Origin of the sequence: Corynebacterium sp. ACRPQ (assembly GCF_022347225.1) — a bacterium.
GTDB classification, from domain to species: Bacteria; Actinomycetota; Actinomycetes; order Mycobacteriales; family Mycobacteriaceae; genus Corynebacterium; species Corynebacterium tuberculostearicum_D.
This window is the reverse complement of sequence record NZ_JAKRNF010000004.1, coordinates 114,302-158,017: the sequence shown is the minus strand read 5'-3', so window position 1 is coordinate 158,017 and position 43,716 is coordinate 114,302. Positions and strand designations below refer to the sequence as shown.

General features: G+C 60.8%; 37 protein-coding genes (1 of these 37 running past the window's edge). 17 read left to right on the top strand and 20 right to left on the bottom strand.

Translation table 11 applies throughout. The features are described from left to right. Positions 1–706 (top strand): hypothetical protein (locus MHY24_RS04275; RefSeq protein WP_239228466.1); only part of this gene is annotated, 706 nt, incomplete at its 5' end. Between the two features lie 34 nt (positions 707–740). Here the strand turns inward: MHY24_RS04275 and MHY24_RS04270 are convergent. Further along, the gene (locus MHY24_RS04270) at positions 741–1,940 is read right to left on the bottom strand and encodes an aromatic acid exporter family protein (RefSeq protein ID WP_239228465.1); all 1,200 of its coding nucleotides are present in this window, start codon (positions 1,938–1,940) and stop codon (positions 741–743) included. 165 nt (positions 1,941–2,105) lie between these two features. Between MHY24_RS04270 and MHY24_RS12150 the strand changes: the two genes are divergently transcribed. Further along, positions 2,106–3,149, top strand: a complete 1,044-nt coding sequence (locus MHY24_RS12150; protein ID WP_239228464.1) for an HNH endonuclease signature motif containing protein — start codon at positions 2,106–2,108, stop codon at positions 3,147–3,149. A gap of 148 nt (positions 3,150–3,297) precedes the next feature. On the opposite strand, the gene fbaA is transcribed toward MHY24_RS12150, so the two are convergent. The 9 genes from fbaA to MHY24_RS04220 all read right to left on the bottom strand — a co-directional run bounded on the left by fbaA (position 3,298) and on the right by MHY24_RS04220 (position 15,345). Then, positions 3,298–4,332: a class II fructose-bisphosphate aldolase gene (fbaA, locus tag MHY24_RS04260; protein WP_239191650.1), complete on the bottom strand. Its 1,035-nt coding sequence runs from the start codon at positions 4,330–4,332 to the stop codon at positions 3,298–3,300. 145 nt (positions 4,333–4,477) lie between these two features. Continuing rightward, complete coding sequence (locus tag MHY24_RS04255; protein ID WP_239228463.1) at positions 4,478–5,668, bottom strand: glycoside hydrolase family 76 protein; 1,191 nt, start codon at positions 5,666–5,668, stop codon at positions 4,478–4,480. Between the two features lie 54 nt (positions 5,669–5,722). Beyond that, positions 5,723–6,436 carry an RNA methyltransferase gene (locus tag MHY24_RS04250; protein WP_239228462.1) on the bottom strand — a complete coding sequence of 238 codons (714 nt, stop codon included), beginning with the start codon at positions 6,434–6,436 and terminating at the stop codon, positions 5,723–5,725. Beyond that, positions 6,423–7,013 (bottom strand): orotate phosphoribosyltransferase, encoded by a 591-nt coding sequence (pyrE, locus tag MHY24_RS04245; protein WP_049377135.1) that lies wholly within the window; start codon positions 7,011–7,013, stop codon positions 6,423–6,425. The genes MHY24_RS04250 and pyrE overlap by 14 nt, the downstream gene beginning before the upstream one ends. A gap of 55 nt (positions 7,014–7,068) precedes the next feature. Then, on the bottom strand, positions 7,069–8,574 hold the full coding sequence (locus tag MHY24_RS04240; RefSeq protein ID WP_239228461.1) for a hypothetical protein: 1,506 nt from the start codon (positions 8,572–8,574) through the stop codon (positions 7,069–7,071). 94 nt (positions 8,575–8,668) lie between these two features. After that, on the bottom strand, positions 8,669–9,526 hold the full coding sequence (locus MHY24_RS04235; protein WP_239228460.1) for a sulfurtransferase: 858 nt from the start codon (positions 9,524–9,526) through the stop codon (positions 8,669–8,671). Between the two features lie 56 nt (positions 9,527–9,582). Further along, positions 9,583–12,138 (bottom strand): ATP-dependent chaperone ClpB, encoded by a 2,556-nt coding sequence (gene clpB / locus MHY24_RS04230; protein ID WP_239191661.1) that lies wholly within the window; start codon positions 12,136–12,138, stop codon positions 9,583–9,585. An 89-nt stretch (positions 12,139–12,227) separates the two neighbouring features. Continuing rightward, positions 12,228–13,619, bottom strand: coding sequence for a TetR family transcriptional regulator (locus MHY24_RS04225; RefSeq protein ID WP_239191663.1), 1,392 nt, complete (start codon positions 13,617–13,619; stop codon positions 12,228–12,230). Between the two features lie 352 nt (positions 13,620–13,971). Beyond that, entirely contained in the window at positions 13,972–15,345 is a 1,374-nt protein-coding gene (locus MHY24_RS04220) for a sodium/glutamate symporter (RefSeq protein WP_239228459.1), read from the bottom strand. Positions 15,346–15,553: 208 nt separating this feature from the next. Between MHY24_RS04220 and MHY24_RS04215 the strand changes: the two genes are divergently transcribed. Next, positions 15,554–16,972, top strand: coding sequence for a 2-polyprenylphenol hydroxylase (locus MHY24_RS04215; protein ID WP_239228458.1), 1,419 nt, complete (start codon positions 15,554–15,556; stop codon positions 16,970–16,972). Here MHY24_RS04215 and MHY24_RS04210 read toward each other — a convergent pair. Continuing rightward, positions 16,969–17,784: a carbon-nitrogen hydrolase family protein gene (locus MHY24_RS04210; protein WP_239228457.1), complete on the bottom strand. Its 816-nt coding sequence runs from the start codon at positions 17,782–17,784 to the stop codon at positions 16,969–16,971. The two genes, MHY24_RS04215 and MHY24_RS04210, sit on opposite strands and share 4 nt — an antisense overlap. 91 nt (positions 17,785–17,875) lie before the next feature. Here MHY24_RS04210 and MHY24_RS04205 point away from each other — a divergent pair, with 91 nt between their 5' ends. Then, positions 17,876–18,139, top strand: a complete 264-nt coding sequence (locus tag MHY24_RS04205; RefSeq protein WP_204610864.1) for a hypothetical protein — start codon at positions 17,876–17,878, stop codon at positions 18,137–18,139. A 32-nt stretch (positions 18,140–18,171) separates the two neighbouring features. Beyond that, a complete protein-coding gene (locus tag MHY24_RS04200; protein ID WP_239228456.1) occupies positions 18,172–19,302 on the top strand; it encodes an alpha/beta hydrolase in 1,131 nt (376 codons plus the stop codon). A 185-nt stretch (positions 19,303–19,487) separates the two neighbouring features. On the opposite strand, the gene MHY24_RS04195 is transcribed toward MHY24_RS04200, so the two are convergent. From MHY24_RS04195 to dnaK, 4 genes are all read right to left on the bottom strand, one after another. Further along, positions 19,488–19,937 (bottom strand): helix-turn-helix transcriptional regulator, encoded by a 450-nt coding sequence (locus MHY24_RS04195; RefSeq protein WP_239191685.1) that lies wholly within the window; start codon positions 19,935–19,937, stop codon positions 19,488–19,490. Positions 19,938–19,957: 20 nt separating this feature from the next. Further along, the gene (gene dnaJ / locus MHY24_RS04190; RefSeq protein ID WP_179387050.1) at positions 19,958–21,163 is read right to left on the bottom strand and encodes a molecular chaperone DnaJ; all 1,206 of its coding nucleotides are present in this window, start codon (positions 21,161–21,163) and stop codon (positions 19,958–19,960) included. Positions 21,164–21,262: 99 nt separating this feature from the next. Further along, positions 21,263–21,970, bottom strand: coding sequence for a nucleotide exchange factor GrpE (gene grpE, locus MHY24_RS04185; protein ID WP_239191688.1), 708 nt, complete (start codon positions 21,968–21,970; stop codon positions 21,263–21,265). Then, complete coding sequence (dnaK, locus tag MHY24_RS04180; protein WP_239191692.1) at positions 21,970–23,820, bottom strand: molecular chaperone DnaK; 1,851 nt, start codon at positions 23,818–23,820, stop codon at positions 21,970–21,972. Before dnaK ends, grpE begins: the two co-directional genes overlap by 1 nt. Positions 23,821–24,268: 448 nt before the next feature. Here dnaK and MHY24_RS04175 point away from each other — a divergent pair, with 448 nt between their 5' ends. From MHY24_RS04175 to MHY24_RS04155, 5 genes are all read left to right on the top strand, one after another. After that, a complete protein-coding gene (locus MHY24_RS04175) occupies positions 24,269–24,424 on the top strand; it encodes a hypothetical protein (protein ID WP_239228455.1) in 156 nt (51 codons plus the stop codon). 193 nt (positions 24,425–24,617) lie between these two features. Then, positions 24,618–25,796 (top strand): histidine kinase, encoded by a 1,179-nt coding sequence (locus MHY24_RS04170; protein ID WP_239191698.1) that lies wholly within the window; start codon positions 24,618–24,620, stop codon positions 25,794–25,796. A gap of 215 nt (positions 25,797–26,011) precedes the next feature. Continuing rightward, positions 26,012–26,716: a response regulator transcription factor gene (locus MHY24_RS04165; RefSeq protein WP_239191701.1), complete on the top strand. Its 705-nt coding sequence runs from the start codon at positions 26,012–26,014 to the stop codon at positions 26,714–26,716. 598 nt (positions 26,717–27,314) lie between these two features. Then, a complete protein-coding gene (locus tag MHY24_RS04160; RefSeq protein WP_239228454.1) occupies positions 27,315–30,758 on the top strand; it encodes a bifunctional proline dehydrogenase/L-glutamate gamma-semialdehyde dehydrogenase in 3,444 nt (1,147 codons plus the stop codon). Between the two features lie 119 nt (positions 30,759–30,877). Continuing rightward, positions 30,878–32,251 carry an AI-2E family transporter gene (locus MHY24_RS04155; RefSeq protein ID WP_239191707.1) on the top strand — a complete coding sequence of 458 codons (1,374 nt, stop codon included), beginning with the start codon at positions 30,878–30,880 and terminating at the stop codon, positions 32,249–32,251. A 52-nt stretch (positions 32,252–32,303) separates the two neighbouring features. Here MHY24_RS04155 and MHY24_RS04150 read toward each other — a convergent pair whose 3' ends face one another. Together MHY24_RS04150 and MHY24_RS04145 are read right to left on the bottom strand one after the other, a co-directional pair. Beyond that, positions 32,304–32,894, bottom strand: coding sequence for a nucleosidase (locus tag MHY24_RS04150; RefSeq protein ID WP_239228453.1), 591 nt, complete (start codon positions 32,892–32,894; stop codon positions 32,304–32,306). A 23-nt stretch (positions 32,895–32,917) separates the two neighbouring features. Then, the gene (locus MHY24_RS04145; RefSeq protein ID WP_239228452.1) at positions 32,918–33,901 is read right to left on the bottom strand and encodes a hypothetical protein; all 984 of its coding nucleotides are present in this window, start codon (positions 33,899–33,901) and stop codon (positions 32,918–32,920) included. A gap of 403 nt (positions 33,902–34,304) precedes the next feature. Here MHY24_RS04145 and MHY24_RS04140 point away from each other — a divergent pair, with 403 nt between their 5' ends. From MHY24_RS04140 to MHY24_RS04125, 4 genes are all read left to right on the top strand, one after another. Next, complete coding sequence (locus MHY24_RS04140; RefSeq protein WP_239228451.1) at positions 34,305–35,396, top strand: hypothetical protein; 1,092 nt, start codon at positions 34,305–34,307, stop codon at positions 35,394–35,396. An 81-nt stretch (positions 35,397–35,477) separates the two neighbouring features. Beyond that, positions 35,478–36,203: a hypothetical protein gene (locus MHY24_RS04135; protein WP_239228450.1), complete on the top strand. Its 726-nt coding sequence runs from the start codon at positions 35,478–35,480 to the stop codon at positions 36,201–36,203. Between the two features lie 229 nt (positions 36,204–36,432). Then, positions 36,433–36,921: an LppP/LprE family lipoprotein gene (locus MHY24_RS04130; RefSeq protein ID WP_367398050.1), complete on the top strand. Its 489-nt coding sequence runs from the start codon at positions 36,433–36,435 to the stop codon at positions 36,919–36,921. 201 nt (positions 36,922–37,122) lie between these two features. Further along, a complete protein-coding gene (locus MHY24_RS04125; protein WP_239228449.1) occupies positions 37,123–37,311 on the top strand; it encodes a hypothetical protein in 189 nt (62 codons plus the stop codon). On the opposite strand, the gene MHY24_RS04120 is transcribed toward MHY24_RS04125, so the two are convergent. From MHY24_RS04120 to MHY24_RS04110, 3 genes are read right to left on the bottom strand one after another with little or no spacing between them, the layout of a single operon-like run. Next, on the bottom strand, positions 37,308–38,591 hold the full coding sequence (locus tag MHY24_RS04120; protein ID WP_239228448.1) for a sulfate adenylyltransferase subunit 1: 1,284 nt from the start codon (positions 38,589–38,591) through the stop codon (positions 37,308–37,310). The genes MHY24_RS04125 and MHY24_RS04120 overlap by 4 nt on opposite strands. After that, positions 38,591–39,490, bottom strand: coding sequence for a sulfate adenylyltransferase subunit CysD (gene cysD / locus MHY24_RS04115; RefSeq protein WP_086588811.1), 900 nt, complete (start codon positions 39,488–39,490; stop codon positions 38,591–38,593). Before cysD ends, MHY24_RS04120 begins: the two co-directional genes overlap by 1 nt. Next, complete coding sequence (locus MHY24_RS04110) at positions 39,490–40,275, bottom strand: phosphoadenylyl-sulfate reductase (protein WP_239228447.1); 786 nt, start codon at positions 40,273–40,275, stop codon at positions 39,490–39,492. Before MHY24_RS04110 ends, cysD begins: the two co-directional genes overlap by 1 nt. Before the next feature lie 172 nt (positions 40,276–40,447). On the opposite strand from MHY24_RS04110, the gene MHY24_RS04105 reads away from it, so the two are divergent. From MHY24_RS04105 to MHY24_RS04095, 3 genes are all read left to right on the top strand, one after another. Continuing rightward, complete coding sequence (locus tag MHY24_RS04105) at positions 40,448–40,867, top strand: methylenetetrahydrofolate--tRNA-(uracil-5-)-methyltransferase (RefSeq protein WP_239228446.1); 420 nt, start codon at positions 40,448–40,450, stop codon at positions 40,865–40,867. Between the two features lie 85 nt (positions 40,868–40,952). Next, entirely contained in the window at positions 40,953–42,695 is a 1,743-nt protein-coding gene (locus MHY24_RS04100) for an ABC transporter ATP-binding protein (RefSeq protein ID WP_239228445.1), read from the top strand. Then, positions 42,695–43,716, top strand: partial view of an ABC transporter ATP-binding protein gene (locus MHY24_RS04095; protein ID WP_301332445.1) — the 5' portion only. The gene runs 916 nt beyond the window's last position; only the first 1,022 of its 1,938 coding nucleotides appear in the window; the start codon lies at positions 42,695–42,697; the stop codon falls past the right edge of the window. The genes MHY24_RS04100 and MHY24_RS04095 overlap by 1 nt, the downstream gene beginning before the upstream one ends.

The following is a 43,716-nucleotide window of genomic DNA, read 5'->3' as shown; positions in this document are numbered from 1 at the left end:
CACAGACCCCACTCCCTCGCTCGATGACATCGCCGCGCAACCCGATGTCCGCCACCTCGGCGCCCCCGAACCTGCCCCACAGGCCCCGCACCTAGTAGAGCCCGCCCGCATCGTCGTCGCCGGCTCCGACGCCGCCCTTTCGGCCGTGCTGACCCGCCTCATGCGCTCCGACCGCCTCTGGGCCGAGGTCGCTTTCATCCCCGTCCCCACAGCCGCAGCCTCCACCCCGTCCGCAGCCGCGCAGAACTGGGGACTTCCAACCGACGCGGCCGAGTCCCTCGACTTCGCACGCACGGCCCCGGTCCGCCCTGCGCCGCTCATCCGCAACGACTCCGGCCTCGCCGTCGCGGGCTCCGCCACCATCTCAGACGCCGCCAATGGCCCTTTCACCGGCGAAGTCATCATCGACGACCACACCCTAGCCGCCACTTCCCCCAAAACTTTCGGCGCGCGCCTCGTCCCGATGACCGACGCCCCCGGCATCCTCGCCGCCCGCGCCACCTCCCCCGTCGAGTCGCAGGGCCGCCTGCGCTCGCTGCTGCGCAAGCCCGGCCAGCTCGACCCCGAATCCGTCAGCACCGGCCGCGCCGTCCAGGCCGGCGGCCCGCAGCTGCGAGTCATCGTCGATTCCGTCCCCCACAAGCGCCCGGTAACCCGCGTGACGTTCTACCGCCACCTGCGCGATCTCCAGATCGTCCGCCCTTAACCCCGCGCGAGGTCCTTGCCTCCGCGCGAGGACGCTAGTCCTCGCGCCCCCACACCTCCGGCGGGTAGGCCGGGTGCTGCGAGGTCGGCACGAGGTGCGCCACGGCCGACTCGCGCGAGAGCCCGCACACCATCAGCATGTCCACCACGATCGAGCGCGTCTGGCCCAGAATCATATAGGCCGACAGCGTGCCTTCCCTATCAATGATGTCCAGCCCGGCGCGCCCGCCCACGATGCGCAGACGCTGCACAAGGTCCGGAATTTCAATCGCCTCATCGTGCCCATGCTTCTTGCCCTGGCCGTAGAGCTCACTAATCGCGAGCATGATTTCAGAAAGCTCATCGAGCAACTCCACCTGCTTGTCCGAAACCTTGTCGCGGTCCTCCGTCAGGCCCAGCGCCTGGCGGGAGAGCACGCGCACGCCGCGGACCGCGTTATCCACTGGCAACAGGATGCGCTCCAGCGAGCGAATGCTGCGCCGAGAGGCCCACAACAGCGGCGAGACTTCTGAGGCCTCCCTGCCCGATTGCGCCGCGCTCAGCAGGGTATTGACGCTATTTTGCGTACCGCGCACCGCCTCGCGCGCGTCGCGGATGACGGCGGGGTCTTGGCGGCGGATGCCATAAGTGACGTCGGCAAGAATGCTCGAGGCAACCTTAAGCACCTTCGATACCTCGCGCCGCGCCTCCACCAACGGGGAATTGGGGATCAGCGCAATGGTTATTAGGCCAATGCCCGAGCCAATCATCGCGTCAATCGCGCGGTGCAGGCCACCCGGGCCCTCCGTGGGTGGGAAAATCGTCGCAATCAAAATCGCGCCAAAGACAATCTGGTTGGTCACCAGCGGCGACTTGGTCAGAAACGAGCCCACCACCAGGCCCGCGCCCACAATGAAGAAAATCTGGAACGGCCCTTGGCCCACTATCTGGAAGAGCAGGTCGCCCACGGCCACGCCAATGATGCCGCCAATCGACATCTCCAGCGCCTTTTTCATCCTGTCCCCACCGGACATCCCCAGAATGATGACCGCAGAAATCGGCGCAAAGAACGGCTGCGGGTGCCCCACCACATCGCCGGCCACCCAGTACGCGAGCGCCGCGCCAATGGTCGCCTGGATGATGTAGACAAACCGCGAGCGGATGCGGTTGACCCGCGAGAGCACCGAGCGGTCAATCACCCGCAGCTTCTGCCGCGTTGAGACTCTTTCCTTCGCTTCCGACATGACCTCCAGCATAGAAGACCGCCCTTACCATCGCCGCCGGCCCCGCGCATCTCGGCCGTCGGCCGGCTTGTGGATAGCTCTTGCCGACGCCCCCTTTTCCCCCACCTATCCACAATTTCCACCTCCCCGGCCGCGCACCGCTTGTTCGGCCCTCGAGCCCCCTTTAGCTTCGGCCATGTGAACACCGAATTTCTCTCGCTATGCCGCCGCGGCGTCGATCTCATCGCCGAATTTCAGGGCTGCTCCGAAGACTCACTCCTCAGGGCCGGAGCCAGCCCCCTTCTGGCTGCCCAGCTCGCCCGCCTGCAGCACGTCTACTTCGGCCGCACGTCCAATACCCGCAAGCAGCGCCTCGCTCGCGACGCCGCCCGAACCCGCGCTCACGACCTCGCCACACTCGATAGCATCGAGTCCTATACCCGCCGCGTGCGCGATACCAACCGCGCCTGGGACCTGCGCCTAGAACTGTGCCGCACCGAGTCCCGCTTCATCCCTTCTGTGGTCAAGAAGCTCCTCAAGCAGCTCAATCCGCCCCGTCGCCCCGAGCCCGGCGTGCGCTATACCCGCCGCCCCGACGGACCCCACACCATCTCCATTACGGCCGATCCCACCGATATCGCCGATATCAAGGGCGTGCTCGCTTCCGTCAACAAAGATGATCCCCTCGCCGCCGCCAAGAAGGTCCTCCTCGAGGGCAACCCCGGCGCGCTGCCGGCCGTGCATACCAACGTCATCCTCACCCTGGACCAGCTCGACCGCATCGTCGCCGCGCCTGCCGACGCCTCCGATATCACCCTCCAGCTCACCAACGGCGCCCGCATGACCGGCGCGCAGCTCGTCGCCCGCGCTTTAGCCCAGCGCGGCTACGTCAGCCTGGTGCACCCGGAGCACGGCCCGGTGAACCTGTACCGCACCGAGCGCATGGCCACGTGGAAACAGCGCATGCTCGCCGCGGCCGAGCATCCCGTGTGCGCCTGGCCGGGCTGCAATACGCCTGCCGACGACGCCCAAATCCACCACCTCACCGCCTGGTCCGCCGGCGGGCCCACCAACCAAGAAAATCTGGTCACCTTGTGCGCGCACCACAACGCCGTCAACCAAGACGACCCCTCCCGCCCCACCGAGCGCGGCCGCATGGTGCGCATCGATGGCCGCGTCGCCTGGGTACCGCCGTGGAGCAACACCCCACGCTTCGTCCCCAGCCCCACACAAAACCCCTAACTGCACCGGCCGATCATCGATCCCTCGCCCGGAACCACCCCGGCCGAAAGTACGAAAAGCCGCCTCCCACGCGGGGGAAGCGGCTCATTCGGCATGCCTATATACGAGGCTGCCTCAACTCAAAGCAGTGTGGAGCAGCTAAGGGCAATTACTTGGAGATGGACTTGCCCACGGAGTGCAGGTCCTGGCAGGACTCGATGACGCGCTCAGACATGCTCTGCTCTGCCTTCTTCAGGTAGGAGCGTGGGTCGTAGACCTTCTTGTTGCCAACCTCGCCGTCGATCTTGAAGACGCCGTCGTAGTTCTCCATCATGTGGCGAGCAATCGGGTTGGTGAAGGCGTACTGAGTATCGGTATCCACGTTCATCTTGATGACGCCGTAGCCCAGAGCCTCTTCGATCTTTTCCTTCTCGGAGCCGGAGCCACCGTGGAAGACGAAGTCGAAGGCGTACTCGTCCTCACCCAGGCCGAGCTTCTTCTGTGCCACCTTCTGGCCCTCGAGCAGGACCTCTGGGCGCAGCTTCACGTTGCCTGGCTTGTAGACGCCGTGAACGTTACCGAAGGTTGCGGCCAGCAGGTAGCGGCCCTTCTCGCCGGTGCCTAGGGCATCGATGGTCTTTTCAAAGTCCTCTGGGGAGGTGTAGAGGTTAGCGCCTGCCTTGGCCTGGACGCCGTCCTCTTCGCCGCCGACGACGCCGATCTCGGCCTCGAGGATGACGTGCGCGTTCTTAGCCTTTTCCAGCAGCTCCTGGGCGATGACGAGGTTCTCGTCGATAGGAATAGCGGAGCCGTCCCACATGTGGGACTGGAACAGTGGGTTCTCGCCGCGGTCGACGCGCTCCTGGGAGATAGCCAGCAACGGGCGGACGTACTCATCGAGTACTTCCTTCTGGCAGTGGTCGGTGTGCAGCGCGATATTCACGCCGTAGTGCTTGGCGGCCTCATGAGCGAATGCGGCCAGTGCCTGAGCACCCTTGACCTTGTCCTTCAGTGCCAGGCCAGAGCCGAAGGCGGCACCGCCGGTGGAGAACTGGATGATGCCGTCGGACTCGGCCTCAGCAAAGCCCTTCAGAGCTGCGTTAATGGTCTCAGATGAGGTGCAGTTGATTGCTGGGAACGCGAAGCCGTTCTTCTTCGCGGTGTCCAGCATCTCGTTATAGACCTCAGGGGTTGCAATTGGCATGAGTTTCCATCCTTAAAAAGTGGGTTTGTGGTCAAACACGTTCCAACAGCCAAGTATGCCCGTTTCACGGAATTTCTGCCGCAAAAACCGTGTGACATTTTCAACCCAGTCATTTCCGGGACCAATCCACTCCGACAAGCGTGGGTTATTTAGCCAAATATCGCACCACGCGGGCGCAGGCCTCCATCAGCATCCAGCCGGAAAGCTGCACGGACAAATCGCGCTCATCTACGCGAATGATGCCGACCTTCTCACTCATGGTGCGCCGGCCGAAGCCGTAGTTATGCGGCAGGCGCGCATCGGACAGCCAGTCGGATCCGAAAATCGGCAGGCCGTCGACCTCAAGGCGGTGTTCCCACACCGACTCGGCCGAGGCCATCACCATGCGCGCGGCCAGCTTCTTCGTCGCACGGTTGGCGGGAGAATCGCCGGGCAGGCGCACGGCGACGTCGGCAAGATAGCGCATCAAAATGCCTTTAAACAGGCCACCGTCACCATCGCCGGTCTCCCAGTCCACCACGCCCGAAGGCGTAGCCATGCCCGAAGCCACGGTCTGCACCAAGCCCCGGATGCGGATGATGTAGTCCATCATCTCGGAAGCCATCTCGGCCTCGTACACGCTGTCGATCTGTTCCAAATCGCCCACGCCAGCCTTTTCCCGCAGCGCCAGCACGATTTCCAGGCACGCGCCGAGCACCACGCCCTGGCAGTAGGGGTGGATGTTTTTTACCACCTCAGGGCCGTCCATGCGCATGCGGACGCCGTCCATGATGTAGCCGTCGTCGTCAAGCAGGTGGTCATAGATCCAGTCCACGATGCGGCGCGCTTCCTCAATGCGCCCCATGCGCGCGAGCATGATGGCGCCCGGGCCATTGGAGGGCACGTTCATGAAATTCTCGCCCAGGCGCCACGGCAGCACGCCAAGCGTTTCATCGAGGCCTTCGTGGATATTGCGCTGCAGGGCCGCGAGACGCTTGGGCGTCTTTGCTTTCTTCAATCCCTCTACGCGGCCGAAAGCCAGCGCGAGCCAGGCCTTGTCGTCGTAGTACTTATTCTTGGTCAGCTGCGCGAGGTTGCGGATGCGAATGCCGCGCAAGGTGTCATAGATGCGGTGGCGGCGCACCTTGGTGTTATTGCGCAGCGCCGCATCAACGAGGCAGTCCAGGTAGTGGGCCTGCCACCAGTAGTGCCAGTGGACAAAGAGCTTTTCCTTCGTCGTGGGCGGCCAGCTAACCACGGCAAGATTGGTGCGCGGCAGGCCCCATACGGAGTGCGCGTGGCGCTCATTGATGGCGGCTTCTGCGAGTTCGGCGCGGTGGGCCCACTTTTCTTCCACGGTTCCTCAATCACTCCAGTCGCACGGGTAGATATAGCTAGTGTAACGATCTTCCTACCAGGAATTGTCCAGATCGGCGTGCTGGCGGATCCAGGCGTGCATGGCAATGCCGGCCGCGACCCCCGCGTTGATGGAGCGGGTGGAGCCAAATTGGGCGATGGAGCAGGTCATCACTGCGGCGTCCTGGGCCGCTTGCGTCACGCCGGGGCCCTCTTGACCGAAAAGCAGCAGGCTGCGCTCCGGCAGCTCGGCTGTTTCCAGGGGCACGCAACCGGGGGTGTTGTCGATGGCTACCACGGTAAGCCCCTCCTCGGCCGCCCACGCAATAAGCTTTTCGACGCTCTCGTGGTGCATCAAGTGCTGGTACCTATCCGTGACCATGGCCCCGCGGCGATTCCACCGTCGGCGGCCGACGATGTGCACAGTATCGACGGCGAAGGCGTTGGCGGTGCGCACGACGGTGCCGATATTGGCGTCGTTTTCGAAGTTCTCGATGGCGATGTGCAGGCTATGCCGGCGCTTATCGATGTCCTCTTTGATCGCTTCCCTGCTCCAGTAGCGGTAGGCGTCGACGACGTTGCGGCGGTCGCCTTCGGCAAGCAGCTCTGGGTCGTATTTCGCGGCCTCCGGCCCTTGCGGCAGCGGACCTTCCCAGGGGCCTACGCCATGGCGACCCTCGTTCCACTCGGTCGGCCCCTTGGTCTCATCCGGTTTGGCCTCGTCCGGCTTGGCCTGGTCGGCCGCGCTATCTGCGTTAGGCGAGGTCAAGGTCGCCCAGGCCCAGCAGGGAGCGGTACTCGAGGCCTTCTGCGGCGATGACGTCGCCGGCACCGGTCTCGCGGTCCACGACGGTCGCCACGCCCACGACCTCGGCGCCGGCCTCGCGCAGCGCGGCCACGGCGGTCAGCGGGGAGTTGCCGGTGGTCGTGGTGTCCTCTACGACGAGGACCTTCTTGCCTTCTACGTCGGCGCCCTCGATGCGGCGCTGCATGCCGTGCTTCTTGGCTTCCTTGCGCACGACGAAGGCGTCGATATCGCGGCCGTCGGCATGCATGATGGAGGTAGCAACCGGGTCGGCGCCGAGGGTCAGGCCACCGACGGCCGCGAAATCCCAATCCGCGGTCAGCTCGCGCAGCAGGGCACCGATAAGGCGGGAGGCCTCGTGATGCAAGGTAGCGCGGCGGAGATCCACGTAGTAGTCAGCTTCCTTGCCCGAGGACAGGGTCACCTTGCCGTGGACGACGGCCAGTTCCTTGACCAGTTCAGCGAGGCGGGCCTTCTTCTCGGCGTCCAGGTTCTGGGCGTGCGCGTTCTGGGCGTTGGTGGTGTGAGAATCCACAGTCATCTGCTCCTTGTCGTGGTTCGTGGGCGGCGGCCGGCCGCCAGTATCGGACTCTAGGCTACTCTCCCCGGCGCGGGTCCGATTCCTCGGCCGCGGACTCGCTCGCCGGGTTGGGGTCGACTGGGTTGGGGTCGGCCGCGCGGGAGCCGTCGGTGGTGGAGTCGGCGGAGGGGCTATCGAAGATGGAGGCGGCGCGGAACTGCTGGCGCGGCAGGCGGGCGGTATGGGAATCGGGGGTGGGGCGCTCGCGGCCGTCGGCAATCGCGTCGACCTCGTCGCCGCCCAGAGCGGTGTGCTCGACTGGGCCGCGGGTTTCAGAGTAGGCCCGAGACGGCATCTGCAACGGCTCCTCCGGCCGTTGAATGACGGGTCGTTCGAATTCGGGCGCGCCGGCGGCCGGCGTGCCGCCGACGGCCTCGACGATGGGCTGGGCGGGAATCTCGCGGGCTGGGTCCAATTCCTCGAGGCGCACCACGTGGGTGGCCGAGGAACGCGGTGGGAGGACGCGGGCGGCGTCGGCAAGCAGGGCAAGAGGCGGCAGCATCGCGTCCCATTCCGCGGAGCGCGCCTGCTTTGTGGTCTGCGCCAGGACCCACTCGGTTTCCATCCACAGTGCAGTAACGGCCTCGGGCATTTGCTGCAGAGCAACATGCACGCGCTCGTCGACCATGCGCTCGGTCACGGCGCTATCCGAGGAATACACATCGAAACCCTCGATGGTCATCGCCAACAGCAGGTCCTCGGAGGCCTTCGCATCGTCGCGGTCGAAGCGACGGAAATCCACGACCATGTCGGAGGCCGCTCCGGTACGCATGGCCATGACGTTGACGCCATCGATATCCATCAACAGCATCTCGTGGCCGTACACATTGCCTGCAACAATGTCTTTGGGCGCCGCGCCCGTGGAGGCCACTCCCCTGGTCCACTCGTCTACGAGATAAGGATCGGACTTCATAAATTCAAAGCCTTTGGCTTCTGCCCAATTGCGGCGCTCGCGGCGCATGGTTCCTGGCAGAACCGGCCGATGGCGGGTGTGCGGCTTCGAATGCGGGCGTGGCTCGCTTTCTGGATCGCTTGCTGATTGGCGGTCCGACTCGTGGGCTAGATTGTGGATCAGGGCTTGCTCTGGTGTGGATTCTGCGCTGGACGCGGACTCGGAATCCTTGTCAGGCTCCGGTTCGCGGACCGGTTCCGGTTTAGAATCCGGCTCGGGGGTGGGCTCGGATGAGGGAGCTGAGTTGGGGGCAGTATCGGAATCCAGGTTGGGCGCGTCGCCGGCGGGACTCGCGGTGTCGTGTGGCGCATCGACGGGAAGGGCTTCTGCTTGCACGTCGGTGGAACTGCGCTCGGCGAGAGCAGAGTCGGTCTCGGCGGACTCGGCGTCAGCGGAGCTGGAATCGGCGGGCGCGGCCGAAGCTGGGTCCGTGGAGGCCGGCTCGGTGGAAGCGGTGTCTGCGTCCGCGGAGGGTGTAGGGGTGGAGGTGCGCTGTTTGCCGTCGTAAAGCAGCAAGGCACCGCCGGCAATGCCGAGAAGAACCGCGAGAGCAAGGATTAGAAAAGCCATCACCCCACGATAGTAGTAGGAACGAGCAAGCCCTCAGCGCTCGGCGCGCGGACGCGGGAGGCTGAGGGCGAAGGCGAGGGGCGGGCTGGGGCGATTAGCCGTTGACGGTGAGGCAGTCGCCGCGCTCTACGGGGTTGTGGGGGTTGGCGGACCACTGGGACCAGCCGCCGACATAGTGGCGCAGGCCGGTGAAGCCGGCGTCTTCCATGGCGGCAAGGGCGAGGGCGGAGTGGTTGCCGGAACCGGAGTAAATGATGGCGCCTTGGACGTTGTCGGGGGTGAGGCCGGCGTCGAAAAGCACTTCGCGGATTTCGCCCGCGGACTTCCAGGTGCGCAGGCCATCGTTGTGGAACAGGCGCTCTGGCACGTTGACGGCGCCGGGGATGTGGCCGGCCTTGAGGTCAAGGTTCTCGCGGCGGCCGGCGAAGCGGTTGCGGGTGCGGGTATCGATGAGCAGGCCATCGTGATTGCGCACGTCATCGATGGTGGCCACGGGCATCTGGCCCGGGTTGACCTCGGCGGTGGCACCGACGGCGAAGTTGCCGGGGCCGGTCAGCGTGGTATAGCCCAGGTGTCGCCAATTGGCCAAGCCGCCGTCGAGGATGCGGACGTTTTCTAGGCCGGCCCAGCGCAAGGTCCACCACGCGCGGCCGGCGAAAAGGCCACGGCCTTCGTCATAGACCACGACGGGGCGGTCCTTACGGATTCCCCACTGGCGGAAGTGCTCCTGCAGCTTATCCGGATCCGGCAGCGGGTTGCGGCCTACCTGGGAGCCAGGCAGGCCGGCGAAGGAATTGGCGGTATCGCTAAACAGTGCCGTCGGGATGTGCAGGGAGGTAAATTCGTTGTAGCTCTGGCGCAGCTGGGGCTGCCAGTGGGTGGCCAAGAGGGTGAAACGCTCGCCGTGATAAATGGATTCGCGGAGTTCTTGCGGGGAGACCAAAATGCTCATGCCCCCGAGTCTAAGGGCATGAGCAGGATTTGGCGCGGCGGGCGCTGCGCGGCCGACTAGCGGGCGGCGATGTCTAGTTCGGCGCCGCCATCGGCGACGTCCACGTGGACGGTGTCGCCATCAACGATATCGCCAGCCAGCAGCTTCTTGGCGAGCTTGTCACCAATGGCCTGCTGGATGGTGCGGCGCAACGGGCGGGCGCCATAGGCCGGGTCGTAGCCGCGCTCGGCCAACCAGGACTTGGCGGAATCCGAAACCTGCAGGGTCAGGCGGCGGGCGTCGAGGCGCTCGGACAGGCCGCGCAGTTGGATGTCGACGATGCCGCGCAGGAGCTCCTCCGAAAGGGGCTCGAACATGACCACATCATCAAGACGGTTGATGAATTCGGGCTTGAAGGCCTTCTTCACCGCGTCCATGGTCTCCTCGCGGGTGCCGCCGGCGCCCAGGTTGGAGGTCAGGATGATGACGGTATTGCGGAAGTCGACGGTGCGTCCTTGGCCGTCGGTAAGCCGGCCTTCATCCAGGACCTGCAGGAGGACGTCGAAGACGTCGGGGTGGGCCTTTTCCACTTCGTCGAAAAGCACGAGCGTGTAGGGGCGGCGGCGCACGGCCTCGGTGAGCTGGCCGCCGGCTTCGTGGCCGACGTATCCCGGAGGGGCACCGACGAGGCGGGAAACGGAGTGCTTCTCGCCGTACTCGGACATATCGATGCGCACCATGGCGGATTCATCGTCGAAGAGGAAGTCCGCCAATGCCTTCGCCAGCTCGGTCTTGCCCACACCGGTGGGGCCGAGGAAGAGGAAGGAACCGGTCGGGCGGTTGGGGTCGGCCACGCCCGCACGGGAGCGGCGCACGGCGTCCGAAACCGCGGTGACGGCTTCCTTCTGGCCGACCACGCGGTTGCCCAGCACGGATTCCATGTTGAGCAGCTTCTCGGTCTCGCCCTGCAACATCTTGCCGGCTGGGATGCCGGTCCAGGCGGAAACGACCTCCGCGATGGTGTCTGGGCTCACCTCCTCATCGAGCATCGTATTGCGCTGCTCGGCGGCTTTGACCTCCGCGGCCGCGAGTTCCTTTTCCAGCGGTGGAATCTTGCCGTAGTTGATCTCGGAGGCGAGTGCGAGGTCGCCGTCGCGCTCGGCGATTTCGGCTTGGCGGCGCAGGTCATCGAGTTCTTCCTTGATGTTTTGGACATCGTCGATGGCCTTCTTCTCGTTGGCCCAGCGGGCTTTGAGCTCGCCGAGCTTCTCGCGCTGGTCCGCGAGCTCGCCTTGCAGGGTGGCTAGACGGTCCTGGGAGGCAGCGTCAGATTCCTTCTTCAGCGCCAGCTCTTCGATCTCCATGCGGCGAACGATGCGCTCGAGCTCGTCGATTTCCTGTGGGGAGGAATCGATCTCCATGCGCAGGCGGGAGCCTGCCTCATCGACGAGGTCGATGGCCTTATCCGGCAGGAAGCGGTTGGTGATGTAGCGGTTGGATAGCTCTGCGGCCGACACCAGCGCGGAGTCCATGATGCGCACGCCGTGGTGGACCTCGTAGCGCTCCTTCAAGCCACGCAGGATGCCGATGGTGTCTTCCACGGAAGGCTCGGCGGCGTAGACCTGCTGGAAGCGGCGCTCGAGGGCGGCGTCCTTTTCGATGTACTTGCGATATTCGTCCAAGGTGGTGGCGCCAACCAAACGCAGCTCGCCGCGGGCCAGCATGGGCTTGATCATGTTGCCGGCGTCCATGGAGCCGTCGCCAGTAGCGCCGGCGCCGACGATGGTGTGCAGCTCATCGATGAAGGTGATGATCTCGCCCTCGGAGGACTTAATCTCATCAAGCACGGCCTTCAAGCGCTCCTCGAATTCGCCGCGGTACTTCGCGCCGGCGACCATGGAACCTAGATCAAGGCTGATGAGGGTCTTGCCCTTGAGGGACTCGGGGACGTCGCCAGCCACGATGCGGCGGGCTAGGCCCTCCACGATGGCGGTTTTGCCCACGCCGGGCTCGCCAATGAGCACCGGGTTATTCTTCGTGCGACGGCTGAGCACCTGGACTACGCGGCGAATTTCCTGATCACGGCCGATGACCGGGTCGATCTTTCCCTCGCGGGCACGCGCGGTGAGGTCCGTGGCGTACTTTTCTAACGCCTGGAACTGGTCCTCTGGGTTCTCGGAGGTCACCTTGGCAGCGCCGCGAACGGAGGGGAAGGCGCCCTTGATGGCGTCATAAGTAGCACCGCGGCCGGTAAGCAGCTCGGCGGCGTCGGTCTTGGAGCCAGCAATAGCGGCGAGAAGGACCTCGGTGGAGACGAATTCATCGCCCAGTTCACCGGCCAACTCCTGCGACTTGGTCAAGACATTAAGTCCATCGCGGTTAAATTGCGGATTGGCCATATTGGCGCCCTCCGCCTTCGGATACGAGTCAACGAGCTCGCGGGCTTCTTTGAGCACGGTATCCGGATCTACGCCAGTGGCTTTAAGTACTGGCGCGGCGATGCCGCCTTCTTGGCTAAGAATGGCCGCCAGCAGGTGGGCGGGGCGGATATCCGGATTGCCATTAGACGAGGCGGTTTGCAGGGCCTCTTGCAGGGCTTCCTGTGTTTTAGTGGTCGGGTTAAATGAGTTCATGCGTGCGTTGCTCCTTCTAAGTTTTATTCACCCCACTGTAGGGCTTCACTTAGCACAACGCACCCAAAGTTGAGTCTATTCCACTCAACCTATGGGAGATTTTTGTCCACCAACTGCAGACCATGCGCCACCGCAAAGAAGGAAGAGGTCAACGCCTGGGAGAAGAGACCCCACTTCAGGTCATCCTCGTACTCCCTGAAGTCTCCCAAAGCGCACAGATGGGATACGCCGTCAGCACCCGCCCACATAGCCAAGGCACTCAAGTAAACCAGCTGATCTGTCGGCTGAATTCCTGCCTCCATAATGAATTCGCGCAAAAGCTTCATCATGATGGCAAAATTTTCCGTCATACCTTCATGCGGGCTGCCGTCACCGCTATGCGGAACGATCGACCCATTAGCCAGGCCGATAATCGCGCAGAACCGTTCAGTATGGCGAAGCGAAAAATTGAAATATACAGAGGCCACGATATGAAGGCGATCCACGATAGCGGTATCCGCCGGCAAAGAACCGATTGCCTTTTCAAACATCTCGGCCATTTCCAGGGTTACTCGCTCTTCGGCATACTCCCGCAGCGCGAAGTCATTGTCGATCACGGAGTTGAGAAAATCCGTAGTGGTATTCAACTCTTGAGCCACCTGTTTGAAGAAGGAACGACTAACGCCTTCTCGGGCCACCACGTGGAGCGCCGTTTCAATAATTAGATCCTTGGCCTTTTCAAACTCCAAGGACTCAACGCTCTGAGGGGCAACGAGTGGACGATCTTCCCACTGCCCCATTGCCTGCTCTACAATTTCGCGCGCGGAATACATAATTGGCCGACGCTCTGGAATATCTTTGACGGCAAACCAATCAATAATCGCTTCCAATACCAGCTGGACAGTCTGCCTCAGGTTGGCAATGCGAATGACCGAATGCTGGAAACGGACCACGCCCTTGGTACTGAGATGGCTTAGGCCATGAATAATTGACCAGATTGCAAGAGCAATGCGACCAATATCGCCAAGGGCAATATCTTCACCTACAACGGCGCCCTGTTCTTGAGCCAGTTGCTTCAGCACGTTTACTACGAAATCTGCGCCCGAGTTTCCAGTATGCGTACCTTTGGCCATATTGCATACCTGAACATCGTCCAAGGCCGGGTATCTCTCAAAGAGATAGCCATAAAGCTCTGGCTGTTCCTGGCAATAGAAGAAATACCCTTCACCCAAGGCCTTCAAAATCTCTGCGGCACCCGCGCCTTCGGGAAGGTGGTCCACCACTTTTTCCATGTAATTGGTTAAACGCCAATCCAGAAAATTGGGCATCGCATCAAGGATCTCTGAGCTGGAAGAGAACTCTTCCTCAATATCCGAGAGCGGGCGCTGCAAGGATTTTGCAACTTCCTCCAAAGTTACTGCAGGTTCACCTCGCGTCCCAGCGATACCTAAGGCCGCTTCCAAAATTTCTACTCGCGCGGAAGCGCCGTCCAGCTCATACATTTAGTTCCTCATCAAGACAAAGATTGATTCCCTGAAATTATAACAAATTCTAAGGTAAATCAATACCCGCTAATGGTTAACGCTTCAAGTGACTCCAGATTTTAAATGTGGACAGTAGTAACAGCAGGGTCAATCCCTCAGAAAGGTCAATGCAATCATTATTTGTTTATATAAACATAGCCTGAGAATACTTAACGTTTAGCGGTTCTTCTTAACCTTCTACACCGAGGGGCGGCAGTGCAGGAGTCAAGATTTCGGCTGTCAAGACACACTTAGAAGGCACAGTCTTGATAAAAAGTCCCCGCCACAGGTTCTGCAGCGGGGTTGGCAAGGGGGGCGTCGGCAAGCGCAGCTATACCTGCTTCTGACCTACATGGCCAATGCCCTCTTGGAAGATAGTGCCGCGCGGCGGCATAAGGCGCATGGATTTGAAGGCAATGTAGACGCCGATGGAAATGGCCAGGGAAATGGCACCAAAGAGGCCGGTGAATCCGTACATGACGGCCATAGGTGCGATGATGGTCCACGAGATTTCGAAGGGACCGAAACCGATGTAGGCCATGCCGTATTCGGACAGCGTGCCGGACTTGAGCTTAGGATCCACAATCTTGAGGATGGCGATGCCGGTGGCCACGGTGGCGGTGGCCCAGCCCCAGCCAAAGATGCCACGCTCAATCCAGCGTTCACCAAAGAACTCGGCCGGGAACCACAGCAAGAAGAACACGCAGAAGATGGTGCCCAGGACGAAGAGCAGGAGAAGTGCCTGCCAGTAGGAGGCAATAGCGGCCGGGACAATGGCGGCAACACCGAAGGCAATGAGGTAGTCCGTGGCCGCGCCGGAGATGGAAGAAATGGAGTCCTTATCCAAGTAATCCTCTGCGCCGACGAAGTTCATGAGCGCACGGAAGAAAAGGCCCACCACCATGGACATAGCAAAGAGCGGCACGGAGACGTTTTCCCAGATGCTGCTCAGGCCCTGGTTGATGCCGTAAGCGGTCATCACGGTCAGGATGATGAATCCGAAGTGCAATGCGAGCGGCTCGATGGAGGAAGGGTTGGTAGTAGCGCGGCCGAGCGACGGGCGCTCATCGATGTTTTTGATGTAGCCGCGGCGCAGTTCTTCCGGCAGTTCCTTCGGCACGTGGGAGACCTTGCCCTTGCGGATGCCCCAGTTGCCGGCGATCACGCCGCCGATGATGGCGGCCAGCGTGCCGACGGTCGCAGAGGTAAAGCCCAGCGAGGAGGCGGCATCGGCGCCCACGCCCTCCAGCGCGCCACCCACGGCCGCGGCGGTACCGAAGCCGCCGGTAAAGCCGACGGGCAGCATCATGCCGAACCAATTCGGGGTATCGAAAAGCGGCGCAAAGAGGAAAAGACCCAGCACGATGAACAGGCCCCACTGGCCGGTGAACATCATGGTGGAATAGCCCCACATATTGCGCGCGCCCTTGCCCATGTTGCCGCCCACTTCCATGGAGTAGGCCATAGACGCAAAGACCACCGCGATGAGGATGGAGGTGTAGTCACCCAAGTTATCGGAGAAGTTGATCCAGCCCAGCACGTTTGGACCTACCAGCAGGCCGATAAGGCCGGCGGTAATCGGGGCAGGCAGCAGCAGGTCCTGGAAGATAAACTTCACCTGGTGGCGCAGGACGTTGCCGATGACCATGAGCAAAGAAATCCAGCCCACATCCAACATGAGCGTATAAGCGGAAAAATCTTCCATGAGGACCCTTTCTAGCTGTGCAATTATGGCGGCTTGCCCCCGTTAGAGGGCAGACGGATAGGGAATACAATACCTTCCGACAAGTGAGCCACAACATAGGATCCCTTTTTCACCCCCGCTTACTATGGGAGGCGTGGCTTCTTACCTCAGCATCGTGATCGGCAGTGCCGCCCTCGACCTATGACTGGAACTCTGGGGCTAGCCGCATGTGCAGGATGGGATAGGGCCTGCCATCGGCATCGGTCTCGTCCCTGCCGGTGATAACGAACCCGTAGCTGCGATAAAAGCCCACGAGCTCGCCGTCCAGTTCGGCCCCGCAGAGTTCTACCGCGGGAAAGTAATGGGGAATGAGGTTTTCTACGATGCGTTGGCGGTCCTCCGCGGCAAGAAAATCGTGGGTAGCGTCTACCGCGCTGCCCCATTCCGCCCATGGCGCGCATTAGGATGGTCAAACATGTGGGAATTGGGCGAGCATTTTCGAAATTACGCAGACGAGTACCGCGATGCGGTGCACGAGCATTTCTTTAACGCGGTGCCTGAATCCCGGCAGATTTTTGCCCTGTCGATGCGCGATACCCATACCTCGATGGTGCCTGCGCTGGCATGGGTGATTGAGCATACGGAGCCTGGGGAGCCCCTGCTTGCCGACGTCTCCGCAAAACTCACCCAGCTCGCCCGCGATCACCGCCGGCATGGGTTTCCGGCCGAAATCTATTCCCGCTTCGACGATGCCCTCGTGGAAGGCCTGCGGGTTTTGGCGCTGACGCAGTATCAATACAACTTTGCCTGCGACGTCATCCACCAAGTATGCGCCACGATGGCCGACGCCGCACGGGAGTCCGACGCCGCCGGCGAAGCACCGGCGCACTCGGCGCAAGTGGTAGCTGTAGATCACCCCACCCGCGAGACGTCCATCATCCGCGTGGAGGCTGGCTTGGCTGTGCCCTATCAACCGGGCCAGCACTTTCCGGTGACCACACAGTACTTGCCCGGGCAATGGCGGATGCTCACCCCTGCGCAGCCTAGCGACGGAACCGGCCAGGTGGTCTTTCATGTCTCCACCGCAGGCGAGGCTTCCCGGTCCCTCGCGCACGCGCAGCCTGGCGATTGGTGGACCTTGGGCCAGCCCGCCGGCGGCATTAGCCTCCAGAACGCGGGCGCAGGAGAACTGGTCATCATTGCCTACGGCACCGGCTGGGCCACGGCTCGCTGCGCGGCGCTCGCCGCGCTGGGCGATAAAGACCGCAGCCGAATACCGCGCCTTTTTGCTGTGGCGGGCAGCCCCGGCGCCCACTATGACACCTACTTCCAGCAGAACCTGGCAGCCCTCGGCGTACCGGTGCGCCGCATCGTGCGGGAAGAAAAAGACCCGTGGCTGCTCAATGCCCGCGAATTGGCACCCGACGCCGACTATGTAGTCTCCGGGGAACCGACCGATGTAGTAGTCAACGAGGTGGAGTTATCCACAGGCACTCCCCCACGCTTCTTACTCGTCGGACCGGCCGACGAGGTTGTGGAAGGTGCGGAAAGGTTGGTTCAAAGAGGCGTCGGCAAGCAGCAGATCGACGTCCTTAGCTGGGGCCGCGACGGGCGCTGGCAGCCGGAAGACTACGCGGCTCTGGCCTAGTCCACAGTGGCCACAACCGGCAGGGCACGGCGGGTTTTCGCTACCTCATTCGGATCGATGTCGGCATAGAGGATGTCATCCTCGTAGCCGGCCTCGGCCATGCGCACGCCATTCGGATCAACGATGGTGGAATGGCCAATACCCGTTGGTCCGGAAGGATTGCCCGCCTCTGCGTCACCGCCCGGGCGCGATTGGCCGGCCGCAACGATATAGCTGGTGGAGTCCAAGGCACGCGCGGCCGTGAGCAGACGCCACTGCTCCAGCTTTCCAGGGCCGTCCGCCCAACTCGTGGGCACCACAATGAGCTGCGCGCCCTGGCTGGCCAGCTCCTTGAACTGTTCTGGGAAGCGAATGTCATAGCAGGTGGCCACACCCACAATAAGGTCATCCACGTCGAAGGCTACGAGCGATTCGCCGGCTAAGACCGTATCCGATTCGCGGTAGTCAAAGGCATCATAGGTGTGGATCTTGTCGTAGCCGCCCAGCACGCCAGGTCCTGCAATGAGCGCCGTATTGGTCACGCGATTAATGGTCTTGCCCTCGCGCTCCACGGTATCGGCTGGGCAGAACATGCCGGCCACGACGGTGACCTCGAGCTCCTCTGCGAGCGCTTGGATAGCCGTGGCGAACGGGCCTTCGAGCGTCTGTGCCTGCTCATCAAGGCGCCCAGAGCGGAAATTCTGCGCCGTGGCCTCCGGCAGCACGATTAACCGCGCCCCGTTTCCGGCCGCCTCACGGATCTTGGCGAGGGCCAATTCCTGGTTTTCGGTAATATTACCGGTGGACGTTAACTGCACTGCTGCTACCTTCATGCCTCCCAAAATAATGAAGCAGGGCGAAGTTATCCACAGGCTGCGTCTGTACCCCTAGCGCGGCGTTGTGTGGTCCTTCAGGCTTAGGGGCATGAGTTATGTAGAAATTCCCACGCACCTGCCCGATTACGTCCGCTCCCTCATGGCGCGCCCTCCGCTGCCACCGCCGACGGCCACGCTCGATACCGCCTGCCGCACCGCGGCCGCACTAGAGCGAGCCCGTGCCACCTGGTCCAGCGCCGTGGCCGCAACGGAGGACGCCACGGCCGAGCAATTGCGCTCCATTGAGGCCTTCCTCAACACTGCCGCCGGGGTGGATTCCCACCTGGGCCAGGCATTGGGAGATGCGCGATGACCCTATCCGTGGCTTTAAGACATGGCGCCAGTATGTTGCATAGCGAACGCGCTGAACTGCGCTTTCGTTTTATCGATGCACACCAGGATTGGCGTGGCCTATCACTGGGTGGCCCCGCCGGTGACGCCGCCCGCACCAGTTTGGCGGGCTACACCGACTGGCTGGCCCAACCGCTGCACCAGATGGAGCAGGTTGCCACCACCCTTGAGCTCCACGCCAGCCTGCAGGCCCGCCGCGAGGAACTCGAGGACCGCATCATCGCATTTCTAGGACAAGTGGATGAGCGCAATGGCGCCGCGGCCAGCGCCGCTGGACTCTTGTTGAATCAAGTGCGGGCGCTGGGCGATTCCCTCGACTGGCTATGCTCCCAAGAAATCGATGCCCTATGTACGCCTAGCGGGGTGGCCCCACCCGTTCGCTTGGAAGACTTCTCCGATCTTCCAGTGGATACCGTCCACGAGATTAATCTTGCCCACGCCAGCGAGCACGTATCTCAGCTAGCCGCGCAGAACCCAGATATGCGAGTGCTAGAAACTAGCGACGGCCGGCTCGTAGCCATGGTGGACCCCGGCGGCTTCCGGACCACACCGGCATCACTTACCACGTTCGTGGAAGGGGTTCACTCCTCCGATCCAGAAACCTGGCAGCGTGCGGTAGACCGCGGCCGCAATCTTGCTAAGGCCAGCGGCGGTCCCGCGGTCGTGTGGTTGGGCTACCAGGCGCCCTCCTCCCTGCCCCGTGCAGTTCACGCCACTCCCGCGCGAACTGCCAGTCAAGAACTCGCCCGGTTTCAGCGCTCGCTCGGTGCACGCTATCCACAGGCCAAGCGCACCGTAGTGGGATATTCCTATGGTTCAGTAGTCACCGGGCATGCCGCAAAGCAGGAAAGAATTGCTAATGACGTAGTGCTCGTCGGCAGTCCCGGCACCGACGCTGGCCACGCCTCAGAACTGCATGGCCGCATCTGGGCAGCCACAAACGCCAACGACCCCATCGCTATTACGACGGGGCCTCACGCTGGCATCCATGGCCCCGATCCCACCATTGATGCCTTTGGCGCTACTCCCCTTCCCGGTGCGGATGGTCTCCCTGGCGATCATGGCTCCTATTGGGAGGACCCCCAGTTCTTGCGGGGCCTAGGCCAAGTGGCACGCGCGAACTAGTCCGAGGGGTAGGGCCTTTTAGAACAGACCAGCCGGCTGGTCCGAATAGGAGACCAACATATTCTTAGTCTCCTGCTAGTGGCCCAGCATCATCAAGTGGTTCTCACGGCCAAGGCCAAAGAAAACCCCGCAGCCAGCGGGAAAGCTGGCTGCGGGGTTGGGTGTACTCGTCTGCAGAGCGAGAGTTAGTCTTGGCCGTATCCACGACCGCGGGAGCGTTTTCGTTCGCGCGCGGTGCGCGGGCTCCACATCACCACGGAGGTGGACCGTGGTACATGGACAAGCTCACCACTGCACTGCGGGCGACGTCCAGCGGCCTGCTCACGCAGGGCTCGGACCTCTTCAGCTAAAGCGTCGCGCTCGGCCTCGAGTCGATCGCGTTCCTCGGTCAACTCGATGATGGACTTGATGCCGGCAAGATTGACGCCATCGTCTTGGGATAATGCTTGAATCTTGCGCAGCAGCTCGATGTCCCGGTCGGAGTAGCGGCGGCCGCCGCCACGGGTGCGGGCCGGGGAGACCAAGCCCATGCGGTCATAGGTGCGCAGGGTTTGGGCGTGCATTCCGGATAGTTCCGCAGCTACGGAGATGACGTAGACCGCGGTGCCGGAATCTTCTGCCTTTCCAGTGCTCATTTTTTAACACACCTCCTGCCTTAAGCATTCTCGGCGCCGGCCCAACCCGCACGCGGGTTGAAACCGGAGTCCTTTTCCGCTTGAGCATAGGTGCGCAGGGCGCTGGAGGCAGCGGCATCGAGCTTGGTGGGCACGGTCACCTGCACGGTAACCAGCAGATCACCGGAGTTGCCACCGCGCTTGGCGATGCCCCTTCCGCGCACCCGCAGCGTGCGTCCATCCGGCGTTCCAGCGGGGATCTTCACGCGCACCGGGTTATCCAAAGTTGGAACCGCGATGGTATCGCCCAAGGCCAGCTCCGTGAAAGAAACCGGAACGGTGACATGCAGGTCATCGCCCTCGCGGGTAAAGACCTTGTCCGGCTTTACGGTCACCGCCACGAAGAGGTCACCGGCCGGAGTGCCGTTGGGACCTGCTTCGCCCTGACCGGCGAGGCGGACCTTTTGTCCATCGATGACGCCGGCGGGGATGCGCACGGTGATATTGCGAGTGCGGTGAACCGTGCCGGTGCCGTGGCAATCCTTGCACGGATCCGTGATGCGGCGGCCGGTACCATCGCAGTCCTTACACGGGGCAGAGAAACCGAAAGCGCCGCGGTTCTCCGAGGTAAAACCGGTACCACTGCAGGTGCCACAGGTAGAGGTCTTGCCGGAAGCGGAACCCGAGCCGTGGCACGTGGTGCACGGCGCATTGCCGCTGAGTGCCAGGGGAATGGTGGTTCCCTTAGCGGCCTCGCGGAAGTCGAGGGTTATTTCCGTTTCGACGTCGGCCCCCCGCGACGGTTTAGCTGAGTGGCCAGCACTACCGCCGCGGTTGAAAACGCTACCGAAGATATCCCCAACACCGCCGCCTTGAGCCGATCCTCCAGCGGATCCTCCGAAGAGGTCCGAGAGGTCGAATTCTTGCGCACCTTGTCCACCCATGCGCGTGGATCGAAACCCGCCGGGAAATCCGGCGCCTCCCATCCGTCCAAAGCCGCCTCCATTGCGGAGCATGGCCTTGAACTGGTCGTATTCCTTGCGCTCGGTGGCGTCGGAAAGCACGTCGTAGGCTTCCGCAACCTTCTTGAACCGTTCCGCTGCCGCGGGGTCGTCCGGGTGGGTATCGGGGTGATTTTCGCGTGCTAGCTTGCGGTAAGCACGCTTAATCTCGTTCTGGTCTGCGGACGAGGAGACCCCCAGATCCGCATAGTAATCTTTGTCTGCCCATTCGGGTTTAGCGCTCACTGGGCATCTCCTCCTTTCAAAGAGAATCGATACAAGTTAAGTAAAAAGGGCGCCACGGGAAGGTGAAAGTTAAGTTCCCAGGGCGCCCTTTTTGGTTAATTATTCGGAATCTTCCGAGCTGCCGGCCTCATCGCTGGGGTCCGCGATGATGACCATGGCATTGCGTACCAACCTCTCGCCCACGCGGTAACCCTTGCGCAGCACGGTACCGAGCACCTGTTCATCACCTGAGGACAAATCCTGCACGGCCTCGTGGATCTCCGGGTCGAAGGCATCGCCCTCTTCACCGAAGGCCGCGAGTTCGTGCTTTGCCAGAGTGTCCTGGAGCTTATCCGCAAACGCCTTGAGCGGGCCTTCCAAGTCACCGTGTTCATCGGCCAGTTCCAGGTCATCAAGGACAGGCAGAAAATCTGCGATGACCTTGGCCTTGGCGGTCTCGATGACGGCTTGGCGGTCACGCTCGGTGCGGCGGCGGTAGTTGGTGTATTCCGCATTCAGACGCTGCAGGTCCTCCGTGCGTTCTGCCAACTGTGCTTCTACATCGCTGGCGCCAGAACCGGCGGGCTCTTCGCCCGCGGCTTCGGCCTCTACCTCATCAGCGTTGACATCTGCCAGCGCTTCTTCGAGGTCAGCATCGAGAGAGGGATCCAGCTCGGCTTCTTCGGTGGCATCAGCCTGCGCTTCTTGCGCGGCCTGGGCCTCCTCAGCCTGCTCGGCGGCAGCCTCAGCGCGGTCAGCCGAGGTAGCCTCCGGATCCGTGTTTTCCGGGTCGCCTGGGTTTTGCGGCATTCCGCTGTCCTGAGTCATTACTTGTCGCCATCCTTGTTCTCGTCCTCGTCAACGACCTCAGCGTCGACAACGTTCGGGTCACCCTGCTCAGCACCAGCATCGGCAGCACCCTCAGCGCCGGCCTCAGCAGCCTGTGCCTCGTAGATCTGCTTGCCCATCTCCTGGGATTCGGTGGACAGCTTCTCCACTGCGGACTTGATGGCCTCGAGGTCATCGCCCTTCAGGGCCTCATCGACGGCGTCAGCAGCCTCGGTGACCTTGGTCTTCACGTCCTCGGATACCTTGTCAGCGTTGTCATCCAAGAACTTGCGGGTCTGGTAGGAGGTGGACTCTGCGTTATTGCGCAGCTCCTGCTCCTCGCGGCGCTTCTTGTCCTCTTCGGCGTGCTGCTCAGCGTCCTTGACCATGCGGTCGATCTCTTCCTGGGACAGGCCGGAACCATCCTGAATCTTGATGGTGTTTTCCTTGCCGGTGCCCTTGTCCTTTGCGGTCACGTGGACGATGCCGTTGGCATCGATATCGAAGGTGACCTCAATCTGCGGAACACCGCGCGGTGCCGGAGCAATACCGCCGAGCTCGAAGGAGCCCAGCAGCTTATTGGCGGTAGCCATCTCGCGCTCGCCCTGGAAGACCTGAATCTGTACGGAAGGCTGGTTGTCTTCCGCGGTGGTGAAGGTCTCGGACTTCTTGGTTGGAATGGTGGTGTTGCGCTCGATAAGCTTGGTCATCACGCCACCCTTGGTCTCAATGCCGAGGGACAGCGGGGTGACGTCGAGAAGCAGCACGTCCTTAACCTCGCCGCGCAGCACGCCTGCCTGCAAGGCAGCGCCCACAGCAACAACCTCGTCCGGGTTAACGCCCTTGTTGGCATCCTTGCCGGTCAGTTCCTTAACCAGGTCAGATACGGCTGGCATACGGGTGGAACCGCCAACGAGAACAACGTGGTCGATATCGCCGACGGAAAGGTCAGCGTCCTTAATGACCTGGTTGAACGGAGCCTTGGTGCGGTCCAGCAGATCCTGGGTGATCTTCTGGAACTCGGTGCGGGTCAGGGTCTCATCCAAGAACAGCGGGTTCTTGTCGGAGTCAACGGTGATGTACGGCAGGTTAATGTTGGCCTGCTGGGAGGAGGACAGCTCAATCTTGGCCTTCTCTGCAGCCTCGCGCAGACGCTGCACGGCGCGCTTATCCTTGGTCAGGTCAACGCCCTGGGAGGTCTTGAAGCGGTCTACCAGCCAGTCGACGATGCGCTGATCCCAGTCATCGCCACCCAGCTCGTTATCGCCGGCGGTGGCCATAACCTCAACGACGCCATCGCCGATTTCCAGCAAGGAGACGTCGAAGGTGCCGCCACCCAGGTCGAATACCAGGATGGTCTGCTCCTGCTCGCCCTTTTCCAGGCCATAAGCCAAAGCAGCTGCGGTTGGCTCGTTAACGATACGGAGCACGTTCAGGCCTGCAATCTGGCCGGCTTCCTTGGTGGCCTGGCGCTGTGCATCCTCGAAGTAAGCCGGGACGGTAATAACGGCGTCGGTAACGTCCTCGCCCAAGTAAGACTCCGCATCGCGCTTCAGCTTCATCAGCGTGCGGGCGGAGATCTCCTGGGAGGTGTAGTCCTTGTCATCAATGTTGATCTTCCAGTCAGTGCCGATGTGGCGCTTAACGGAGCGGATGGTGCGGTCAACATTGGTCACCGCCTGGTTCTTAGCGGACTGACCAACTAGGATTTCGCCGTTCTTTGCAAAAGCAACAACGGAAGGCGTGGTGCGGGAGCCCTCAGAGTTTGCAATAACGGTGGACTCGCCACCTTCCAGCACGGAAACGACAGAGTTCGTCGTACCAAGGTCAATACCTACTGCGCGTCCCATGATTTTTTTCTCCTTTTATCTTGGGGTAATTAGTAAAGTTGATTGTCAGTGACTCAACTTCTCGTTGTGTCCGAGCGCTACTGTAACAGAATTTCCACATCCAGTCACACAACCTTGAGCCTGTGTCACTCAATTCTTACAACCGGAAGCCCACAAAAGTTATTCCCCGCGACTCAACTTTTCTCAAAATTCCTGCTTTTACCCAGCTCAGCACAGCTCTTTCCGACGCCCCCTCGCCCACCCATACAGATTTACCCTCGCAATCCAAACTGCATCCAAATGGAAATCCTTAAATCTTATTAAGAGGATACAAAAGTTACCTCAGAAAGGATCCAAAAGAGGATTGGCAGCCCACCTCCGCTACCGCATACTAGGAATCACAGCAGCCAAGAGCTGCTACCCCAGAGAGAGATTGTAGTTTTACTCCGCCTATCCGAAAGGAAAATATATGTTCGATTCCCTCGCAGACCTCAGCTCCGCCATCGACTTCGAGGCACTCGTAAAAGGCATCAAGGGCCTCATCGAGGCTTCCTCCGAGTCCAACACCGACTCCGAGGGCCTGTCCTCCAAGGATGAAGCAGAGGCTGCCGCAGAAGCTAAGTAATTAGCAATCTGCACTCCTTCATGAAGACCAGCTACCCCCCCCACCTTCTTCCTCCGCTCGGAACCCACCACAAGGAACCGCGCACGAAGGTGCGGGGGTTCCGCTGTTTTCAATGGCTACTTGGCGGCCGTTGTACTTACACTAAGGAGACAAACCCATCGAGCTTTAGCAACCAGGAAGCGTGTGCCGCACCGTGCCTAAACTTTCACAGCCACATATTTACCAACGCATTCGCGAAGCCATGACCTTGCAGCGAACCGCTGCATTGACCGCCTTTTTCTGTGTAGTACTCGCTTTACTCGGCGCATTCTTTTCTCCCACCGAAGACCAGCTGTCGTCCGCAGTGCTTGGCCTTGTCCTCACCGTTATCACGACTTGCGCTTACCGCTGGCCTATCAGCATGTCAGTGACTTTTATTGTCGTCTGGGTAACTGCAACACTACTTACCAAGACTCCATTTATTAGCTCAGTATTCTTAGCACCAATATTTCTTGCCGTGATTGCATACCACGGACATCATGGGCGCACTTTCCTGATCGGAATAGTGCTGTGGCTGGGTGGTCTAATTGACCCAACAGAACCCAGCATGAATATAGATCCTGCACCAGCCTTTACTTGGGCCATGCTAATCACTATTGGCGGAGTCATCGGTGGCACTTTCGCCCATTCTGCTGACCGCTATAAATCCGCAATGCTGGAATGGAACGATGATGTCAAGCGCCGCCAATCCGACCTCGCAGAGACTTTGCACAATTCGGTTGTATCTAACCTTACTGTTAATACCATGCAGCTAGAGGCGCTAAGCCTCGAGTACTCTAAGCAGCCAAAGCTAGCCAAGAAGCTCAATGAGCTTAGCGATTCTATGCGCTCTTCAATGTCTGAAGTCCGTGCGCTTACCAAGGTTCTGCGAAACGACATCAATGGGATCAACGACGGTACAAGTTTTGCAACCACCACAAAGCCTGCGAGCTTTGCTCAGCTTTTATCTGAAGAACAGGGACGCCTGTCCCGGCTCAACCGAGCACCTGTTGTAGAAGTTTCCGGTGAAGAATTCGCGCCAGAATTTCCCCGAGAAATTCTGGATCCAATTGCAGCTATTACTACTGAGGCATGTCTCAACGCCGTGAAGTATTCACCACCTGGCGCAGAAATTATCATCTCTGTCCGCCCACATCTGGGGTGGACGCTGGTCTCCATTGCTAACCCTGTAGCGAAGCCGACAACCACTAACGCTGATATGTCCTCCGGGATTGGACTATCCTCAATGACTCGTATAGCCGCTACTATCGACGCTCGTGTCGACACCAACCTAGACAAGGGCAGGTGGGTTTTGACGTTGTCCCTACCTCCGAGCACACACAAGGCACGTTAGATCCAGCACTCTATCTAGCAAACACTGAGTTCGTCCATTAAGCTATCGCTTGTTTCTAACTAAATTAGTTTTTATTGAAGGAGCCCGCAGATGCAGGCCGCACTCGCTACATTCCTCGCACCACTAATGCTGTCAACTTCACTCCTGGGTGGTCTCGCACCTGGAGACCTTTCCTCCACAACTGAGTACAAGTCTGCCGTGGATATTGCATTCGGATGCCCCGCACCATGGTGCCCGAAGTCGAAGTAAAGACATCCCTTTTAGTCGTCGATGACGACCCACTTGTCCTTGAGGCCTTGGGGCGCTACTTCGCCTCGGCTGAGGACATGGAGGTGCGCGCCACCGCAGAAAATGGCAAGGTCGCTCTCGCGCTTTTGCAAGAGCAGGACTTTGACGTCATTGTCGCGGACATCCATATGCCCGAGATGGATGGCACGACCCTCTTGCGTGAGGTTAACAAGCTGGAAGACCCGCCGGTCTTTGTTGCGATGACCGCGATGGACAATGACGAGACCCTCAAAGAGGTCATGTCTAATAAGGCCGCGGCCTATATTTTAAAAAGCTCCAAGCCGGTCTACATTTTGGATACCGTGCGCGAGGCCGTGCGCGGCGGCACGGTTGTCACCCCACAGTCGCTTACCCGCTTGTTTGAGCAGCTTCCCGATTGGAACGCTGAGGGAACCAGCGCCGATGCGGCAGCTGCAACCGCCAAGATCAAGGACAATCACCATATCTCCCCTGCGCTAGAGCAGGTCCTGGACTTGGTCTGCCAAGGAAAGTCCAACGAAGAGATTGCCAAGAGCACGCATTATGCACCGGGCACGGTGAAGAAGTATGTGTCCACCCTGCTCAGTGAATTCCACGCCAAGTCCCGGCTCGAGCTGGCGGTGAAGGCGCTCAAGGCTGGCTACGGTTCTTAAACCCCGATTGCTGGCCAACCCGGGGGTGGAATACCCCCGGATGAGCCAATGCCCCCTCTAAACCCCACATGCTGGGGTTTATTTTTTGTTTTTCTACCCCCGTCTGCCATTTACCGAAGGAGACTAGCATCACGTTTGGCGCTTCCCTATAATTACAGCAACACAAAAGTTAATAATATTTCCTAGGCAACAATTGGAGCCTGAACCTGCAGGGTTGCCGTACGTCAGAGCGCTAAGCCGCTCACGTTTCTTCCTCTGCCCCCCATAGCCACGTCATAGAAAGCAGGTGAGAGTTGAACACCAACTTGGCGCGCGTTCGTCGTAGCAGCGATAGGCCTCCCGTCCGCATTCGGCCCGCATAATGGCCCGCTGACATCGCATTTCACCACGAACCTCTGCGACCCTCACTTTGCGTCGCGCGCACCCGCGTGTTCGCTCCTCACCCAGCTGCGCCCTGCAGCACCACATAGCTCACTGCTCATCATCCAGACGCCGTATCGGCCGGCAGTTCCAGACCGGCGCAGATACATCGCCCTTCACTGCCATGTGAAAAGTGGTTTCTAGGATGTGACCCGTTTGAAAAAGAGGTAGAACCCATATGACTTCTCCTGCCAATACCCGCTTGCCCATCTCTGATGATGTGGAAGCAGTCCTGCCTGCAGCTATCAGCCGCGCCCACGACTGGTTGAAGTCCACTGCGGACGAAGAAGATAAGGCCACCGAACAACTCGCGGACCTGCTGCGCGATGAGGACGGCGTGAAGTTCACCATGGACTTCGTCGACCGCGTCATGCGCCCAGAAGATGACAAGGTTGCCGCACACGCATTGAAGGATATTTCCTCTCACTATGATCCGTCGTTCCTGGGCAGCATCAATGGTGCGCTCGTTGGCGCCGGTGGTTTCTTCGGCCCAATCCTGCCCAACCTAGTCATGCCGGTTGCCCGCCTGTACATGCGCAAGATGGTTGGCCACCTCGTTCTCGACGCCGAGTCTGATGCACTCAACAAGATTCTGGACAAGGCCGCCGAATCCGGCGAGCAGCTCAACCTCAACCTGCTGGGTGAGGCCGTACTCGGTGAGGAAGAGGCTAAGTCCCGCGCGGAGCGCACCCTCAAGCTCATCCAAAATCCGCGCGTGACCTACGTTTCCGTGAAAGCCTCCTCCATGGTGGCTCAGCTTAACCAGTGGGACATCGACGGTTCGGTGGAGCGGCTCAAAGAGCGCTTGCGTCCACTCTATGAAGAAGCAGCGCGCCGCAATCCGCAGGTGTTTATCAATATGGACATGGAGGAATACCACGATCTCCACCTGACCATCCGCCTGTTCAAGGAGCTGATGAGCGAGCCGGAATTTAAGAATCTGGAGTCCGGAATCGTCCTGCAGGCCTATCTGCCTGATACGTTTGATGCCCTCAAGGACATCGCGGAGTTTGCTAAGCAACGCGTCGCTGAAGGCGGCGCAAAAGTTAAGGTGCGCATCGTTAAGGGCGCAAACCTATCCATGGAAAACGTGCAAAGTGAGGTCCACGATTGGCCGCTGGCTACCTACACCAACAAGCTCGACGTGGACGCTAACTACTACCGCCTACTGGATTTCATCCTGCGCGACGAGTACGCCGATAGCGTCCGCATCGGTGTAGCAACCCACAACCTCTACACCGCGGCAATGGCCTATGAGCTGGGTAAGAAGCGCGGCGTGCTGCACATGATGGATTCGGAGATGCTGCAGGGCATGTCCCCAGCACAGCAGGCAGCGGTGCGCAAGGTCTTTGACGGCCGCCAGATCCTCTATACCCCGGTTGTCCACGCAGAAGACTTCGACGTCGCCGTGTCCTACCTGGTACGCCGCTTGGAGGAAAACTCCGCGCCGCAGAACTTCCTCTACGCGCTCTTTGCTCCAGGCGAGGAGCCGCTTGCGGATCAGGAAGAGACGTTCCGTCGGGCCGTCGCCAAGCGCTGGGACACCTTCGCTGGTGCCCGTCGCACCCAGAACCGCCTTGAGGAAGACGGCCGCCAGGCACCGCGTACCGGCCGCTTTACTAACGAGGCTGATACTGACCCGGCGCTCGCGCCGAACCGCCAGTGGGCGCAGGAAGCGCTCAAGCGCAATCCGGGCGAGCACGGCATCGGGGAGGTCACCGACCCAGCCGCAGTAGAAGGCCATATCGCCCGCGCCAAGGAGCTGGGCACCGAGTGGGGCAAGCGCCCTGCCGCCGAGCGCGCCGCGGCCCTCGAGGCGGTCGCGGACGAGATTGCTTCCCAGCGCGGTAAGTTCATCTCTGTGGCTGCGTATGAAGCCAATAAGACCGTTACCCAGACCGACCCTGAGGTCTCTGAGGCGATTGACTTCTGCACCTACTACGGCCAGTCCGCGCGCCTGCTGGAAGAGTCCTACTCCGAGTTCACCCCGCACACCGTCACCGTGGTAACCCCGCCGTGGAACTTCCCCATTGCCATCCCGACTGGCGGCCTTGCGGCTTCCTTGGCGGCGGGCTCGGCGGTCATCGTCAAGCCTGCACCGCAGGTGGTTCACTGCGGCAAGCTCGTGGTGGAGGCCTTCCGCACCGCCCTCGAGGCACAGGGCCTGGACCCAGATCTGGTGCAGCTGGTGCTCACTGATGAAGCCGAGGCCGGCAAGGCCCTGCTCTCCCACGATGACGTGGACAATGTCATCCTCACCGGCGCCTCCGATACCGGCGCGCTCTTCCGTTCCTGGAAGCCGAAGATGAACATTATGGCGGAGACTTCCGGCAAGAACGCTCTCATCATTACCCCAGCCGCGGACCCGGATCTGGCCATCGATGACCTCTACAACTCCGCCTTTGGCCACTCCGGCCAGAAGTGCTCGGCGGCCTCCCTGGTCATCTTCGTCGGCGCGGCCGGCAAGTCCGAGCGCCTGCGTACCCAGCTGCTGGATGCTGTCAAGACCCTTAAGCCGGGCCCGGGCTTCGATATCACCACCACCATGAACGGCCTGGCGGAAGCGCCGAGCGAGAAGCTCCTGCGCGGTTTGACCCAGCTCGAGCCGGGCGAGAAGTGGCTGCTCAAGCCGGAAAAGCTCAACCAGGAAGGCACCCTGTGGTCCCCGGGCATCCGCGATAATGTGCAGCCGGGCTCCTGGTACCACAAGAACGAGTGCTTCGGCCCCGTCCTGGGCATCATGTACGCCGATACCTTGGAAGAGGCCATTGCCTGGCAGAACGACACCGGCTATGGCCTGACCGGCGGCATTCACTCGCTTGACGACGCCGAGATCGAGTACTGGATCGACAACGTTGAGGTGGGCAATGCCTACGTCAACCGCGGCATCACCGGTGCGATTGTCCAGCGCCAGTCCTTCGGCGGTTGGAAGAAGTCCGTCATGGGCCCGGGTGCCAAGGCTGGCGGCCCGAACTACGTGGCGCAGATGGGTGAGTGGGCCGATGGCGAGCTCAAACCACGCAACGTGGACATTGCCCCAGCTAGCCTCGCCGCGCTGCACCGCCTGCGCGATAACCTTTCCGGCAAGCTCACCGAGGAGGACATCACCTGGCTGTGGCGCGCCGCTGAGCTGGACCAGGTAGCGTGGCAGGAAGAGTTTGGCCGCAACCACGACCGCACCGGTTTGGTTTCTGAGGCCAATATCTTCCGCTATCGCCCACTTTTGACCAAGCTGCGCGTGCGCGTGGGCGAAGGCTACGAGCTGCGCGAGGTTGCTCGCCAGGTGCTGGCCGCCGCGATTACCGGCACTGCCACGGAAATCTCCGCCACCCCGGAGGTTGCCACCCAGCTGCAGGACCTCGGCTTCGACGTCAAGGCCATCACCGACGAGGCTTTTGCTACCGACGTGGCCAATGACGCCTCCGCCCGCGTGCGCGCCCTGGGCACCGTGCCGGATTCCATCTACGAGGCCGCGGTGCGCTCCAACTCCGTGGTGCTGGACCAGCCCGTGCTTGCCGACGGCCGCCGTGAGCTCATGCCTTACCTGCTTGAGCAGGCAGTTTCGGTTACCATGCACCGCTTCGGCATTATCCGCAACGTAGGTAACCTGCGCGACGAGTAATCCCCGGCCGCGTCAGCGGACGCGTTAAAGGTACTGAAGGGAGGTAGCGCCCCGCCCCTGGGCCGCTACCTCCTTTTTCGTATATGCGCTGCGAGTTTTATGTGGCATAGTGGTAGACAATGTCTACGTCACATAATTCGTCTTCCCGCGACGAGGCCAAGCGCCCGTCTGCGCAGGAAAAAGGCAACGCAACACAGATCCAAAAGCCGGGCGAGGAAGATTCGCATACCCTCGTCGCTTATGATGACGCGCACCTTGGTGCAGAGGCTGCCAGCGAGCACCCTGCCGAGCGCGACGATAAATCCGCCGTACTGGCCAAGGACTTCCGCACCATGGCCAAGGTCTCGGTAGTCTTCATCCTCATCGTCGCCGGCCTAGCGCTGGCCGGCTACCTGCTCAAGTTCATTTGGGTAGGCCTGCTGCCGGTCTTGCTCGCCATCCTCGTCTCCACGGTGCTCTACCCCATCAGCGCGTGGCTGCGCAGTAAGGGATTCCCGCGCTCGCTTGCGGCGGTGAGCACCTTGCTCGGCCTCATCATTGTCTTCTGCGGCGTCTTTGCCGCCATGGCCCCCGTAGTCACCAGCCAGAGCCAAACGCTCATTAATCAGGCCGAAGACGGCATCAACCAGCTCACGGAGATGGTGGAAAAGTCCCCCATCGATATCCAAAGTGACCAGCTACAGTCCGTGCTCCAGGACGTGGTCAAGTTTGCCAAGGGCCAAGCCTCCACCATCGCCACCGGCGTTATCTCTGGTTTCTCGATGGCCAGCTCCATCGTCGTGGCCGCGCTGATCATGCTCTTTGTCACCTTCTTCATCATTAAAGACGGCGACAAGTTCCTGCCGTGGCTGCGCAAGTACACCGGCAATTCCACCGGCTGGCACGTCACTGAACTCGGTGCCCGCATCTGGAAGACCTTGTCCGGCTTCATCCAGGCGCAGGCCGCCGTGGCCATGGTGGACGCAGTCCTCATTGGCCTTGGCCTGTGGGTTCTGCAAGTTCCGCTTGCGCTCGTCATCGCTGTGGTGACGTTCTTCGCCAGCTTCATCCCGATCATCGGTGCGGTCACCGCTGGCGCCCTCGCCGTCATCATCGCGCTGGTCTCCAATGGCCTGACCAACGCGCTGCTGGCGCTCGCACTTATCATCATCGTCCAGCAGGTGGAAGGCAATGTCCTCCAGCCGATGCTGCAGTCCAAGGCCATGGGCCTGCACGCGGCCGTTGTCCTGCTCTCCGTCACCGTCGGCTCTACCCTGGCCGGCATCGTCGGCGCCTTCCTCGCCGTCCCCGTGGCCGCAACCATCGCTGTTGTTGTGCGCTACCACGCCGAGATGGCCGCGCTGCGCTCCGGCGAAGTCGAGCCCTCCGATATAGACATCATCACCGGCTCCAAGGACGACCCCGAAGACTTCAGCGACGTCACCTACGAACACGATGAGACTCCGCGCGACAAGGTAGAGCAGCTCTACCAGTCCATGAGTCCGCTGAGCTAAGACTCAGCCCCCACTAGCAGCGCGCCGGCCCTCTCCGGCGCGCTTTTAGTTTTTAGCGCAGGAAACCTAGGTCCGTAGCCGCCGAGGCGAGCTGGCGTGCGCCTCGGTCGAGAACGTTGGCCCAGGTGCCCTTAGATTCCTCATTGGCGGAATCGGACACCTGCTTAAGCAGGGTGCAGGGCACATCGAAGCGCTGGCATACTGCGGCGATGGAATAGCCTTCCATGTCGCACAGCTGCGACTTCTTGGCCAGCTCGGTGCGCAGGGCGGTATCGGAGACAAACATGTCGCCCGTGGCCAGTCCGCGCACCGGAAGGCGGCCGGAGGTCTCGAGCTCGATGGCCTCTGGCAGCAGGTAGCGGTTGATATCGGTAAGCACTTCTAGCTTGAAGTCATGCTTGGTGACCTTGTCCACTTCGAAGACGCCGGCCATGCCGTCGACAAGCGCGCCGGCCGTGCCAATATTGACCACGCGATCGGGAAGGGCACCGTTAGCGCGGGCGTCGGCAAGAGCTTCCGTCAGCGCAATGGCCGCCGGAACCGTACCGATTCCGGTGATGAGCAGGGGTTCGCCTTCCGGAATGTGGGTGGCTTCCGCGTCCACAGCGGCGACGAAAAGGGTGCGTCCGTTGAGATTCTCCATGCCTGCGAGAATACCTGCCCGCCCTAGTCAAAGTTCAATGTGCGGTTCTTTTGACGCAGGCGAATCGTAATGTTTTTCTGGCCGGCGCCAAGGGCAATGATTTTCCCGCTAAGCACCCGGGCGACGGCCAGGTCTTCCTCCGTCGGTGCTTCGGCCGCGATCCGCGCCGTAGGCAGCCAAGCATCGTGCGGGTCTGGCGCGCCGAGGTGAATGAGCCGTTCGCGCTCCACGTCGATCCAATAGCCCTGCGTGGCCATGAAGCGGTCGTGGCTCCCTTCGAAGGAATCGCGACGCCACCCTCCCTCGGCCACGCGGAAGACAAAGGGGCAGTAGCCAAAGCGCGAAGGCACGATATAGCGCGTCTGGGGGCTGACACGCCAATGGCCGCGCGCGGAACTCCACACCTGGCGGTAGGTATCGGCCAAGCTCATGCCCAGACGCAGGCGCTGCTGCCTATCCTCGTCCAACCCGGCACCATCTACCTGGGTGTTTAGCTCCCCGAGCCGCGTGGCATCGGCCACGTACATGCCCAGCCACGCCTCCTCCGGAGTGGTGTACGGACCGGTGATATCACGGTGAAAGGAATCCGGCACGGCCCGTTCCGCGTCCTGGGGCAGGCGCTGGCGAGCGGCGAAGGCCCACAGGCGCGGATGTCCCATGCGGTACAGCATCACCGTCGCCCGCGGCAGGCGGTCGTGCACCTGCTGGCGCGTCAGATAATCACCCGCGCTGATGCGCCGCAGCAGCTGCTTAGCGACGTCCCCCTCTACCTGCTGCTCCACACCCGGCGCGACTTCCATCTCCGGCAGCTGACTCAGCAGCATCAAATCGATAATGTCTCCCAGATCAAAGACCTTGCTCAATTCCGTCTGTGCCTCAGATCCAAAAGCCTCAATTGCGTCATAGCCCAAGGCACCGCCCAAACGGCGGATGAGATCCGGGGACACGCTTACCCGGTTGCGGGTCGCGTGCAATTCGGACGCATTCAAATTGCGATCCAGTGTCACGAGTGCTCCTTTCTCCCCCTCATAGGGGATTCAAATTTCGGTCACGCTTGGGATTAAGCCGGACATAGAAGCGCCGTTTAGCTCTTCCCGCTCGCCAAAATTCCGCGTGCGTTCAAGCTCTCGCACTAAGACACAGCCCCTTTCACCGGTTGCTAGGCCCTCATATCTGACAATCTTGGCGGCATTTTCCCCTTTTAGCCTAATCTCTTAGCCAAACAGATGTCACACTTATACCATTCGCTTTACGTGCAGATAACTTGAATAAAGCAGAATGCCTGTATTGACGTTCTATTTGAAAGCATTTCTGCAAGTCGTATGTCTATAGTATGACACGGATTAATCTTTAGATTATCCAATCTCTCTCGTATTCCGCTCTTGAATTGCTTATGAAGGAGTTCAGCCTTTGAACAACAACAATGCCTGGGGCCAGCCGGATCAGCCCTCCACGGATCCTTCTGCTCAACGCATGCGCCCCATGCCACGCGAGGAACAAGCTTGGGGCACGCTCTCACCTAATTCCCCTACAACCTCGACTTCTGCAGCATCACCTACAGGTGAGGACTTTGACGACCCTAAGTCCTCCGGAAAAGGTAAACGCATCGTGTTCCTAGTCATCGCTGTGCTAGCGGCTCTCGCTCTGGTTGGCGGTTTAACTTGGGCACTGGTCAATAGGAACGATTCAAATGATGCCGATGACCCAAATGAACCTGCATTGGCTGCTAGCTCCGAGGCTAGAGATACCTCCCACCCTGAGAAGGGGTCCGAGTCCGACAAAGATGAGGACAAGTCCAAAAAAGACGAGGCAAAAGATTCCCCAGAGAGAAAAAATAACGCTAAATCACAAGAACTGACCAAGTACGAAAAGTGCAATGAATACGCAGATGACAAACTCAGCGATTTGCGTGCTCCGGTAAAGATGTACTGCGATGACTCCTGGCTTTTTGCTGGTGAGTACGGAACCTCGGCCCAAACCTTGTTCTATTGGACCGACAATGCCTGGCACCGATACGAAACAGATGGAACGTCGTGGCCGTCCCATATGGAATGCTACGACCGGTCAAAACTTGAAGACGCCGGTGCCCCAATCCCCCTGCTCGATAAGGTTTTGTTGTGCGACGCCAATGACAAACCCAGTGCGGAATCTGCAGCAAAAGATGAAGCTGGCGCTAGCGCAAAATCTATTGACGAAATGCCGGACGACAGCGCCGGCCCCCGCTGCGACGGCCGATACATTCTCATCGCGGAATCCGTTATGGTCCCCCTAGGCAGTGACCCCCATCCTGAGCTTTCTCGCGTCCAGGGTAAGTATCCGGGTTCACACACAATGAGCGGAAAAGCCTGCAGCTCTCTTCGCGGCCAAGTAGACGGCAATGACGTCTACGCCGTCTACTTCGACGCAGGCCATAGCGTAGAGAAAGTGTGCGAGCTAAAAGCGCAATACGGTGGCAATGCTCGTTCACTAAATAACGATGCGGACTTCTCCGACCCCTGCTAATCCCCTCTCCATGTAAATCCCCCCTTCCCTATTACTCTCTTCCCCCTACAACTCTGCTCTAACACCAGAAAGGAACTCTCTGTGTCCCACTACAACCTCTACGATTCTCTCTCCCTCGATGCTTCGGCCGATTCCGCCGATCTTATCGAAGAGATCGACAACAAGCTCACCCAAGTCGATCCCGGGGACGCCGCAGCGCGCGACGAACTGAGCACTGCGCGACAAATCTTTTCCGCAGACAACCGGCGCAAGCAATACGATAACGACTTGGCTAATACCACTGGGCCGGAAGTAGATATCGCACGCATCCGCTACATCGCCGCCCTTCCGTCCGAAACCGCGCCGCAAGAAAATCTTGCCTCCTATACCCCGGCGTCGGAATACACCCCTCAGCACTCGGCGCAACCACAGCAAGACTGGAAGCCACAGGCAACAAATCGGCAATTCAGCAGCAGTTCAAGCTTCAACGTGACCAATAAACAAGTCACTGTTGATTTTAGTAATGTAACATTCCCCGTCGAACCAGACCGCCAACGCTGCCAATCCATCATGTGGTGCGTGCTATGGGGCATCCTGCTCCTCATGTGGCTCATTGCCGGAATCCGCGGCTTGTCCCTTGCCGGCGAAGCTAGTGACACCACCGCCATGGGCCTTATCTTTGATTCCTCGGAGCTTGAGTCCAAGACCGCAGATTTCAGCGCCTCCCTTATCAAAACTCTCGTAGCCACCCCGCTCATGCTGATTCTCTGGGAGTTCGTCTGGTCGATTCGCAAGACTATAGGACGCCGGGCAATTGAGAATGCCTAGCTCGCATAGCCCTTTCCATGGCCAAGTACTGGCTATCGGAGCAGCAATGGGCCTGGCAATCGCGTCTTTCGCTCTGGCTGGCTGTGACGAAAATTCCACTGACACTGCTGGTCAAAAACTTCACTATGAGACTGCTTCGAGGCCCGCTTCACCAGAACAAGGAGACGATGCAGAGCAGGAAACCTCGACGAAAGGACCTATACCAGAAGGAAACACTACTTCCAGGCCAGTGCCACCCAACGTAGTGATGGATGAGGAAGAGGACAGCCAGGCGTCCCAACTAGGTGACGAGAATTCTTCTGCTAGCGGAGCCGACCAAACCTGCGGTACGCACAGCGCACAGACAGCGTTCCAAGGCGGCGTTTCCCAAGTTGCGCCGTGGGGCACCATCGGTTGGGAGCTTTTCGATTCCTCCGGCTACGACCCATGCGCTTCCCTATCGTGGGAAATCCTAATGATTGAGGGAGGGACAAGTTCTTCACCCTTCCACATCATGCTCTTTAACCACGGTGAATACTTAGGTACTGCAACAGCAAAGCCCTACGGCTTCGCTCCCACGGTTGAACGCGTCAACGATTCCGAAATAGCGGTGACCTATCACTGGCCACGCGAGGGCGAAGGCAATGCCAACCGCTCGGGTACGACCAATGCAGGCTTCCGGTGGGATGAAGGCCAGCAGAAGGTCATCATGTCCGGCGACGTTCCGCCGATGCAGTAGGTCGATGTAAAACAAGCACGTTTCGCTAAACTGTCACCAGTTTGGCGGCGAAACGTGCTTGTTTTGCGCGCTGCGTGACGCCAAGCGGCGGTCCGGGATTCGCAGGAATGTGCGGAAGCCAAGAAATGGCCGCGTTCTAGGCTTTCGCGAGGAACTAAGAGCAGTTATCGTGGCCACAACGTAGCCGAAGGAGAGATAGAGATGAGCGAGAAGACGTTTCAGCAGAAATTCGGGGCTTTCGCGCTGGTGGCGGCGATTGTCCTGCTGATCGTGAACTTAACCGTAGTAGGACCTACGGTGTTCGGTATCTCCACGCCGCTGCTGCTCGGAGTCACGGGCATCATAATGATGCGCGGTGAGAGAAGCAGCAGCGGCGCACAGGACGACTAACGCAGGCGGTGGCCAACGAAGCCGGCGGCGAGGGTGTTGCCGGAGGACTGATCGATGAGCAGGAAATTGCCCACCGCGCCGCGGGCGGCATAGTCCTCGACGGGGAGCTCGGCCTGGGTCTGGATGGTGATGTGGGCGATGTCGTTCATGGCGACGGACTCGGGGTCCTCGACGTCGGAAACGCCATCAAGATCCAGGGTGCGGGTGACGGCGGCGACGCGGGCTTTGACCAGGGAAGAGCCGTAGCGCAGCTTGAGCATCTGGCCAGGCTTAATCTCCTTTTCGGTCAGGCCCACAACGGTGGCGTCGAATTCGCGGGTGGACGCGGGGCGCTGGGGGCCGGCGAGGAGATCGCCGCGGGCGAGATCGACGTCGTCGGCAAGCAGGAGCGTGACGGAGTCACCGGTGGCGGCTGTGTCGGCTGGGCCGTCAGCGGTGTCAATCTGGGTGATGGTGCTGGTGCGGCCTTCAGGGAGGTAGACCTCGTCGCCCACGGAGATGGAGCCCGCCTTCACGCGGCCGGCGTAGCCGCGGTAATCGGAGGCGTGCTCGCGGATGACGTACTGGATGGGGAAACGGAAGTCCAGCTCATCGGCGCGGCCGGTGGCCACGGGGACGGTCTCGAGAACCTCGAGGACGGTCGGGCCGGTATACCACGGCATAGTGGTGGAGCGCTCGACCACGTTATCGCCCTTGAGCGCGGAAATCGGCACCACGGTGGTATCGGTGATACCCAGGCGGGTGGCGATCTGGTTGAACTCGGACTCGATATCGCGGAAGACCTGCTCGTCGTAGTCCACCAGGTCGATCTTGTTCACCGCGAGGACCACGTGGCGCACGCCGAGGAGGGCGGCCACGTTGAGGTGGCGGCGGGTTTGTTCGACAACGCCATGGCGGGCGTCGATAAGCAGCACCACCACCTGAGAGGTGGACATGCCGGTGACCGTATTGCGGGTGTACTGCACGTGGCCGGGGGTATCGGCGAGGATGAAGGTGCGCTTATCCGTAGCGAAGTAGCGGTAGGCCACGTCGATGGTAATGCCCTGCTCGCGCTCGGCACGCAGGCCGTCGACAAGCAAGGAAAGGTCCATGCCGTCGAAGCCGCGGTCGGTGGAGGTGCGCTCCATGGACTCGACCTGGTCCGCGAGCACGGACTTGGTGTCATAGAGCAGGCGGCCGACGAAGGTGGACTTGCCGTCATCGACGGAGCCGGCGGTGCACAGGCGCAGGGTATCGCGCTGTTTGAGGGCGCCGACATTCGGCGCGAGGGTCGTGGTCATCAGAAGTAGCCTTCCTTCTTGCGGTCCTCCATGGCGGACTCGGAAAGTTTGTCATCGGCGCGGGTGGCGCCGCGCTCGGAAAGGGTGGAAATGGAGATCTCCGCGAGCACCTCGTCCGGGGTCGATGCGGTGGATTCCACGGCGCCGGTGCAAGACATATCGCCCACGGTGCGGTAGCGCACGGTGCGGGTTTCCAGCTCCTCGCCTTCGGCCGGGCCGCCCCATTCGCCAGGCGCTAGCCACATGCCATTGCGCTTGAATACCTCGCGCTCGTGGGAGTAGTAGATGGAGGGCAGCTCCAGTTCGCGGGCACCGATGTATTCCCAAATATCGGATTCGGTCCAGTTGGAGATGGGGAAGACGCGGACGTTTTCGCCGGCCATCTTGCCGCCGTTGTACAGGTCCCACAGCTCGGGGCGCTGGCGGCGGGGATCCCAGCCGCCGAAGGAATCGCGGATGGAGAAGATGCGTTCCTTGGCGCGGGCGCGCTCCTCGTCGCGGCGGGCGCCACCGCACACGGCGTCATATTCGCGCTCGGCGATGGTCTCTACCAGCGGCACGGATTGCAGCGGGTTGCGGGTGCCATCGGGGCGCTCTTGCAGGTCGCCGCGGTCGATCCAGTCCTGGACGCGGGCGACGTGGAGGCGAGCGCCGGATTCTTCCACGAGGCGGTCGCGGAAATCGATGACCTCAGGGAAGTTGTGGCCGGTATCGACATGGAGCAGCTCAAACGGCACCGTGGCCGGGGCGAAGGCGCGGCGGGCTAGCTCGAAGACAACGACGGAGTCCTTGCCGCCGGAAAATAGGATGCCTACCTTGTCGAACTGCCCGGCCACCTCGCGCAGGATGTGGATGGACTCGTTTTCTAGGTCTTTTAAGTGTGGGGAAAGTGTGCTCATTATTCGTGTAACCCGCATTCTGTCTTGCCATCTGCAAATACGCGCCCGGACCGGGCATCTTCGCCTTCACCAACCGGAAAGGTCAGCGGGGCGCAGCCGATGGAGTGGTATCCCTGCAGGGTGAGTGGGTGGATGATGAGGTTATTGTCCTCGATGTAGCGGTCCGTATCGTCTAGATCCCAGGTAATAATGGGCGAGATCTTCAACCGGCCGGTGCGGTCGAGGCTCAGCGCTGGGGCGGTGGCGCGGTGCTCGGAATCGGCGCGGCGCAGGCCAGTGACCCAGCCGGCATAAGGGTCCATGGCCATGTTCAGCGGCTCGACCTTGCGCATGCGGTTATAGGCCGCGGTATCGCGGGCGTAGAGGCGCGGGCCGTATACCTCGTCTTGTTCCTCTGGGCTGAGCAGCGGGAGCACCCGTACTAGGGGTAGGTCCGGGTAGCGCTTTTCTACCTCGTCGGCTACCTCCAGGGTTTCCTGGAAGTGCCAGCCAGTATCGATGAAAAGCAGGTCTGCATCGAGCCCGGCGCGGTGAGCGAGCTCGGCCAAGACCGTGTTCTCCATGGACATGGTCACGGCCAGGCGGCCGGGTGCGTGTTCGGCGGCCCATTCGGTAATGGTTTCCGCTGAGGCGTCATAAAGCTTATCCGCCCACTGGTCCACCAATTGCTGGTTGCGCGCGGCTACCTCGGCGTCCAGCGGCGCGGTATCGCGCGTGCCTTCCGGGGAGATGCTGGGGTCGCGGTAGTTCTTGCCACCGTCCAGCAGGTTCATCGTTGGGTTCATGCCGTCACACATTAGGCAAAACCCCGAGGCGGCGCAGCGGATTGTGGGCGAAAAGCCGCTGAGCTTGGCGGGAGGTGCGAATAAAAAGTTTCCAATCCGTACCAAGCGGACTAGATTTACAGACAAGACAGTCTATTACGGGCGTCCGCGCCCTGCACAAGGAGGCACTTTCATGCAGCGTATAGCCATCATCGGGGAGGGCCCGGCAGCCCTATCCACCGCCGAGAAGCTTATCAGCGCTGGCATGTGTGTGGACCTCATTACCCAATGCACCGCACCATTCGGTCTACTTCGACGCTTTGCTGGCCTCGCAGGAGTGCTTTCCGACGCCGTCTCAGGATCCCACTGCGGCCCCGGCACCACTCCCCGCTTGCGCCTTATCGGCAACGTACGGGTAGGCCCAAACGGCGATATCACGCATAACGAAATCCACCGCCTGGCCGCCTCTGGCAATCGCGAGCTACTCGTCTTGGAACTCAAGGCCCGCGGCGTGGCCGTCACCACGTGGGAAGGCCTATGCGCCCCACTGCAGGATTTTGAAGACTGGCGCAGCGTCATCACCCGCGCACAGCTGGCTCACGTGGGGATTTAGCAGCAGTAACCAACTAGCGCCCCACCCACCACCGGTATAAACTTGCACGGCTACCCAGCCACGGCAAGGAAAGGGGCGCGAGTCCATGGATCTGGTTCGCATTCTCATTACACGGTCGGTGCCATATACGCCGTATTTCATCGCGGTGCTTGTCCTGCAGGCCTTATCTACGGCCGCCACGCTGTACCTTCCATCGCTTAATGCCAAGATCATCGATGAAGGTGTGTCTCAGGGCGATGTGGACTTCATCTGGCGCACCGGCGGCATCATGCTGGCCGTCGCGTTTGCCCAAGTCATCACCGCCATCGGCGCGGTATGGTGCGGCAGCCGCACCGCTATGGGCGTCGGCCGAGATCTACGCGGCGAGGTCTTCCGCCACGTTAATTCCCTGTCCACTGAGGACATGAGCCGTTTTGGCACACCTACGCTTATTACCCGCGGCACCAATGACGTCCAGCAGGTGCAAATGGTCTACATGATGATGCTGAACTTCATGGTGACCGCACCCATCATGTCCATCGGCGGCATCATCATGGCCGTGCGCGAAGACGCAGGCTTGTCCTGGCTGGTGTGGGTCTCCGTGGCGGTTTTGCTCGGCACCATCTCCGTTATCATTTCCCGCCTCATGCCGCTCTTCCGTTCCATGCAGGACAAGCTGGATTCCATCAATGGCACCCTGCGCGAGCAGATCACCGGTATCCGCGTGGTGCGCGCCTTCGTGCGCGAGGCCTATGAGTCCGAGCGCTTCACCAAAGAAAATAAGAACATTACCCATCTGTCCTTGAACATCGGCCGGCTTTTCGTGGTGATGTTCCCGCTCATTACGGTGATCCTCAACGTGGCCACAGGCGCGGTCCTGTGGTTCGGCGGCCACCGCGTAGATGAGGGCTTGGTCAACGTCGGCTCGCTCACCGCATTCCTGCAGTACCTGCTGCAGATTCTGGCGGCGGTCATGATGGGTACCTTCATGGCGATGATGCTGCCGCGCGCCATCATCTGTGCCCGCCGCATCACCGAGGTGCTCCAGCACGAGCCCTCCATTACCCCACCCAGCTCCACCACCTCTCCGGAGACCTGCGCGGGCACGGTGGAATTTCGCAACGTGGGCTTTTCTTATGCCGGTGCGGATGCGCCGGTGCTAGAAGACATTTCCTTTACCGCTCAGCCCGGCACCACTACGGCCGTCATTGGTTCGACGGGCTCGGGCAAGACCACCCTGGTTTCCCTCATCCCACGCCTGTACGTGCCGACGGAGGGCCAGGTGCTTATCGACGCCACCCCTACCACCTCCCTGGCCCGCCAGGACATCGTCCAGCGCGTGTCCCTCGTCCCGCAGAAGGCTTACCTATTTAGCGGCACTGTGGCCTCCAACCTGCGCTTGGGCCGCCCCGAGGCCACCGATGACGAGCTCTGGGAGGCGCTGCGCGTGGCTCAGGCGGACTTCGTAGAAGACCTAGACATGCCCATCGCACAGGGCGGCACCAACGTCTCCGGTGGCCAGCGCCAGCGCCTGTCCATCGCGCGCATGCTTGTTGCCCGCCCGCTGGTCTATCTCTTCGATGATTCCTTCTCCGCGCTGGACGTGGCCACCGATGCCAAGGTGCGCGCCGCAATGCGCGCCTCCTTTGCCGAGCGCGAGCAGCCGGTGACCAGCATTATCGTCGCCCAGCGCGTGGCGTCTATCCGGGATGCCGACCAAATTCTGGTGCTGGATGCCGGCCGCATCGTTGACCGCGGCACCCACGAGGAGCTCCTGGGCCGCTGCGCGGTCTATCAAGAAATCGTTGATTCCCAAGAAACCGCCGGTGTTGCAGGAGGCGAAAACTAATGGCTGAAAACACCACCTCTACCGCCGAGTCCACGGATGCCGGTTTTGATCCGATGGGCGGCTCCGCACCCCGCCAGGCCAAGAATTTCTGGCCCTCCACCAAACGCCTTTTCTCCCTGCTTGCTCCCTTCAAGCGCCAACTGTGGGCCGTCGCGGCAATGAACATCATCTGCATCTTCTTGGCCGTGGTAGCCCCGAAGATCATGGGCAAGGCCATGGACGTCATCTTTGCCGGCGTCATTTCGCGCAACCTGCCCTCTAATATCTCCGCCGAGCAAGCCATTGCGGGCATGCGCGCTGAGGGCCAGGACCGCTTTGCGGATATGGCTTCCGCGATGGACTTCGTCCCCGGTGAAGGCATCGATTTTAACCGACTGGGCACGCTCATCATCACCGTGATCGCGATGTACATCGTCTCCTCTGGCTTCCAGTGGTGGCAGGGAGCCATCCTCAACAAGTTAAGCATGGATATCGTGTTTGACCTGCGCGAGCGCGTGGAGGCGAAGATTAATGCGCTGCCTCTCAACTACTTTGATTCCCAGCAGCGCGGCGATATCCTCTCACGTACCACCAATGACATCGACAACGTGCAGCAGGCCCTGCAGGAGGCGCTATCGCAGCTGTTTTATGACGCGCTGCTGGTCATTGGCATCACCATCATGATGTTCAGCGTCTCCTGGCAGCTCGCTCTGGTGGCTTTACTGTCCCTGCCGCTTACTGGCCTGGTCATTGGTGTCATCGGCAGCCGCTCGCAGCGCCAGTTCACAACGCAGTGGCGCTCCACCGGCCAGCTCAACGGCCAGGTAGAAGAATCCTTCTCCGGCCACGACCTAGCCATCGTCTTCGGCCGTACTGAGGCCATGACGGAGGAATTCGACAAGCGCAACGAGGAGCTCTACCACTCCGCAGCTAAGGCTCAGTTCCTGTCCGGCATCATGATGCCCATCATGCAATTCCTGTCCTACCTGTCTTATGTGGCCATTGCGGTCCTGGGCGGCCTGCGCGTGGCCAATGGCCACAT

Bases quoted from the DNA above. Each gene is read 5' to 3' on its own strand.
- fbaA (WP_239191650.1), bottom strand. From the start codon at position 4,332: ATGCCAATTGCAACCCCTGAGGTCTATAACGAGATGCTGGACACCGCG.
- MHY24_RS04165 (WP_239191701.1), top strand. From the start codon at position 26,012: ATGCCCCGCACCATGGTGCCCGAAGTCGAAGTAAAGACATCCCTTTTA.
- clpB (WP_239191661.1), bottom strand. From the start codon at position 12,138: ATGAACTCATTTAACCCGACCACTAAAACACAGGAAGCCCTGCAAGAG.
- MHY24_RS04150 (WP_239228453.1), bottom strand. From the start codon at position 32,894: ATGGAGAATCTCAACGGACGCACCCTTTTCGTCGCCGCTGTGGACGCG.
- grpE (WP_239191688.1), bottom strand. From the start codon at position 21,970: ATGACTCAGGACAGCGGAATGCCGCAAAACCCAGGCGACCCGGAAAAC.
- MHY24_RS04160 (WP_239228454.1), top strand. From the start codon at position 27,315: ATGACTTCTCCTGCCAATACCCGCTTGCCCATCTCTGATGATGTGGAA.
- MHY24_RS04220 (WP_239228459.1), bottom strand. From the start codon at position 15,345: ATGGAAGATTTTTCCGCTTATACGCTCATGTTGGATGTGGGCTGGATT.
- MHY24_RS04100 (WP_239228445.1), top strand. From the start codon at position 40,953: ATGGATCTGGTTCGCATTCTCATTACACGGTCGGTGCCATATACGCCG.
- MHY24_RS04240 (WP_239228461.1), bottom strand. From the start codon at position 8,574: ATGGCTTTTCTAATCCTTGCTCTCGCGGTTCTTCTCGGCATTGCCGGC.
- MHY24_RS04210 (WP_239228457.1), bottom strand. From the start codon at position 17,784: ATGAAGGTAGCAGCAGTGCAGTTAACGTCCACCGGTAATATTACCGAA.
- MHY24_RS04225 (WP_239191663.1), bottom strand. From the start codon at position 13,619: ATGTATGAGCTGGACGGCGCTTCCGCGCGAGTAGAAATTTTGGAAGCG.
- MHY24_RS04105 (WP_239228446.1), top strand. From the start codon at position 40,448: ATGCAGCGTATAGCCATCATCGGGGAGGGCCCGGCAGCCCTATCCACC.
- cysD (WP_086588811.1), bottom strand. From the start codon at position 39,490: ATGAGCACACTTTCCCCACACTTAAAAGACCTAGAAAACGAGTCCATC.
- MHY24_RS04205 (WP_204610864.1), top strand. From the start codon at position 17,876: ATGAGTTATGTAGAAATTCCCACGCACCTGCCCGATTACGTCCGCTCC.
- MHY24_RS04125 (WP_239228449.1), top strand. From the start codon at position 37,123: ATGAGCGAGAAGACGTTTCAGCAGAAATTCGGGGCTTTCGCGCTGGTG.
- MHY24_RS04235 (WP_239228460.1), bottom strand. From the start codon at position 9,526: ATGAGCATTTTGGTCTCCCCGCAAGAACTCCGCGAATCCATTTATCAC.
- MHY24_RS04200 (WP_239228456.1), top strand. From the start codon at position 18,172: ATGTTGCATAGCGAACGCGCTGAACTGCGCTTTCGTTTTATCGATGCA.
- MHY24_RS04155 (WP_239191707.1), top strand. From the start codon at position 30,878: ATGTCTACGTCACATAATTCGTCTTCCCGCGACGAGGCCAAGCGCCCG.
- pyrE (WP_049377135.1), bottom strand. From the start codon at position 7,013: ATGACTGTGGATTCTCACACCACCAACGCCCAGAACGCGCACGCCCAG.
- MHY24_RS04110 (WP_239228447.1), bottom strand. From the start codon at position 40,275: ATGAACCCAACGATGAACCTGCTGGACGGTGGCAAGAACTACCGCGAC.
- MHY24_RS04120 (WP_239228448.1), bottom strand. From the start codon at position 38,591: ATGACCACGACCCTCGCGCCGAATGTCGGCGCCCTCAAACAGCGCGAT.
- MHY24_RS04270 (WP_239228465.1), bottom strand. From the start codon at position 1,940: ATGCTGGAGGTCATGTCGGAAGCGAAGGAAAGAGTCTCAACGCGGCAG.
- MHY24_RS04195 (WP_239191685.1), bottom strand. From the start codon at position 19,937: ATGAGCACTGGAAAGGCAGAAGATTCCGGCACCGCGGTCTACGTCATC.
- dnaK (WP_239191692.1), bottom strand. From the start codon at position 23,820: ATGGGACGCGCAGTAGGTATTGACCTTGGTACGACGAACTCTGTCGTT.
- MHY24_RS04175 (WP_239228455.1), top strand. From the start codon at position 24,269: ATGTTCGATTCCCTCGCAGACCTCAGCTCCGCCATCGACTTCGAGGCA.